The 57,671-nt window shown below is 46.1% G+C and carries 51 protein-coding genes, 1 riboswitch and 2 other annotated features (1 of these 54 running past the window's edge); of the genes, 33 read left to right on the plus strand and 18 right to left on the minus strand.

The window, feature by feature from the left end; translation table 11 throughout:
• Positions 1-641 precede the first annotated feature (641 nt).
• From V8G47_RS11820 to V8G47_RS11850, 7 genes are all read left to right on the plus strand, one after another.
• Complete coding sequence (locus V8G47_RS11820; RefSeq protein WP_336200294.1) at positions 642-1,490, plus strand: YitT family protein; 849 nt, start codon at positions 642-644, stop codon at positions 1,488-1,490.
• 108 nt (positions 1,491-1,598) lie between these two features.
• Positions 1,599-3,239, plus strand: coding sequence for a DUF2339 domain-containing protein (locus tag V8G47_RS11825; RefSeq protein ID WP_336200295.1), 1,641 nt, complete (start codon positions 1,599-1,601; stop codon positions 3,237-3,239).
• Between the two features lie 79 nt (positions 3,240-3,318).
• Complete coding sequence (locus V8G47_RS11830; RefSeq protein ID WP_098351140.1) at positions 3,319-3,432, plus strand: RAxF-45 family protein; 114 nt, start codon at positions 3,319-3,321, stop codon at positions 3,430-3,432.
• 229 nt (positions 3,433-3,661) lie between these two features.
• Positions 3,662-5,536, plus strand: a complete 1,875-nt coding sequence (abc-f, locus tag V8G47_RS11835; protein ID WP_336200296.1) for a ribosomal protection-like ABC-F family protein — start codon at positions 3,662-3,664, stop codon at positions 5,534-5,536.
• Positions 5,537-5,622: 86 nt separating this feature from the next.
• The gene (locus V8G47_RS11840) at positions 5,623-6,609 is read left to right on the plus strand and encodes an NAD(P)/FAD-dependent oxidoreductase (RefSeq protein WP_336200297.1); all 987 of its coding nucleotides are present in this window, start codon (positions 5,623-5,625) and stop codon (positions 6,607-6,609) included.
• A complete protein-coding gene (locus V8G47_RS11845; RefSeq protein WP_336200298.1) occupies positions 6,587-7,189 on the plus strand; it encodes a GNAT family N-acetyltransferase in 603 nt (200 codons plus the stop codon). The genes V8G47_RS11840 and V8G47_RS11845 overlap by 23 nt, the downstream gene beginning before the upstream one ends.
• Before the next feature lie 99 nt (positions 7,190-7,288).
• Positions 7,289-8,371, plus strand: a complete 1,083-nt coding sequence (locus V8G47_RS11850; protein WP_336200407.1) for a nitric oxide synthase oxygenase — start codon at positions 7,289-7,291, stop codon at positions 8,369-8,371.
• Between the two features lie 45 nt (positions 8,372-8,416).
• Here V8G47_RS11850 and V8G47_RS11855 read toward each other — a convergent pair whose 3' ends face one another.
• The 10 genes from V8G47_RS11855 to V8G47_RS11900 all read right to left on the minus strand — a co-directional run bounded on the left by V8G47_RS11855 (position 8,417) and on the right by V8G47_RS11900 (position 18,883).
• The gene (locus tag V8G47_RS11855) at positions 8,417-8,644 is read right to left on the minus strand and encodes a hypothetical protein (RefSeq protein WP_060671434.1); all 228 of its coding nucleotides are present in this window, start codon (positions 8,642-8,644) and stop codon (positions 8,417-8,419) included.
• Between the two features lie 88 nt (positions 8,645-8,732).
• Positions 8,733-9,362 carry a class F sortase gene (locus V8G47_RS11860; protein WP_336200300.1) on the minus strand — a complete coding sequence of 210 codons (630 nt, stop codon included), beginning with the start codon at positions 9,360-9,362 and terminating at the stop codon, positions 8,733-8,735.
• A gap of 84 nt (positions 9,363-9,446) precedes the next feature.
• On the minus strand, positions 9,447-10,799 hold the full coding sequence (locus V8G47_RS11865; protein WP_336200301.1) for a copper amine oxidase: 1,353 nt from the start codon (positions 10,797-10,799) through the stop codon (positions 9,447-9,449).
• Positions 10,800-11,159: 360 nt separating this feature from the next.
• Entirely contained in the window at positions 11,160-11,876 is a 717-nt protein-coding gene (locus tag V8G47_RS11870) for an anti-sigma factor (RefSeq protein WP_336200302.1), read from the minus strand.
• A complete protein-coding gene (locus tag V8G47_RS11875) occupies positions 11,873-12,436 on the minus strand; it encodes an RNA polymerase sigma factor (protein WP_336200303.1) in 564 nt (187 codons plus the stop codon). Before V8G47_RS11875 ends, V8G47_RS11870 begins: the two co-directional genes overlap by 4 nt.
• Positions 12,437-12,628: 192 nt before the next feature.
• Positions 12,629-13,633, minus strand: coding sequence for a rod-share determining protein MreBH (gene mreBH, locus V8G47_RS11880; RefSeq protein WP_034761217.1), 1,005 nt, complete (start codon positions 13,631-13,633; stop codon positions 12,629-12,631).
• Positions 13,634-14,140: 507 nt separating this feature from the next.
• Positions 14,141-15,799, minus strand: coding sequence for a methyl-accepting chemotaxis protein (locus tag V8G47_RS11885; protein ID WP_336200304.1), 1,659 nt, complete (start codon positions 15,797-15,799; stop codon positions 14,141-14,143).
• 21 nt (positions 15,800-15,820) lie between these two features.
• Positions 15,821-16,798, minus strand: coding sequence for a BMP family lipoprotein (locus tag V8G47_RS11890; RefSeq protein WP_336200305.1), 978 nt, complete (start codon positions 16,796-16,798; stop codon positions 15,821-15,823).
• 295 nt (positions 16,799-17,093) lie between these two features.
• Entirely contained in the window at positions 17,094-17,597 is a 504-nt protein-coding gene (locus V8G47_RS11895; RefSeq protein ID WP_336200408.1) for an acyl-CoA thioesterase, read from the minus strand.
• A 92-nt stretch (positions 17,598-17,689) separates the two neighbouring features.
• Positions 17,690-18,883: a NupC/NupG family nucleoside CNT transporter gene (locus V8G47_RS11900; RefSeq protein WP_336200306.1), complete on the minus strand. Its 1,194-nt coding sequence runs from the start codon at positions 18,881-18,883 to the stop codon at positions 17,690-17,692.
• A gap of 139 nt (positions 18,884-19,022) precedes the next feature.
• Positions 19,023-19,124: riboswitch (purine riboswitch) on the minus strand.
• A gap of 191 nt (positions 19,125-19,315) precedes the next feature.
• On the opposite strand from V8G47_RS11900, the gene V8G47_RS11905 reads away from it, so the two are divergent.
• Positions 19,316-21,142 carry a solute:sodium symporter family transporter gene (locus tag V8G47_RS11905; protein WP_261748828.1) on the plus strand — a complete coding sequence of 609 codons (1,827 nt, stop codon included), beginning with the start codon at positions 19,316-19,318 and terminating at the stop codon, positions 21,140-21,142.
• Positions 21,143-21,206: 64 nt separating this feature from the next.
• Here V8G47_RS11905 and V8G47_RS11910 read toward each other — a convergent pair whose 3' ends face one another.
• Positions 21,207-21,335, minus strand: a complete 129-nt coding sequence (locus tag V8G47_RS11910) for a YflJ family protein (RefSeq protein WP_079530789.1) — start codon at positions 21,333-21,335, stop codon at positions 21,207-21,209.
• Between the two features lie 382 nt (positions 21,336-21,717).
• Here V8G47_RS11910 and V8G47_RS11915 point away from each other — a divergent pair, with 382 nt between their 5' ends.
• Together V8G47_RS11915 and V8G47_RS11920 are read left to right on the plus strand one after the other, a co-directional pair.
• The gene (locus tag V8G47_RS11915; protein ID WP_336200307.1) at positions 21,718-22,911 is read left to right on the plus strand and encodes a hypothetical protein; all 1,194 of its coding nucleotides are present in this window, start codon (positions 21,718-21,720) and stop codon (positions 22,909-22,911) included.
• 62 nt (positions 22,912-22,973) lie between these two features.
• The gene (locus V8G47_RS11920; protein ID WP_336200308.1) at positions 22,974-24,404 is read left to right on the plus strand and encodes a hypothetical protein; all 1,431 of its coding nucleotides are present in this window, start codon (positions 22,974-22,976) and stop codon (positions 24,402-24,404) included.
• A 40-nt stretch (positions 24,405-24,444) separates the two neighbouring features.
• On the opposite strand, the gene V8G47_RS11925 is transcribed toward V8G47_RS11920, so the two are convergent.
• Positions 24,445-25,734, minus strand: coding sequence for an MDR family MFS transporter (locus tag V8G47_RS11925; RefSeq protein WP_336200309.1), 1,290 nt, complete (start codon positions 25,732-25,734; stop codon positions 24,445-24,447).
• Positions 25,735-25,917: 183 nt separating this feature from the next.
• Here V8G47_RS11925 and V8G47_RS11930 point away from each other — a divergent pair, with 183 nt between their 5' ends.
• Positions 25,918-26,499, plus strand: a complete 582-nt coding sequence (locus V8G47_RS11930) for a DUF6944 family repetitive protein (protein WP_336200310.1) — start codon at positions 25,918-25,920, stop codon at positions 26,497-26,499.
• A 323-nt stretch (positions 26,500-26,822) separates the two neighbouring features.
• Here the strand turns inward: V8G47_RS11930 and V8G47_RS11935 are convergent, their stop codons facing one another.
• Positions 26,823-28,055: an aminopeptidase gene (locus tag V8G47_RS11935; RefSeq protein WP_336200311.1), complete on the minus strand. Its 1,233-nt coding sequence runs from the start codon at positions 28,053-28,055 to the stop codon at positions 26,823-26,825.
• Positions 28,056-28,281: 226 nt separating this feature from the next.
• On the opposite strand from V8G47_RS11935, the gene V8G47_RS11940 reads away from it, so the two are divergent.
• Positions 28,282-28,674, plus strand: coding sequence for a hypothetical protein (locus V8G47_RS11940; RefSeq protein ID WP_336200312.1), 393 nt, complete (start codon positions 28,282-28,284; stop codon positions 28,672-28,674).
• A gap of 121 nt (positions 28,675-28,795) precedes the next feature.
• On the opposite strand, the gene V8G47_RS11945 is transcribed toward V8G47_RS11940, so the two are convergent.
• Positions 28,796-29,254 (minus strand): RrF2 family transcriptional regulator, encoded by a 459-nt coding sequence (locus tag V8G47_RS11945; RefSeq protein ID WP_336200313.1) that lies wholly within the window; start codon positions 29,252-29,254, stop codon positions 28,796-28,798.
• Positions 29,255-29,415: 161 nt separating this feature from the next.
• Here V8G47_RS11945 and hmpA point away from each other — a divergent pair, with 161 nt between their 5' ends.
• On the plus strand, positions 29,416-30,624 hold the full coding sequence (gene hmpA / locus V8G47_RS11950) for an NO-inducible flavohemoprotein (RefSeq protein ID WP_336200314.1): 1,209 nt from the start codon (positions 29,416-29,418) through the stop codon (positions 30,622-30,624).
• Between the two features lie 185 nt (positions 30,625-30,809).
• Here hmpA and V8G47_RS11955 read toward each other — a convergent pair whose 3' ends face one another.
• Positions 30,810-30,977, minus strand: coding sequence for a hypothetical protein (locus tag V8G47_RS11955; protein ID WP_167562132.1), 168 nt, complete (start codon positions 30,975-30,977; stop codon positions 30,810-30,812).
• Positions 30,978-31,162: 185 nt separating this feature from the next.
• Here V8G47_RS11955 and V8G47_RS11960 point away from each other — a divergent pair, with 185 nt between their 5' ends.
• Positions 31,163-31,495, plus strand: a complete 333-nt coding sequence (locus tag V8G47_RS11960; protein WP_336200315.1) for a J-domain-containing protein — start codon at positions 31,163-31,165, stop codon at positions 31,493-31,495.
• 90 nt (positions 31,496-31,585) lie between these two features.
• On the opposite strand, the gene V8G47_RS11965 is transcribed toward V8G47_RS11960, so the two are convergent.
• Entirely contained in the window at positions 31,586-31,771 is a 186-nt protein-coding gene (locus V8G47_RS11965; protein WP_442970833.1) for a histidine kinase, read from the minus strand.
• Between the two features lie 44 nt (positions 31,772-31,815).
• Positions 31,816-33,297: a methyl-accepting chemotaxis protein gene (locus V8G47_RS11970; RefSeq protein WP_336200317.1), complete on the minus strand. Its 1,482-nt coding sequence runs from the start codon at positions 33,295-33,297 to the stop codon at positions 31,816-31,818.
• A gap of 177 nt (positions 33,298-33,474) precedes the next feature.
• Between V8G47_RS11970 and motA the strand changes: the two genes are divergently transcribed.
• The 10 genes from motA (at position 33,475) to V8G47_RS12020 (ending at position 46,604) form a co-directional block, all read left to right on the plus strand.
• Positions 33,475-34,266, plus strand: coding sequence for a flagellar motor stator protein MotA (gene motA, locus V8G47_RS11975; RefSeq protein ID WP_336200318.1), 792 nt, complete (start codon positions 33,475-33,477; stop codon positions 34,264-34,266).
• Entirely contained in the window at positions 34,253-35,044 is a 792-nt protein-coding gene (gene motB / locus V8G47_RS11980) for a flagellar motor protein MotB (protein WP_336200319.1), read from the plus strand. The genes motA and motB overlap by 14 nt, the downstream gene beginning before the upstream one ends.
• 360 nt (positions 35,045-35,404) lie before the next feature.
• On the plus strand, positions 35,405-36,796 hold the full coding sequence (locus V8G47_RS11985) for an alanine/glycine:cation symporter family protein (protein ID WP_336200320.1): 1,392 nt from the start codon (positions 35,405-35,407) through the stop codon (positions 36,794-36,796).
• A gap of 486 nt (positions 36,797-37,282) precedes the next feature.
• A complete protein-coding gene (locus V8G47_RS11990) occupies positions 37,283-38,377 on the plus strand; it encodes a carbohydrate kinase (RefSeq protein WP_336200321.1) in 1,095 nt (364 codons plus the stop codon).
• Between the two features lie 19 nt (positions 38,378-38,396).
• Positions 38,397-39,326: a pseudouridine-5'-phosphate glycosidase gene (locus V8G47_RS11995; protein WP_336200409.1), complete on the plus strand. Its 930-nt coding sequence runs from the start codon at positions 38,397-38,399 to the stop codon at positions 39,324-39,326.
• Positions 39,327-39,485: 159 nt separating this feature from the next.
• On the plus strand, positions 39,486-41,891 hold the full coding sequence (locus V8G47_RS12000; RefSeq protein ID WP_336200322.1) for a PAS domain S-box protein: 2,406 nt from the start codon (positions 39,486-39,488) through the stop codon (positions 41,889-41,891).
• A 274-nt stretch (positions 41,892-42,165) separates the two neighbouring features.
• Entirely contained in the window at positions 42,166-43,482 is a 1,317-nt protein-coding gene (locus tag V8G47_RS12005; RefSeq protein WP_336200323.1) for an FAD-dependent oxidoreductase, read from the plus strand.
• Positions 43,479-44,477: a class I SAM-dependent methyltransferase gene (locus tag V8G47_RS12010; protein WP_336200324.1), complete on the plus strand. Its 999-nt coding sequence runs from the start codon at positions 43,479-43,481 to the stop codon at positions 44,475-44,477. Before V8G47_RS12005 ends, V8G47_RS12010 begins: the two co-directional genes overlap by 4 nt.
• A 228-nt stretch (positions 44,478-44,705) precedes the next feature.
• A complete protein-coding gene (locus V8G47_RS12015) occupies positions 44,706-46,022 on the plus strand; it encodes a lysine N(6)-hydroxylase/L-ornithine N(5)-oxygenase family protein (RefSeq protein ID WP_336200325.1) in 1,317 nt (438 codons plus the stop codon).
• A gap of 66 nt (positions 46,023-46,088) precedes the next feature.
• Positions 46,089-46,604, plus strand: a complete 516-nt coding sequence (locus V8G47_RS12020) for a type 1 glutamine amidotransferase domain-containing protein (protein ID WP_336200326.1) — start codon at positions 46,089-46,091, stop codon at positions 46,602-46,604.
• 75 nt (positions 46,605-46,679) lie between these two features.
• Here V8G47_RS12020 and V8G47_RS12025 read toward each other — a convergent pair whose 3' ends face one another.
• A complete protein-coding gene (locus V8G47_RS12025) occupies positions 46,680-46,907 on the minus strand; it encodes a DUF1128 domain-containing protein (protein WP_336200410.1) in 228 nt (75 codons plus the stop codon).
• A gap of 246 nt (positions 46,908-47,153) precedes the next feature.
• Here V8G47_RS12025 and V8G47_RS12030 point away from each other — a divergent pair, with 246 nt between their 5' ends.
• The 9 genes from V8G47_RS12030 to proS all read left to right on the plus strand — a co-directional run.
• Positions 47,154-47,573 carry a hypothetical protein gene (locus V8G47_RS12030; RefSeq protein WP_261752235.1) on the plus strand — a complete coding sequence of 140 codons (420 nt, stop codon included), beginning with the start codon at positions 47,154-47,156 and terminating at the stop codon, positions 47,571-47,573.
• A gap of 17 nt (positions 47,574-47,590) precedes the next feature.
• On the plus strand, positions 47,591-48,433 hold the full coding sequence (locus tag V8G47_RS12035) for a YihY/virulence factor BrkB family protein (protein ID WP_336200327.1): 843 nt from the start codon (positions 47,591-47,593) through the stop codon (positions 48,431-48,433).
• A 118-nt stretch (positions 48,434-48,551) separates the two neighbouring features.
• The gene (locus V8G47_RS12040; RefSeq protein ID WP_336200328.1) at positions 48,552-50,291 is read left to right on the plus strand and encodes a sensor histidine kinase; all 1,740 of its coding nucleotides are present in this window, start codon (positions 48,552-48,554) and stop codon (positions 50,289-50,291) included.
• Positions 50,288-51,001, plus strand: a complete 714-nt coding sequence (locus V8G47_RS12045) for a LytR/AlgR family response regulator transcription factor (protein ID WP_336200330.1) — start codon at positions 50,288-50,290, stop codon at positions 50,999-51,001. The genes V8G47_RS12040 and V8G47_RS12045 overlap by 4 nt, the downstream gene beginning before the upstream one ends.
• A 303-nt stretch (positions 51,002-51,304) precedes the next feature.
• Positions 51,305-52,753 carry a carbon starvation CstA family protein gene (locus V8G47_RS12050; protein ID WP_336200331.1) on the plus strand — a complete coding sequence of 483 codons (1,449 nt, stop codon included), beginning with the start codon at positions 51,305-51,307 and terminating at the stop codon, positions 52,751-52,753.
• A 328-nt stretch (positions 52,754-53,081) separates the two neighbouring features.
• A complete protein-coding gene (locus V8G47_RS12055) occupies positions 53,082-53,282 on the plus strand; it encodes a hypothetical protein (protein WP_034761269.1) in 201 nt (66 codons plus the stop codon).
• 107 nt (positions 53,283-53,389) lie between these two features.
• Positions 53,390-53,640: a binding site (T-box leader), on the plus strand.
• Between the two features lie 59 nt (positions 53,641-53,699).
• A complete protein-coding gene (locus V8G47_RS12060) occupies positions 53,700-54,923 on the plus strand; it encodes an MFS transporter (protein WP_336200332.1) in 1,224 nt (407 codons plus the stop codon).
• 27 nt (positions 54,924-54,950) lie between these two features.
• A complete protein-coding gene (locus tag V8G47_RS12065) occupies positions 54,951-55,976 on the plus strand; it encodes a hypothetical protein (protein WP_336200333.1) in 1,026 nt (341 codons plus the stop codon).
• A gap of 46 nt (positions 55,977-56,022) precedes the next feature.
• Positions 56,023-56,227, plus strand: a binding site (T-box leader).
• Between the two features lie 156 nt (positions 56,228-56,383).
• Positions 56,384-57,671: the 5' portion of a proline--tRNA ligase gene (gene proS / locus V8G47_RS12070; RefSeq protein ID WP_336200334.1), read on the plus strand. Its footprint extends 143 nt past the window's final position; the window shows 1,288 of its 1,431 coding nt (coding positions 1-1,288); it begins with the start codon at positions 56,384-56,386; its stop codon lies beyond the right edge, outside the window.

The raw sequence follows: 57,671 nt of genomic DNA on the forward strand, positions 1-57,671 counted from the left end.
AACAAATAAGAAAAAAAGGGAATGCATTTGGCTAATATGATACTTAAAAAATTTTTAAAAGAGAATAAACCGGTTGTAAGCCCTGATATAATAACCTTTCCCGAGGGAGTCTACGCCGTTCCCCTCCCCATCTAAATGAGATAGTCTGACAGAGCTTGGAGGGGGCGATTTCAGCTTGAATAGTAAAATACTTAGAAAATGATGTTTTCTAGAGGTGTACAGAAATAGATTAATCCTCCTTACCAATAAAGGTGATTGTAGCGGAAGGTGCTCGACTCCTGCGGGAAACGCTGGACAGGTGAGACCCCACAGGCGCAGCCGAGGAGGCTCACCGCCAGCCCCGCGGAAAGCGAGCACCTGAAGCGGAAATCAACCACTACTCGCTACCTTACATAGCAACAACGTTTACGAAAAGAGATTTTTAATAGAATCCAAATTCCCTCCTTTACCCCGAAAAATAATCTCTAAACCTAAGCCTTGCCCTCATCACATCTGCAAACCCTTCCAATTTTCACAATTATTAAACCTTATTTTTTTGACCGGATTCCCTTTACAAAGGGTCTTGATGGGCTTTATAATCCCGTTGTTCAACTATTTACGGAAAACCAAAATAAATTTTAAAGAAAAAGGAGGTTGCGGTGATGCGACAAAGAATATTTTCCTTCCTAATGATGAATCTCGGGGCATTTCTTGTTTCGGTGAATGTCCATTTTTTCTTATCGCCTAATAATTTAGCGACAGGGGGAGTCAGTGGATTGTCGATCATCATGAACGATCTGTTTCCGGGAATGTCCCTTGGACTGTTCATGATTATCATCAATGTGATTCTGTTTATCGTCGGTGTGATATTTCTTGGTTTTAATTTCGGAGCGAAAACGATTTACGCGAGTTTCGCCCTTTCGTTCTATGTCTGGTTACTCGAGACAATTGCACCGATGAGCGCGCCGCTCAGTGATGATATCTTGATTCAATTGATCATCGGTCAATGCATTGCCGCAACCGGTATGGCGATTGTGTTCAACCAGCAGGCATCAACAGGTGGAACGGATATCGTGGCCCTGATCTTTAATAAATATTTCAATATAGATGTAGGCAGAGGCGTATTATTGGCGGATTTATCCATCGCCCTGTCCTCAGCCGTCCTATTCGGACCTCAAGTCGGAATGTATGCATTCTTCGGGGTCATCTTGAACGGATTGGTCATCGATTATGCACTGCAGCAGTTCAATTCAAATAAAGAAATTGTGATCATCAGCCGTTACAGTGATGAAATCAAGTCGTACATCGTCCACGAGCTTGGAAAAGGGGCGACGATCCATACGGCAACGGGAGCGTTCACGTCCGATGAAAAGGAAGTCATCACGACCATCCTTGGACGCAAGGACTTCTCCAGGCTGAAAGGCTTCATCACCCAAATCGATAACCGTGCATTTATCACGGTTCACACGATGAACGAAATCCTTGGTCAAAACTTTAAACGATTAGCATAGAAGTGAAACTCCACCTGGTCAGAGGGTGGAGTTTTTTTATTGTGACTTCAAAAAATATAGGGAAATATTCCATTAATCATGTATAAATAGAAGTAGGGGGGTGGAAATATGGAAAAGGAAGAACTGAAGAGGTTGGAGCAAAAAATCAATTTTCTGGAAAAAGAGCTTTATCTCGTGAAGCGGCAGCTGATTCAGGCAAAGAATGAAAACGAATCACCCGTTATCCAAAAAGCAGAGGTTTACACAGAACCTGAAAAACCAATTCCTGCTGAATCATCAGCACAGCCCATCATGGAAAAAGAACCCTTTGATTTCTCAGTCGAACGCTGGCTCCCGAAAGTATTCTTGTTCGTTCTATTAATAGGAAGCATTTGGGGATTCATGGCGGCTTCCCAAAACGGCTGGGTCTCACCGGGGCTCCGGGTGTTGACGGGTGGCGTCATCAGTATCGTGATGTACACACTTGGTGAAAGGTTCAGCCGGGATCAGCGTAAATTGTCCATCACGCTTCTTTCTGGAAGCATCGTCCTCGCCATCATTACGTTATTTTCAGCTAATATCCTATACGGGTATATCGGAGGACTCATCACGAATCTCTTATTGATCCTCATCATTTCTGTTGGGCTGTGGGCATCCCATAAGCACGGTTCCCAACTGATTCTTTGTTTGATAGGCGCAGGGGCATACCTGTTTCCATTCATTTTCGCAGGGGATGAGCGGAATGAATGGCTGTTTTACGGCTATGAGCTTGTGCTGTTCTTTGTATTGATGACGTTCAGTACGTTGAAAAGGTACCGGATAGCATGGAATATTCATTATTATCTACTGTATTTTTCACTGTTTTTCTTTGCGGCATTTGGTGTCGGGGAAATGACATTGACCGTCCTCATCCCATTTGCCATTCAGCATGCGTATATCCTGCTTCTGATCATCCTTAACCGGGATGAACGGGTGAACGCTGAGATGATACCGGCCCTCGTGACGGGCAGTTTCATCATTCTCGGGCTGCTGAATGATGTTTATTCACAGATTCCTCTTGTCTACTATGCCATCTTTGCAGCTGTTTATATCGGGGCTGCCTTTATTGAACCGAAGGAAATGAAGAGAACGAAGGATACTTTGCTCGTCCTCGGATTCCTGCATATGCTTCTTTTCCTCTTTGATCTGTTTGAATATGATTGGCGCTTCGTGCTGATTGCCATACAAGCGAATGCCCTTCTGTGGCTCGCGGGGAGAAGAGAAAGCTATGTCAGCCTTGCAGGTTCACTCTTGTTGATGCTGCTCTCATTCCTTGGAATGATGACGGGATCACAAGGCGATTTCATTGCGATTGAACTGCCGATTTTTATCCTGGCATTTGCCTATGTCTATTTGTTTGCCCATTTCAATCAGCAGGAATCCTCCTTCCTGAACGTCTCAACGACGACAATGAAAGTCGTGCTGACAGGTCTCGTGATGTTCTTCATCCTGAGGTTGACCGAGTTCATCGTGATCGGTTGGGATTACACCCCGCGGACGACTGCCTACACCGTGGCGATTGCCGCCCTGTCCATCGGGTATCTCATCTATGGGGAAAGCAGGAAGGACATGTTCTACCGGTGGGTGGGAATCATCTTCCTTGCACTGGCTCTGTTGAAGTTTTTCCTTGCCGATCTCGTGTTCCTCGATTTCACGATCCGTGCCATGATCCTGATTCCAATCGGTGTGATCGGCCTTGTGCTATCAAGGATTCTTTATAAAAAAGAATAAACACATTGCAAAAGCTTTCAGAATAATTATATAATGGTGGTATCAATATTCGTGTAATGAAAAAGGAGGTGGAATTGAGATGAATCGTTCTGTAGGATTGCGTGGGAAGTATTTAGACTATATTTACATTTGCCGTGCAATTTTTCATGCATTTGCGTTCAAGGGGACACGTATGCCCTTTTTCAGCAAGTGAATATGAATACTGAACGGTAAGAGGTCTCAATTCCAATCACTTTTTTATTAAGAATCGGAAAAAAGGGGGGCGTTTTCGCTCTCTTTTTTTGTCCCTTCTTTTTTGAAAGGGGAAGTGCGGTGCAGTAAAGTCCCGCACTTCCGTAGAGCCATGGGCGAGCCTTCTGCTCCCCCATGGCTTTTTCTATGAACCTCTTACCTCTGAATAGATACCCGAAAGGAAGAGGAAAATGATTATTTGCAGCGCACAGGAAATCAGTAAAATGTTTGGCGGTCACTTGATATTTGAGGATTTGAGCTTCGAAATACCCGAGAGGGCCCGGATTGGCCTTGTTGGGCGGAATGGGACCGGGAAGACGACCATCTTTAAATTATTGTCAGGGGTGGAAGCTCCGGATAAGGGGCTCATTCATCTGAAAAAAGGGGCAAAGGTAGGGTACCTGGCTCAGATTCCACAGTATAAGGAAGGTACGAAGGGAATCGATGTATTGCGTTCCGCGTTTTCAGAACTGATCCAGATTGGTCTCCGATTAAAAGAGCTTGAAACCAAAATGGGGAATGAACGGAACCCGGATACTCTCAACCGATTACTAGAAGAATACGGAAAGCTTCAGGATCAATTCACCCTTTCTGGAGGATATGAGATCGAGTCCGATATTGCGAAGATCGTGAACGGCCTCGCCATTGGGGAACTGGTTGAGAAGGATTTTAACGCGTGCAGCGGCGGGGAGCAGACAAAGCTTTGTCTCGGTCTGATCCTCCTCCAGAAGCCGGATCTGCTGCTTCTCGACGAACCGACGAATCATCTGGATATCGGGGCGGTGGAGTGGCTTGAGGATTTTTTGAAAGAATATGATGGAACCGTGGTTTGCATCTCCCATGACCGCTATTTCCTCGATCACGTCATTACAAAGGTATATGACCTGGAGGACGGGGAGCTGACGATTTACCATACGAACTACTCCGGATTTGTAAAGGAAAAGGAAGAGCGTCTGATGATCGAGTTCCAGGCGTATCAGGAGCAGCAGAAGAAAATCAAGAAGATGAAGGAGGCCATCAAAAGGCTGAGGGAATGGGCGAACCAGGCGAACCCTCCGAATGAAGCCCTGCATAAGCGGGCCCGGAATATGGAAAGGGCACTGGAACGGATGGAGAAGATCAAGCGGCCGATCCTGGACCGGAAGAAGATGGGGCTGGAATTCGACGAAACCGACCGGAGCGGGAAAATCGTCTTTTCCATGGAAGAAGTGACGAAAGCCTATGGGGAAAAGACCTTATTCGAAAAAGCCGGCCTCCATGTCCATTTTAAGGACCGCACAGCGATCGTCGGTCAAAATGGTACAGGGAAATCAACGATCATCAAGATGCTCCTCGGGGAGGAGTCAGCGGATCATGGCGTGGTGAAACTCGGAAGCAATGTGAAGCTCGGCTACCTGTCACAGCACTTTACTGTCGCCGATCCGTCGGTCAGGTTGATTGATGCGTTCAGGGAAGAAGTGGCGGTGACGGAAGGGGATGCCCGGCATATTCTCGCGAAGTTCCTGTTTTATGGACCGAATGTGTTCCGGAAGGTCGGTCAGCTGAGCGGCGGGGAGAAGATGAGGCTCAGACTTGCCCAGCTTATGCATCAGGACATCAACTTCCTTGTCCTCGATGAGCCGACGAATCATCTGGACATTGATTCAAGGGAAGTATTGGAGGATGCTTTGGAGGATTTCAAAGGCACGATTCTCGCCGTCTCCCATGACCGGTACTTTTTGAATAAGCTGTTTAAGAAAACCTATTGGATCCACCGGGGTGAGCTTTATTTCTTTGACGGGCCATACAGCTGGGCGAAGGAAAAGCTCCCCGAACTCGCACCGGAAGAGCCTGTGGTGAAGGTGGAGAAAGAAGCACCGCCTAAAGCAGGACGGGTAAAACCTGCCCGGACGATGGAGGAAATCGAAGCTGGACTTGAAAAGGTAGAAGAAGAGATCTTTGCCATTGAAGAAAAGCTTCTCTCACAAGAAGACCTGGATGTCGTTCAGGCGCTGTACATGGAAAAAGAGCAAAAGGAACAGGAACGGAACAAGATGTATCAGGATTTGGAAGAATTATTGGCCTAGGATAGGGGAGATGACGGATGGAGTCATCTCCCTTCCAATTTTTCAGAGTAAATCCGTATAATAAAATGAAGAGAGGATGAGAAGATATGGAGACATACGAAGTGATCATCATTGGAGGAGGACTGTCAGGGATCATGGCAACGAGGACGTTGATGAAAAAAGGGGTAGAGGATATCCTCATGGTGGAAAAGAGCAGAAGCGTCGGTGGCAGGCTTGCCACAAGGAGGATCGGGGAAGGGAAAGCAGATCACGGAGCCCAGTTCTTCACGGTCCGTTCCCCGGAGCTGCAAGAGGACGTAGAGAGGTGGCAGGAAGCGGGATGGGTGAAACGCTGGTTCGGCACACCTTATCCAAGATACACATCCGCGTCCGGCATGAATGCCCTCGCGAAACAACTGGCACAATCCATCCCAGTCAAACTGAACACCAGGGTCTCTTCCATTCGTGACGGGAGGGAAGGACCTCTGGAAGTGGAACTTGAGAATGGTGAAAGGATCACCGCAAACCATTGCATAGTGACGGCTCCCGCACCACAGGCGTTACAGCTGCTTACAGGAATCGCACCGCCGGAGGTATCCACTATTTCTTTTGCCCCATGCTTCGTAGGCATGTTTACCTTTGAAGGATCAAGCAGCATTCCGTCACCGGGTCATGTGGATGAAGGGCTTCCTGACGGCGTGGAGCGGGTGGTGGATCACGAAAAGAAAGGCATTTCCTCCTCTGTTACGGTCAGCGTGTATATGACCGGGGACTGGTCGAAAAAACATGTAGAAATGGAAGAAAACAGTATTATAGGTGCCATCCAAGAGGTGGCCGAGGGTTTTCTTGAAAAAGGCAGCAGGGTGACGGGTGCTCATTTGAAAAAGTGGAAGTATGCCGAAGCAGAAACTGTGGTACGCACCCCTTTTGTGGAAATGGGTCATAAAGGGCGGATTGTCCTATGTGGGGATGCTTTCCTCCGGGAGAATGATGAAGCCGGACGTACGCGGTTTGAGAGTGCCTATTTATCAGGGATTTCAGCAGGTAACAGGGTGGCGCAGAGAAACGGTAATGAACAGGATCAGTCCGTATAACGGCTGGATCCCTGACAAACACTACAAAGAGTTACATAAACTAAACGATAAGCAGGGGAATAGCATGAACATACAATTAAGACAGGCAACAAAAGAGCAGCTTGACACCATCATGGACGTGTATATCAGGTGTAAACATGATCTTGATGAGAAAGGATTGCTGCAGTGGAATGACCATTACCCAAGCAGAGACTATTTCGAGGAAGAAATGGATAACGGGAACCTTTATGTGTTGATGGTGGACGGTGAGGTCGCAGGGTCCGCAACTCTCAATGAGTGGCAGTCACCTGAATGGTCGGAGATTCCGTGGGAACTCGGAAATGAATGGGTGATCCACGCACTGTTTCTCGACCCCCTTCAGCAAGGAAACGGATTGGGGACAGTATTAATGAAAAAGTGTGAGGAACTTGCCGGGGAAAAAGGCTATGAAAGTATCCGGCTGGATGCCTATTCCCGAAATACAGGGGCAAATGCCCTCTATGAAAAGATCGGCTATGAGTACCGCGGCTCGGTCTATTTCACATCGAAGCCTGAGGGGCATCAGGAGTATCGGTGCTATGAAAAAGCGGTCACTCTCTAAAATTCAAGGGTTGTTCAAATGTACCCGGGAAAAAGGTAAGGGGAAAATGATATACTTCAGGGTACAGTATGCGCTGAATAAGATAGCAGGGAAGCGATTATATTGACACCGATTTTGGATGAGGCGAGGTCCTTTATAGAACAAATGTTTAAGGAACTGAATAAAAGCGAAGCGGACATGGCGATCCGACTTCAACATATAGAAAATGAAATTGCTGAAGAAGGAACGTATACTCATACTCATGAAGAACTGGTCCATGGTGCCAAGATGGCATGGAGAAACAGCAATCGCTGCATCGGCCGCTTGTTCTGGAACTCACTGAACGTGTTTGACGAACGGGAAGCGGCCACAGAGGAGGAAGTATTCCAGGCCCTCGAGCGTCATTTGGATTATGCTTCGAACGGGGGGAGGATCCGTCCGACGATTACGGTGTTCAGGCCGTCACATCCGGACAAGCCTGACATCCGATTGTGGAACCATCAGCTGATCCGATATGCGGGCTATGAGGAAGACGATCGATATACCGGAGACCCCCATTCCATCGAATTCACTCAAAAATGCAGGGAACTTGGATGGGAGGGGGAGGGGACAGACTTTGATGTCCTCCCCTTGGTCGTGCAGATCGGGGCTCAGCCTCCAGAGATGAGAGAAGTTGAGCCTCGTCTTGCCCTTCAGGTACCTCTTCGTCACCCTGAATTTGACTGGTTCGGGGACCTTGGATTGAAATGGTACGGCGTCCCGATCATCTCAGATATGGAATTGAAGATCGGTGGGATCTCATACAAGGCGGCACCTTTCAACGGCTGGTATATGGAAACGGAGATCGGTGCACGTAATCTTGCTGATGAGAACCGTTATAACCTGATTCCGAAAGTGGCAAGCTGTATGGGACTCGATACGTCGAGAGCGGCCACGTTGTGGAAGGATAAGGCACTGATCGAATTGAACATCGCTGTGCTTCATTCGTTTAAAGAAATGGGTGTAAGCATCGTGGACCATCATACGGCTGCACAGCAGTTCCGTCTTTTTGAAGAAAATGAGAAGAGTGCCGATCGTGATGTAACCGGGGACTGGACCTGGTTGATCCCGCCCGTATCTCCTGCCACGACCCACATATTCCATAAAGAGTTCGATAACACATGGCATTCGACCAATTACTATTATCAAAATAAACCATACTAAGAAAAGCTGTTTTCTGTCCTGTGCAGAAGACAGCTTTTTGTTCTGTTAAAAAGTGAACGGCGGCCGCTTGGACACTTCATAATATTGAAACCAGAATCTGAACTCGTCGAATAATACGGGACCATCGAATGTGAAGTTCTCAAAGAAATCTTCAATTAATCCGGCATCGGCATCATCCATGATCCCGGTGACATAAAGGGGAGTCTTAAATCGCTTGTACAAATCTTCATATCCATAAAAATGAAACAAATCTTCCAATTGCTCCTCATTCATGCTATCACCTTCCTTACTAGTAGGGTTTCTATTTCTTCTAAAAATATCCATGAAAAAACAGCATCGGAAGGGATTCCGTGCTGTCTCATCAGGATTTCAATTCAGTATAGACGACCAGTCGTTTGCTGTAATTTCGTGCAGAGTGGTCAAAGTCCCCGGTACAGGTGATGAGGTTAAGAGAGCTTGCAGGGGAGTAGCCAAAGATGGATTTCAAGGGGGCATCATCCCATGGGTATTCTTTCTTTTCTATGACTACAAAGGTCCTCTTTTCACCTTCTTTATTTTTGACGATGATTTCATCTCCCTTTGAAAGCTTATTCAGCTTATAAAAAACGGCAGGACCATTCCGGCTGTCCACATGACCGCCGATCACGGCATTTCCGGGTTCACCGGGCTTGTAACCACCCTCGTACCAAGCAGTCGTCTCAAAGCTTTCAGTTACGGCCATCTCACCATTTTCCTTCAACCCGACAGCTTCTATGCTTGTGGAAACATCGATGGCAGGGATTTCAAGCGCAGCCGGTACGATACCGCTTCTTTCATCCTTGATGATCGTATCTGCAAATTGAGAAGGGGTAGTGGTGGTGCTGGCCATCTGAGTTTGGGGCTCTCCCTGATCATGGGAGGTTTTCGCCTTTTCTTCTGTGGGATTTGAACTAATTCCTGCAGAACACGCAGAAATGGGCAATAGTACAAGCACAAGCAGTACAACCCTCATAGTATACATTATGTGAAGCCACTCCTTTCATCTTCACACTGGGGGACGGACCTATTATAGGTCCGTCCCTCTCATGTTTAGAAATTATTGTTTATAGGAAGCGTATTTTTTCATTCCAAGGGTTGTACCACCCGCGATGATCAATAGGGCTGCCAGAAGGTATTCGAATGGGAATTCGTTGTTGTCAGCCGTTCCCCCCATACCGGTATTAGGCATTTCAGAAGGCATGTTGGCTTTGAACTTGTCCGGGAATTGATCCGCGAAAGCTCCTGATAACCCTTTTGCGGGGTTCAGCATATGCTCATACGCCATACGGATTCCATCCCAAGCTTTTTCATAGTCGCCGGCCGCGTAGCTGTCGAAAGCCCCGATCAGTTGTTCAACGTGCATTTGAAGACCGTCTGCAAGAGCATCTGATTCTAAACGGCCGTCTGTGGCTGTTTCAATGAATTTAGAGAATTCAGCGCGGTAGCCATCGAGATTCTTGATCGCTTCTTCTTTTGCAGCTTCATCTTCAGCACCGGTCGCCTTTACATAATCCACGAAGAATCCGATATGTTTTGACCACATGTCTTTGAATTGGTTTCCGGCCTCTTCACCATATACAGAAGCAATCGCTGCAGAAAGATCTTCCGTGTTGGCATTCAAGGCATTCACGGAAGCGTCAAAATCTTTAGAACCGTCGATCCCGTTTTGCATCGCCATTGTCGCAAGGGCAGCATGCTCTGTTAAAAGATGGTTAAGCGTGGATCGTAAGTCCGTTGCCGGTGTTACCGCCATCGTATTTTCAAATTTGTCCGGGTATTGGTCCGTAATCGCACTGGATAGTCCTTTTGCTACCATTCCCATATGACCGATTGCTTCACGTTCGTATTCGTAAGCCTTTTCATAATCTCCTGCTACATAACTGTCAAAGGCACCGATGAGCTGATTGATATGCATCTGAAGTCCTTCTGCCAAACTATCGGATTTCAAACGTTCACCAGTGGCAGTCTCAAGGAAATTAGAGAACTCTTCCTTATATCCCGATAGATTCTTAAGGGCTTCATCTTTGGCAGCCTGATCATTGGCACCCGTTGCTTTGACATAATCCACGAAATATCCGATATGATTGGTCCAGATCGTGTTGAACTGATTTCCTGCTTCTTCACCATAAACGGAGGCGATCGCACCTTTTAAATCGGCTGCGTTATCATTTAAAGCACCGGCTGCTGCGTCGAAATCTTCAGCACCTTCTGCTCCGCGTCTCATCGCTTCAACAGCTAAGTATGCATGTTCTGTAAGTAAGCGGTCCAAAGAAGTTCTTAATTCCCCTGCCGGCGTATCCACTTTCGTCATGGAATGGTCTTCACCGTTGTGTGCTGATACTGCACCTGCAGTTGGAATCAGTAACGTCATACTTAAAGGGACGGCTAAATAACTTTTTTTCATTTTCATAATGTAATCTCTCCTTTTGGTTTTTTATATTTTCATAAAGCTAACGACAGAAGTTGAAACATGGATCACTTTTTTTGAAACTTTTTTCTATTCTTTTTAATTAGGTTAAAAAGTAGGGTGATAGATATAGAATGAGTCTAGCCTCTTTTACTATGTAATCCTTTTAAAAAAAGTAGAATGAAGATAAGTAAAACATTTGTTTAGTAATTGTATAACTCCTGTTACATAGGACTTAATTCCCTAGTTCGAATCTCTCAAACATTTCGATATACGAAAAAGATGAAATCATGATTGTTAAGCCATAAAAAAAAGCCCGGCAGTGAAGGGCTGCCGGACGAAATACGATTTATGAAACTTTTTTTATATTTCGGAAGCTAACACGATGTTTCCTTGAGGAAGCTGGCTATTGGCATCCGGTTCAAGGGTGATGGCGACCGTATCCCAATCCTTCTTCGTGAACTCTTCATTGAATTTGAAGACGACCGAACCTTTTCCATCCTTGCTCGTGACGAATGTGCCGGCGCGCTCAGGTTGATCATCTTTAATAAGCCATACCTGATACACCTCTTCATTTGAAAGTTCCTGCAATTCAGAAGCCTGGACGACCATGCTCGTTTGAGTACCTTGTTTAATGATACTGGCAGTTCCTTTAGCGCTTCCGTTAACAGCAGCGAGATCGACGTATTGAACAACCTGATCGATCGTTGCCTGTTCCACGACTTCATCCTGATCTTCAAGCTGTGAGAATAAGTAGGCATTCCCAATGAGGGAAAGGAATAAAGCGGCAGCGACAGAAGGGAGGAACCATGTTTTCTTTTTCTTTTTAGATGGAGGCTCGACAATTGAGGTTCGTTTCTCTTCTCCGAGAATGCCGGCCATCACACGGTCTTCCAGGTCCTTGGGAGGTTCGACAACATCAGATGCGAAAGGCATATAGTCCATTAACTGCTCCAGTTCATGAAGTTCCTCCTGACACTGCGGGCAGCTCTTCAGATGCTTCTCAAATTGAGCTTTCTCGAGTTCTGATAAATGTCCGTTGTAGTAATCCAGTAAATGATCGCATTGTGGTGTGGTCATTCGAATGTACCTCCTTTCCCTTTTAGACACGTGTGTAAATGTTTAAGAGCCAAACGGATCCTTCCTTTAACCGTCCCGAGTGGAGTGTCTGTTGATTCAGCGATGGATGCTTGAGTCAAGCCTTTATAGTAGAATAGTTGAACGATTTTTTGCTGATCCTCTTTCAGGGTTTGTATGCAGTCCCTGATCGCGGTCCCTTTTTCTTTCCACTCCAGTTGATCGGCGGGCGTTTCATAGGTGACCTGAAGGGAGTCTTTCTCTATATATTCGACAGACTCGTGTTTCTTTCGTCTGCGAATCGCATCCAGACAGGTGTTCCGCGTCATCGTCAACAACCATGATGAAAATTTCCCTTTGCTATGGTCATATGGAGAATGCTTCTTCCAGAGCTTCATGAAAACCTCCTGGATCACTTCCTCCGCGATCTCACGGTCTCCTGTCATTTTATATGAGAAGGAATAGATCAATTTTTCATATTGCTGATAAAGCTGTCGTAATGCAGTCGAATCTTTTGCCAAAACTTGTTGATATAGTTCTATATCCTGACGGTCATTGGGCATAGTACGCTCCTTATCTTTGACATATAAAATAAGGATACTAAACAACGGGGCGGAACTCAATTTTAATAAGCTAACGAGGGAAATAAGAATTTGGATCACAAATGTTTAAAAAAATGTTAGTGGGGTATATAGATGAGTTTGGTGTTTTGGGTACAAAAAAATCCCCCAATCGAATGGGGGATGTCTTCTTACTTATTTTACTTTTTGCAGTTTGTGGATCACGGATAGGGAACGTCCTGTTCCGATGGCCACTGATTCAAGCGGGTTGGGAGCTAAGTGAACCGGTACAACGATTTCCTGGCTCAACCAATCTTGAAGTCCGTTCAATAGGGCTCCGCCACCTGTCAGGATCACACCGCGGTCAACGATATCCCCACTCAGTTCAGGAGGGCAATTTTCCAATGTCGCGCGGATCGTCTCGAGGATGTGAAGGAGGGATTCCTTCAATGCATCCTGGATTTCGTTCGATGATAATTCAATCGTTTTCGGAAGACCAGTGACGAGATCACGTCCACGGATATCCATTGTTCTTTCTTCATGATCAATCAATGCCTGTCCGACTTCGATTTTCACTAATTCAGCCGTTCTTTCACCGATCAGGAGATTATAACGTTTACGAACGTATTGGACGATATCTTCATCCATTTGGTCTCCACCGATACGGATCGTGTTACAGGAAACGACACCACCGTAAGAGATGATCGCCACTTCCGTCGTTCCACCACCGATGTCCACGATGACGTTGGCAACAGGCTCTCCAACCGGTAAGTCTGCTCCGATCGCGGCAGCTACAGGTTCCTCGATAAGGGTAACGGATTTCGCACCGCTTCCTCTCACAGCATCCTGAATCGCCCTTCTTTCAACACTTGTTGCACCTGAAGGCGTACATACGACCACGGTCGGCTTACGGATAGAGAATCCAAGTTTTTTACTCGCTTTTTTCATCACTTGCTTCAGCATCTCAGTCGTCACATCAAAGTCGGCAATCACACCATCTTTAAGAGGGCGTACAGCCACGATCTTTCCCGGTGTTTTCCCAATCATGCTTTTCGCTTCTGTACCAACGGCCAATACCGTTTTGTTTTCGGTGTCAATCGCCACAACTGATGGCTCATTAAGTATAATTCCTTTATTTTTACTATAAACAAGTATATTTGCAGTTCCTAAATCGATCCCAATTTCAGAGTTTGATAACATCAGTATTCCTCCAACTATAAGAATTCTACACACACTATAACCTTCTATACAGTATAGGAGATTTTCGGGGGTTATGAAGGTGGAGATATTTACCACCGACAAATTGTTACAAAGTATGACAGATATGAAAGCGCTCCTCAAAAAATTAAACGTTTCTACAGAGCCTTTTTGAATACCCATATATGTATGCAGGGACGGACCTTCCCTTTTTGTTCGTTAAAAAAATTTAAACGTTCTGTAATAAACATAGGGGTGATTTTGACTAGTATTTTAGGATCCGGGAGGGTGGACGTAGGGGAATGGTGTGAGGTTATTGTCGGAATGTGGAAGATGGGGGATGTGTGAGAGGGATCCGGGACTCATGGAAGGGGATATCAGGGGGGATTTATCGGCGGAATTTCGGATATATCAGGGAAAATCCTATTTTATCAGCGAAACGTCCTATCGCCGTAGCTTTTCTAATCAACAAAAAGAGAATGCCCAATCTCTAGGCATCCTCTCAATCTTCTAAAGTGTAAAACGCTCCAACTCTTTCTTCATGTCTATCGTCATCTTGTTCAATTCCACAACTTGCTCATTCATGCGTTCAAAGTATCGAAGCTGTTCTTCCGTGGATGAAGAAATTTCTTCTGTACCCGCAGCGGTTTCTTCCGTAATGGCTGAAATGTTTTCAACGGCGGCAATGACCTGACTGGTTCGCTCGGAAGAAGCAATCATCCCCCTCTCGAGCTTGGAGAGATTATCGAATATAGTAGAAACATTTCCTGAAATCTCTTCAAAAGCCTGCTCCGTCACAGTCATGGAATCAACTTGCTGGGTGGAAAGGGTTTTCCCTTTATGGGAAGCATCCATGATGGACTGAATGCCCTGTTTAATGTTCCCTACCATGCTGCCGATCCGCTCTGTTGCAACGGAAGAGTCTTCCGCAAGCTTCCGCACTTCCTGGGCCACAACGGCGAAACCTTTCCCGGCGTCTCCTGCACGGGCCGCTTCGATCGCTGCATTCAATGCAAGGAGGTTCGTTTGATCGGCAATTTCCCTGACCGCCTGGGCGGCATTTTCAATTTCCCCCGTATATTGGGCGAAGGATTCAACCGAGTTCATGATCGATGACGAAGATTCGGCGATCATCCCGGCAAATTCCTGCTGCTTATTTAAGGAAGTTCGACCGTTTCCGACCGAGGTCATGGCGACTTTGCTGCTCTCGGAAGATTCTGCACTCTGTTCGACATTCCGGGCAAAGTCATCCCCCATCACAGCCATAAGGGAAGCGGTGGATTGGATATCCTCAGAAATCGATTGGCTTCCTTTTGCGAGCTCTTCTGTGGAAAGTGCCACCTGGTTGCTGCTTTCCGTCAGACTCGACATTTGCGAGCGGACATCCTGAGTGAATCTCTCTACATTGGATCCGATGTCATGCACAGATTGGACCGTACTCCGCAAATTTATGACCATATGGTGAAATACCGTTTGCAGCTTATCGACTTCGAATCTGCTGTTCTTCTCTTTAACTGCGTCGATGGTGATCGTTAAATCCCCATCGGCCAATTTTTCAGCGTTTTCTACCATCCGGTTCAATGGTTTGACAATTCTCCTGGTAAGCAGGTTCGATGCTAAAAGAGAGAGGAAGATCGTCACGATGAAACCGATGACGGAAGCCCAGACGATGAATTGGATTTCATTTTTGTTTTCTTTTAATAAACCCTTGTACCAATCATTTGTTTGTTTATTCAGTAGATGCATATCGTTTAGAACGCCGGAAATACGTATTGACTGCCGTTTGATCTCTGCTTTATTCATTTCACTGAGAGCGGAATCCGAAGCCGACTTCAGTTCAGTGAATTTGGACTCTATGGAAGACAGGGTCTCCTTTTGATCTTTAACGGAAATGAGTTTCTTCAACTCAGTGATTTGAGCCGTTGTTTCATTCAATAAACTTTCGACCATTTGCTTATTTTCTTCCGTCGAATTGACCGAGTAGTTCGATAGGGCTTGTTTCGTAACGATGAGATCCCCTCGTAATGTTTCCGTTTCGAGCAGTACCTGCACATCTTCCTTTGCAGAATTCTGGAGGGAAATCAATTGAGAAACGATGTAGCCGATAATGATGGTTGAAAGGACAAGGGGAATCAGCCCCAAGATCAATAAACGTTTTTTTAGTGGCATGACTTTTCTCCTTAGATGAATTTATGGCAATTTGACCGAGATATCTCCCGAGATGATTTTGTTTTTAGCGTCTTCCAGTTTTTTTGTTTCCTCCGGAGACAGACTGGTGACACGAATCGGGGCAAGGCCGACACCGTCTTCTTTAAGACCAAGTTCATAAGCGTGCTGAGAGATTTTTCCGTCGGTGATAAGTTCGTTTGTAATATTAAAAACAGCGTTGTCTACTTTTTTGACCATGGAAGTGACAACCGATTTTTCGGCAATGAAATATTGATCCGAGTCGACTCCTCCAGAAAGATGGCCAGCTTTTTGAGCAGCCTGGATGGCCCCGACCCCTGTAAATCCGGCAGCAGGGTAAATAAAGTCCGCGCCCTGTTTCATTTGTTTCTCTGCAATCTGCCTGCCCAGTTCTGCGTCACCGAAGTTATTGGCATTGTCCTTTAACACTTTAATAGAAGGATTGATATACTTCGCTCCTTGTATATAGCCTTGTTCAAAGCGCGCGATGACCGGTACATCGGCTCCGCTGATGAATCCGATCGTTCCTGTCTTGGTTTTCATGGCGGCAACCATACCGAGAAGGAAACTTCCTTCATGCTCCTTAAACGTAATCGACGTTATATTATCCATTTCTGAAAAACCGTCAATCAATAGGAATTGTTGATCGGGATTTTCTGCTGCAACCTTTTCAAGGGCATCCTGAATCGAAAAACCAAGACCAATCACAAGTTCATGATCCTGTTTAACCAGTTCCTGGAGGGCCCCTTCAAAATTCCCGTCCGGAGCTTCTCTATAATCGAATAAAATACCTAATTCGTCACGGGCACGTTCAAGACCCCTGAAGGCAGAATCATTAAATGATCCATCTCCAAGACCTGTGTCCGAGAGCAGGATTCCGATGCTATGCTGTTTCTCTGTGCTGGTTTCTTCCGTCATAGCCGTAGAACACCCTGCCACTATAAGCAAGACAAGAAGAAACATACTGACTATATTCTTCAAACCGTAACCTCCAAATATGGTAATAATAAGACATCCTACATGTCCGTACCTCTGTATTATCGGAGGGACGGACCTATTTTGAAGGGGAGTTGGGGAAAAAAGTAGGGGAAGGGAGCGGGAAAGGTCATTGTCTGGTTGCGGCCGGGTAAAAATAGTAGGGTTTGCAGTTGGTTTCGTACAAGAATAGGTGGGGGGGCCTGCGGGAAGGGATGACGGCGAAGATCGGATTTTATAGGAGAACGCTGCCTTTGCCAAATAAAAAAAGAGATGCTCTATAACAAGCATCTCCATCTATCTAATACGCTTTACGGAAAAATTCCGCCAGCTCTTCACTATGTTTTTTGCGTGCTTTACGGTGTTCGGCACGATTTTGGGCTGTTTCGTTCAGCCATTTCTCTTCTTCCGTTTCCGGCACGACTTCGGGGATGATCGCCGGCTTATTTCCTTCCAGGGCTACAAACGTCAAGAAGGAAATGGCAGCCACATTGGTTTCTCCTGTGAGAAGGACTTCAGAGGTCACTTTCACACAAACTTCCATGGAGCTGCGCCCGGTGTAGGTGACGATCGCTTCCAATGTAACAGCGTCGCCTACTTTTATGGGCTGAAGAAAGTCGACGGAATCCGTGGAGGCCGTTACGACGGGCTTACGGGCGTGACGGGTGGCGGCAATGGAAGCCACGTCGTCTATATAGGCCATCAGTTTTCCACCAAACAGCGTACCGTGATGGTTCGTGTCAGGTGGAAGAACATGGGTCGTTTTACTTGTTTTCGTTTCTTTCATGGTCTTTTTTTCTCTCAATGGTTTCACCTTCCGTTGTCAATGTGAAAAAAGATTACTACCTTATACTATTCACTAAATGGCTCGGGAAGAAACATAAAACACGCAAAAAATTATAGAAATATACTAATGATGATGGCAGTGATGAAGCTTGCCAGGGTCCCTGCAAGGATGGCTTTCAAGCTTAACTTGGATACCATCGGCCGTTGCGTAGGTTCCAATGAACCAAGTCCGACGATCAGCTGTCCGATGGAAGACAGGTTGGCGAAATTACATAGAGCGACTGAAAGGATCGCCACGGTCTTTGGTGAAAGCTCGCTCATCATTCCTGAAAGTTCTTTGTATGCGACAAACTCGTTCACAGAAAGCTTCGTTCCGATGATGGACGCGGCACGAAAAGCTTCATCCATCGGGATGCCTACGAGTAATGCAAGTGGATAGAATACATAACCGAATACTGTTGAAAGGCTCATATCGACAAGTCCCAATAATCCATTTACGGCGGCAAGGATCCCGATGAAAGCAATCAGTAATCCACCAATGTTAATCGCTAATTGAGTTCCGCTCAGTGCGCCTTCGGAGATTGCTTCAAATACATTCGTATGAGTGGTCTTCCCTAATGAAATGTCTCCATTTGTTTGTGATTCTTCCGTTTCCGGCTCGATGATCTTCGAGATGACAAGGGATACAATGGGAACACTGAATACAGATAAAAGGAGGAATTTCATATCGATCCCCATCAACGAGTATCCAATCAGGATGGCACCGCTGGCTGAAGCCGTTCCCCCGACCATGACGGCAAAAAGCTCGGAGCGAGTCAACTTTACTAAATAAGGCTTGATCAACAGGGGAGCTTCTGCCAATCCAAGAAACGAATTCCCGATTGCATTAAACGATTCCACCTTTGTCGTACCCAGGATTTTTCCGAGTCCAATTCCGATATATTTTACGAAAAACGGGATGATCCGTAAGTAGTAGAGAGCTGAAATCAGGGCTGAAATAAAGATGATCGCACCTAACACATTGATGGCGAAAACGAAGGAGATGTTCGTCCCTTTTTCAAAGAATCCTCCGAACACAAACATGATTCCTTCATTGCTGTAATCGATGACCTTCTGAACACCGAGGGCGGCTTTCTTCAAAACCGTTTGTCCAAATGGGACCTTTAAAACAAAAAGAACAAGCAAAAATTCAAGGCAGATGCCGATGATGATCGTCCGCCATTGGATGGCTGAGCGGTTGCTGCTCAGGAGCCACGCCAGAAATAAAACGCCAAGTAACGATAAGATGCCATATACTAAACTCACAATATCAATCCTCCAAATAGTTTCTTCATCGAATGCTGATGTCGTATGATGTCAGACTTCTTAAAAAGAACAAATAAAAAAGTGCATGAAGACTTTCTCTACTAAAATAGGGAAAGCCTCCACACACTTATAGACAGCATATAGAATAGACTTTCCTTATAGTCCGGCACTTTACGGCTGCCAGGTAGAGACTTATGGTCCATATCACCATAGATATATAAGGAATTCGTATGAAGTTATGTTTAAAATATGTTCTTTACTTTATCACAGGATGAAAGCCCTCCACAACCGTTTTTTCAAAAAGAATCCGATGGAAAAACGTGGTGGTTCCATATGACTATTTTTAACAAAATTCCAAACATAATAGTTTACTAGTATAATTTTCGGGGAACTTCTCAAACACATGTAATAAATTTGAAGGGAAGAGGATCGATGTTTGAGAATGGTTTGCTTTTTACAGTCTTATCCTGTGTCTTTTTTATGGGATTGGTTGCGTGGGTTTCATACATAAAAACAAAGGGATCTTTGAATGATTCCACTGGTTATTTTCTGGCAGGGAGGGGGCTTACGGGAACGTTCATTGCCGGTTCGCTTCTACTCACCAATTTATCTGCTGAGCAATTGGTGGGTTTGAACGGGCAGGCGTTCCGTGCGAACCTGTCGAACATGGCATGGGAAGTGACGGCGGCATTTGCCATCATCATCATGGCCCTGTATTTGCTCCCGAAATATTTGGGGAGGAGCTTCACCACATTACCTGAGTTCCTGAACCAACGATATGATAAGGGCGTTCGTCAGTACACGACCATTCTCTTTATGCTTGGCTATGTGTTTGTGACAATACCTTCGATGCTCTATTCAGGGGCACTTGCTGTCTTGAAATTATTCGATGTCCCCGAACTGCTTGGGATTTCCTATACTCAATCGATTTGGCTGATTGTTTGGACGATCGGGATCATCGGCAGTATCTATGCCATTTTCGGCGGACTGAAGGCTGTGGCCATCTCTGATACGTTGAATGGTGTAGGGTTGCTGATCATCGGGATTCTCGTACCGATACTAGGTTTCTATGCCCTGGGAGAAGGAAACATCCTTTCAGGAGTGAAGGAAATTGCGACGAAGAATCCTGAGAAGCTGAATTCTATCGGATCCGCATCGGATTCCGTCCCGTTTTCTACCATCTTTACCGGTCTGCTTTTTGCAAATCTATTCTATTGGGCTTCCAATCAGTATGTCATTCAGCGTACCCTTGGAGCGAAGAACTTAGCGGAAGGACAGAAGGGTGTCATCATTTCAGGTTTCTATAAACTACTCGTTCCCTTTATGATGATGCTTCCCGGAGTCATTGCATTCCATCTGTATGGTGACTCTTTGAAAAGTGTCGACTTGGCATACCCAGCATTGATCAATGCCGTACTGCCATCGTATTTAACAGGGTTCTTCCTGGCTGTGTTGCTTGGAGCCGTGTTAAGCTCCTTTAATTCATTGCTGAACAGTGCAGCGACGCTTTTTGCACTTGATATATACAAGCCTCAGTTCAATCCGGATGTGAGCGATCAGAAATTGATTACGATCAGTAAATGGTTCGGAGCGCTGCTGGCCGTAGTATCCATGTGTGTGTCCCCGTTACTGATCAATGCGACGGACGGATTATGGGACTTGATCAGAAGATTCACGGGATTCTTTAATATCCCGATCATCGTGGTTTTACTTGTCGGGGTGTTTTCAAAACGGATACCGGCAGTGGCTGCGAAAACGGTCATCATCCTTCATGTCATCACGTATTATATGCTCGTGTGGGGGACGGGACATCTATTCGGCTTCACAATCGATATCAACTTCATTCACATCTATGGGATTCTCTTTGTAGCAGAAGTGGCCCTGATGCTTGTGATCGGCTGGTGGAAACCGATGAAGAAGCCGTACGAATATCGTTATAATCCAAAAGTGGACATGATGCCATGGAAATACAGTATTCCATTATCCATCGTCCTGATGGCCTCGGTCGTACTGACGTATTTCATCTTCTCACCGATCGGTCTTGCATATGAATCAGCGGTCATTTCACCTTATTTCTGGCCTGCCACCGGAGGACTGTTCCTCCTGACAGCAGGACTCATCGTCTGGTCGCTGAAAAGCTGGAACCAAAAATACAGAAACTATCTACTCAAAAACAAAACATACAAACTGAACCGGACAAAAAAATACACCATCCAACCAAACCTGAACCCAATCTACTCAACCAAATTGCTGAAATAAAAATAGGGACGGACCTTCATTCCTATGACCTGGTCATAGGAATCGAGGTCCGTCCCTCTTATTTTTATTTTGTACGTTCTAATAGGTTAGCCAGGACGTGTTTTTTGTAGGATTCTACTTTGCGTTCTTCATAGCGGCGTACCCCCGCTTTTTTTAGTTCTTCTACGTACCAGCCTTTGCTTCCGATATGCATTGAAATCAACATCCTTTCTTTGCGTAGTATTGATTGGAATCTCCGACTAACTCTCGAAAGAGCTACGTTAAGATTGCTTACGGTTGTACATTGTAACATCTCATTTTTTATGAAAAAAGGGGGTAAACGGAATTTTTCGGATTCATCCTTTTCTGATAATTTTTCAGGAGAAAATTAATTTTTTTTATAAAAAAGTGATCCAAATATGAACCGGCTTCGTTAGCTTAGTGAAAATCGGATACAGCAGGGTTTTTTATTGTGATGATCGCAAATTGTACCTGGTACAATGAATGCTTTTTGTACCATGTACAACAGATACAGCACCATCCTAAAAAACAATTCAGCATCCGTTATTTGAATCGGAAGGAGGTGACAAGACGCAGTGCAAAAACGCCTCATTCAGGCTTTGCTTTTTCTTGGAGTCATCAGTATTCCAACCTTTGCTTCAGCAGAGGGCGGACTTCTCTCCAACGTGACGAATGAAGTCAATGCTGTCACGGACAGCGCGACAACGACCGTGAATGAAGCCGTGTCCGCTCCTGACGAGGAGAAGGACAAACCTTCTACGGATGATCAGCAGTCGAAAGGAAATATTCTTTCCAATACGGTTGATTCGGTGACAGACACGGTCGATGAGACGACAGAATCGGTAACAGGTACAGTAAACGCTGTAACGAAGACCGTCGGGAACACAGCGGACAAAACCGTTGAACAAGCGACAAAACCAGTTACAGATATCGCAGGGGACTCAGCGGCTCCTGTAACGGAAACGGTGAACAACACCACCAAGGCCGTTACCAAAACCATTGAAAAAACAACGAAATCTGTAAACGGAACGGTGGATTCGACGACGAAGACGGTCACGAGCACCGTGGAAGAAACAACGAAATCTGTGACGGAATCATTGTCAGACGATGAACCTCTGCTGGAAGTGGATCTGTCGGATGAACCCGAAGTGAAAGTGAATACAGGGGTCGCCGATGTGGAAGTTTCCAAAGATCCACAGGTGAAAGTGGATACCGGAGTAGTCGACGCCGATGTTTCAAAGGAACCAGCTGTCAAAGTGGACGTTGAAACAGAAGTGCCCGACGAGCCTGTGGTCAACACAGAGGATAAAGATCGTGACGTCGAAGTGGAGAAAGAAAATGTTCGAAAGGAACCGGTCAAACAAGACGTTCCCGTCGAACCAGAGATGAGCTCCACTAAAATAAGCAAAGCCAAAAGACTAAGTGAAACCATACTTACAAAACCGGTTGAAGTAGAGGAAAAGGGTTCAGTTACGATGGAAGAACCTAAAAGTCAGAATGAACAACAACCTTTTCCGCCACGTAAAAAGATGGAACCGGTCCTGACGACGACTACGATGAATTCAACAAGTCAGTCATCCAGTACAAGTGGAATGAGCGCTCAGGTAACAGGATCATCTTCTTTATGGGGTGTGTCGGAGCAATATGCAACGGCGGTCAACTTCCAAAAAGCCAATTTGTACGAGAAAAAGAATCTCTACTATGATCAGTGGTTAAACGCACCACCGTCCCAACCACCTCAAGATTCTCTTCTTTTCAAAAGTATATAAACTAAAAACTTTTAAAAGGAGAGAAAAATAAAATGAGAAAAAGCATATTTAGAACATTGGTTATGACAGGTGGATTAGCAGCAAGTCTTGCAATCGGAGGTCACACAAGCTTAGCGGCAGGGAATGATTCACTGCTGAACAGCGATGATGGATTATTGGAAAACGTCAACATCCTTGATTCGGAAGACGGTTTATTGAATGGATTGAACATCGGTGGATCAGACAACGAAGAATCAAATGCGGATACAAATGCTGATGCGGATGCAAACATCGTAAACGAGACGGCTGTAGACGAAGAAAATGATTCTGTCATGACCAAGAACGGTGCAGAAGCAACTTCAGATGTAAACGCAGTGGTTGAAGGAGAAGACGAATCAGCAGAAGTGAATGCAGACACGGACGCAGCTGTCATGAATGAAACGACAGTGGAAGAAGATTCAGCGACTTCCAAAACAGAAGCGGGAGCATCCCAGGATGTAAACGCAGCGGTTGAAGGAGAAGACGAATCGGCGGAAGTGAATGCTGATACAGACGCAGCTGTCATGAACGAAACAATGGTAGAAGAAGATTCAGCGACTTCCAAAACAGAAGCAGGAGTATCCCAGGATGTAAACGCAGCGGTTGAAGGAGAAGACGAATCAGCCGAAGTGAATGCTGATACAGACGCAGCTGTCATGAACGAAACAATGGTAGAAGAAGATTCAGCGACTTCCAAAACAGAAGCAGGAGCATCCCAGGATGTAAACGCGGCAGTTGAAGGAGAAGACGGTTCAGCATCAATAGACGCTATGACCGATGCGGGAATCATGAACGAAACCATGTACAATGAAGAAGATGATTCTTATGCTTCTACTACTTCCGGGAACCTTACGTCTGGTCTGAATGCTTCGGCATCTGATGAAGAGAATGAAGTGAGTGCTGATGCGATGACTGATTCCGATGTATGGGTGATGACAGAAGGCAGTGAAGAAAATGATTCTTCTAAAACGTCCATCGGTACTGAATCTGCAAATGGTGTAGTACTTGGAACAATGGACAAAGAAGATGGAGATTCTTCTCAAGTAAAAGCGATGAACGATACTTCTGTTATGACGACTGTTGAAAACAGTGACGACTATTCCAAGTTCGAAGCAAATGCAGCGAACAACCTTATGCTTGGTGCTATGTCAAACGATGAAGACAATGAATCTGCAGCGACTGTCATGAACGCAGTAAATGCGGGACTATGGGCTGAATCAATGGATTCTGAAGAAGAAGAGTATAAGAGTGCAGGATTAAATGCAGGTACGGATACTGCTCTTGGATTCTTATCTTCTGACGAGGACAACGAATCTTCTCTTCTATCAAACCTTGGTGTAAATGCAGATGCAAGCTACACACAATGGGAAAATGAAGAGTCTTCAGATTCAGAGTTCAACCTTGGTCTTTCAACAGATCTTGGTCTAAATACAATGCTACAGTCTGATGATGAAGGAATTGATCTAGGACTGTAATAGAAAAGAAAGGAATGATCCATCGCGGATCATTCCTTTTTTAATGTACAGCTTTCTTCAGTTCCATCTCTTCTTTTTCAAAGCGCTCGAACATGATGAAGAAGAGTCCGGCACTCAAAAGAGCCAGGACGGAAAGGAGGATGAATGTCCAATCATACCCTACATATAAGGAAAGGGTAATGGATAGTGGCGCAATCGTCCTTGCAATCGTGAAGCGCAGGCTGGCTGCGGCAAAATACTGCCCTCGCATATGATCCGGTGCAAGCTTCGATACGAAGCTTTGCTGGATACCGGCCGTCATCAGTTCTGCGAACGTGAACACCGCCATGCTGATCACAAACATCCATACGGAACTCGTTTGACCAAACATGAAGATCGAAACCGCATAAATGAGAGAAGATAGAATGAACACATTTCGTTCACGGAATTTCGTGATCCATCGTGTAATGACCACTGTAAGAAGGGCCACCAGAAATCCATTTTCCGACAGGATCAAACCGAATACCTGCTCACTTACGAGTGTCAAGGACCAGTCCCCAAAGCTGAACAGTGTGGCTTTATCCATGACATCTTTTATATACACGGGAATCAAGAGGTCCAATTGCATGAACGTTTGACCTACCAGGACCCCGGCTAAAATAAACAATAAAAACGTTTTGTCTTTAAAAATAACGCTGTAATCCTTGAACTGATCTGTCAACACACTATGCCAGGCTTTCTTTTTCCCTTCTGTGACAAGAAGTTTATTCTTATCTGCCGGAGCCGTTTCCCTCGTCATTTTATATAAAAGAAGAGCTAAAAGCATGCAAATAAGAGCGGCTGCGATTAATAATTGAAAGCGATAGTGGACATAGAAAATGCCTCCTAATATTGGCCCGACGACGACGGCGATGTTAATGGACGTGTAAAAGACGGCAAATACGTGGCTCCGATCCTTCTCATCCACCACATCGGCAACCATGGCCTGACTTGCTGGCCAGTAAAAGGAACCGAAGACCCCGACCAAACTGAAACAGATAAACCCAATCATGGCAGAATCAAGCCAAGGTGAACTGGCAAGTCCAAAGATCAGAAAAGCAAAGCCTTGTCCAAAAGCCGAAATGACCATCATTCGTTTACGTCCGAATCGATCCGCGCAGTAGCCTCCCATCAGATTCGCGAGTACGGCAAATACCTGTGAAAGAACCAATAATAATCCTGCCGTCTGTTTTCCGAATGACTCTGTAAAATAGATCGTCAAAAACGGAAAGAACATCCAGAAAGTAATGTTAATCGCTGCTTCCCCAAACAGCCGGACCTTCAAGTTACGGTCCCAATCCCGAATTCTCACCTAAATCCCTCCCCTATGTAACTCTAGATGAACTAGATTATCATAGCCCGACAGGACAAATTAAACAAGACTGATTTACTGGAATTTTACAAAATATTTACTCATGCCAACGGTGTGGCTCGGGATACCCTTTTCCCCATTTGGAATACATTAGAAGTACTGAGGAAGAAAGGGTGGATGGTGGTGAGCGATAGACTAATTCTCATTACTGGGGTGTGGACCCAGGTCGTCGGAACAGTGATTGCTGCCATCGGTGAAACCATGATCATTCAGGAAGAGCGGTTGAATCTCCCGCCACTAGGATTTCGCTTGGTCTCCATCGGAAATGGTTTCGAGGCCACTGGGAATTCCCTGCAGGCGGTTGGGGCGGAAAAACTGTCCGATGGTTCCATAGGGGAAACGTACCGGATAGCCGGTGACTGGATCCAGGCCTCGGGGAACGTCACAAATGTATTTGGTGCAGAGCTTCAATTTTACGGTAAAGAGGTGGAGGGGTTGAAACTGGATATATTTGGGGACACCGTCCAGTCTGTCGGGGCAGGACTCGAAGCCTACGGGGCAACATTGAGTACGCGTGCCTACTCCGATCTCCTTGCTGCTGGAAATACGATTCAATCCCTGGGGGCCGCCCTTGAAGCAGTGGGGGAGACATTCATTTTAAAAGGAATGAGGGAACTAGGACTGCAGATCACCACTTTCGGAAGCTATGCCCAGGCAGCCGGTGCGACGATCGCTGCGATTGCGGTGACGAAACAGTATGGGTAGGGGGGATTTTTGATTCTGAGAGGAAGGTTTACCTTACAAACTGGTTATTTGGTAGTTTGACAAGGAGATAGAATGATCCATACTAGTCTGATAGAAGGAATTGCGTCATTATTGATGGTGATTGCGTTAAAATAAAATTTATTGCGTCGTTTTTTAAATATTTGCGTCAGAATATGGTTGGATTGCGTGTTTTTACAATTATATCCATTCGAGTGAGCGCTCAGTCAAACCAGCCCCATATCAAACCCCACCATCCCATCCAAAACAAAAACCCCCAAAAGACAGCCAAGCCGCCTCCCAGGGATTCATCCTACATACTGAACTTAAAACGCCCAACCGCCATCACGGAATACTGCTTCAGTCGAGCCGTCTTCTTTTACTCCATCGATGTTCATTTTGTCAGAACCGATCATGAAGTCAACGTGAGTGATGCTGTTGTTCAAGCCGTTTTTCTCAAGCTCTTCTTCGCTCATTTTCTTTCCGCCTTCGATACAGAATGCATAGGCATTCCCGATCGCAAGGTGATTTGATGCGTTCTCATCAAATAACGTGTTGTAGAATAACACGTTCGATTGAGAGATCGGCGATTGATGTGGAACAAGGGCGATTTCCCCAAGATAATGAGATCCTTCATCGGTATCGACGAGGCGCTTCAGGATCTCTTCGCCTTCTTCCGCCTTTACGTCCACGATGCGACCGTTTTCAAATGTAATCGTGAAGTTGTCGATCACGTTACCACCGTAGCTAAGGGGCTTCGTGCTTGATACCGTACCGTTTACACCGGTTTTAAGGGGAACCGTGAATACTTCTTCGGTCGGCATGTTCGCCATGAAAGTCGTACCTTCTTCGTTCACGCTTCCGGCCCCTACCCAAAGGTGACCTTTCGGGAGTTCGATGGTAAGGTCCGTCCCCGGTGCTGTGTAATGAAGCTTCTGGTAGTTCTTTTCGTTCAGGTATTCGACTTTTTCGTGAAGGTTTGCGTCGTGATCCTTCCATGCTTGTACAGGGTCAGCCTGGTCGGCACGGACCGCTTTGAAGATCGCGCCCCATAATAGGTCCACTTGTTCTTCTTCAGAAGCATCCGGGAATACTTTTGCAGCCCAGTCTTTCGATGGAGCGGCCAGGACACACCAGCTGACTTTGTCGGATTGGATGAACTGACGGTATTTGGACATGGCTTTACCGGCAACCTTCTGGAAGTTCGAAATGCGGTCCGGATTGACGCCTTTTAACAAATCAGGACTTGAAGAGACGATGCTCATGAAGGCAGCTCCGCCTTCAGCAAGCGTTTCGACTTCACGTGCTTTCCACTCAGGGAACTCCTGGAATGCTTCATCAGGGGCAAGGTCGTATTTCGTACGGTTGACGGTGTCATCGCTCCAGTTTACATATACATGCTTAGCTCCTACTTCATAGGCTTTCTTTACTACTAAGCGGACGAATTCTGCAGAGTCGATGGACGTGTTGATGACGAGGGTCTGACCCTTTTGAACATTCACTCCGACTTCGACTGCAAGATTTGCGTATTTCTCTAAATTTTGTTGGAAATTAGTCATATGTATTCTCCTTTTTTCAGAATGTTCTATTACATTCTTATTGTATCAGGGCCCACACCGTTTGCAAGTGTTTACACCTATCTTTGTATCCTATGTTAAAGAAGGGAAAAGTATTAATTCACGCCAAATTTGAACGTTGTATGGCATCGACTCAAGATTCATACCTGGATTCGGACAACTATACTATAATGATGGAAGCGTGTTTATAAAAAAGGGGGAAGACGACATGCCTTGGAATGTCCTATTATTACGAATGTCAGCGATTTATGGGTTTATCGGAGCGTTTCTCGGGTCTCATATGGCCGGGGCCGGATCGTATGCATTCAAGCCGATCCATGCCCATATCCTGGTGGTCGGTTGGTTGAGCTTATTTGCCTACTCTTCCTATTATCGATCCTATCAGGTACCGAAATCTTCTAAACTGGCATTTGCCCATGTGTGGACGGCGATCATCGGTTCGATCGGATTGACAGCCGGGATGTGGATGTACAATTTAAATCCATTCAATCTGCCGTCAGACTTTACGACCGTCTTTTATATTGTCGGGGGAAGTACGCTGTTACTCAGCTTTTTCCTGTTTCTATTGATGACATTCAAGTATAGCGAGAGTAAGAAGTAAGGCCGGTTCCGATTAAACCGTTCAGCTGCTGATTATGAAGGAATATTCAGCAGCTGAATAATGGCTTATTTTCAGCAGCTGAACAAAAAACTTCCCACCGCAAATCGGTGAGAAGCATTCTTCAAGTGGACGTTTCATCCGGTTTCTGCTCTTGAAAGAGAAACCGGTAGTCCATTGGGTTCTGGATGAGGTCGGACAGGGTGTAATCATCGAGGACAGAGAGATATGCGTTCAGTGCTTTACCAAGGACATGCTTCAAACCGCATACCGGTGTGATGATGCATGAGTTGTTTTCGGCATCGAAGCATTCAACAAGATGGAAATCCTCTTCCGTCGCACGGACAAGTTTGCCTATATTGATGTCTTCAGGTGACTGTGCAAGCCTGATTCCGCCGTTCCTGCCGCGGATCGTTTCGATCATCCCCATCTTTCCGAGTTCATACGTCACTTTCATCAGGTGATTCTTTGAGATGCTGTAGGCATCAGCGATTTCTTTTATATTAGAGAGTTCGTCCTTTGGTTTGGAAGCCAGGAAAATCAGGACCCTCAGTGAGTAGTCAGTGTATAAAGTTAGTCTCATGTATCTCACCTTTCCGTTCCACTATCCCCATTATACAAAAGGAAGCAAGTTTGTGTCTAAATGTGACTGTTTTGTTAAAGATGTATTTTATATATTGCTTTAATCAACGAGCAGGAGTAGGCTAAAGATGTATTCAAAATATATCTTTAGAGGTGACCAATATGCTATCTCAAAAAACCATTGAAATCGTGAAATCCACTGCACCTGTATTAGAAGTCAAAGGAACGGAAATTACATCTGTTTTTTATAAAAATTTATTTACCAATCATCCGGAATTACTAAATATTTTCAATCATGCCAATCAGAAAAAGGGCAGACAACAAACCGCCCTGGCCAATACCGTGTATGCTGCCGCCCAAAATATTGATAAGCTGGAAATGATCCTTCCTGTTGTAAAGCAAATCGCTCACAAGCATAGAAGTTTAGGAGTTAAGCCTGAGCATTATCCGATCGTTGGCGAGCATCTGCTTCAAGCCATCAAGCAGGTTCTTGGAGATGCTGCGACAGATGAGATCATCGAGGCATGGGGAGATGCATACGGTGTCATCGCCGGAGTATTCATCGATGTAGAAGAAGAAATGTATAAAGAAACTGAAAACAAGGATGCCGGCTACAGAGACTTTAAACCGTTCATCATTGCTGAAAAAGTAGTGGAAAGCGACGTCATCACTTCTTTTTATCTTCAACCGAAAGAAGGCGGCAGTGTCCCAACCTACATGCCGGGGCAATATTTATCAGTCAGAGTGACGATCCCTGGGGAAGAATTCACACATATTCGTCAGTACAGCTTATCAAGCGCGCCGATGGACCATCAATTCAGAATCTCTGTTAAAAGAGAAGCAGAGTGCGATCCACAAGGGAAGGTGTCCAACTTCTTACATGATCAAGCAGTCGTAGGAAGCGAGATTGAAGTCAGCGCGCCTGCCGGGGATTTCTATTTAGAGGACGGGGACTCACCTGTTGCGTTTATAAGCGGAGGCGTTGGGATCACACCTATGATGAGCATGCTCGAACAAGTGGCCAAATCCAGACCGGAACGAAAGACAGCATTTATCCATGCGAGCAGACATGAAGGCGTGCATGCCTTTAAAGGGGACGTCGAAAAGCTCATGACGGAACTTAAGAACGGGGAAGCGTGCTTTGTTTATGAAAATCCACGGGAAGAATCTACAGCCCACTTCACAGGCTATGTGAATAAAGAAATCCTGAAGCAGTACGTGGATGCTGGAACGGAATGCTATGTGTGTGGCCCCGCACCATTTATGAAAGCCGTCATCGGTACATTGAAGGAAATGGGCGTATCAAAGGTACGTTTCGAATTCTTCGGTCCGGCAATGGATTTAAGTAAGCAGGAAAGTGTGACGGTTTAACACTTTAAAAATAAAATCGCAGTTTTGAAAATAAAAGCTGCCGATTTGAAAATAAAATTAAAAAAATGAAAATAAATCCTCCTGATTTGAAAATAAATGGGTGTTCAGACGGATCAGCATCCAGATTCAGTTCATTTCGGTGAAGGAAAACAGAAAAACGCTAGGATTCCTAGCGTTTTTCGACTTTAGTAGCGATGTTCATCGTTATCTTCACGATTTTTAAACGCTTCCTGTGTCACGATCAATTCTTCATCGCCGACGGCATCCTCGGAATGTTTACTGGATGTACTATTTTGAGGGAAGTTCCCCGGGTGTCCCTTTTTCTTTGATTCGAATGATTTACCTCGTGCCATATGAGCCACTCCTTTTCGTTCGAGATACAGGTAGTTTTTCCAGGAGGACTGAAAATATGTGAAAGTGAATTGTCAGAAAACGGACGCATCTCCCATGTGCACCAACCCGTCCGTTTGGATATACTGATAGTAACAGGTGAGGAAATGCTTCTTTAGAATCAATCAATTCCTAAGGGGTGATGGCGTTGGATTTTTCATCAATTGTTTCGGAACAACGAATTAAGAAGGCGTATGAGGACGGGGAGTTCGAGAACCTTCCCGGCTATGGGAAACCGCTGAATCTCGACGATGACAGAGGGATCCCCCAAGAATTAAAGATGGCCCATCGGATCATGAAAAATGCAGGATTCACAACGGATGAAATGAATGTGAAAAAGGAAATGATGAGGATCGAAGACTTGATGAGAGCCTGTGAGAACGAAGAGGAAGAGCGGGAATTAAAGCAGAGTCTGAATGAGAAAATGCTGAAATACAACAGCATGCTTTCGAAGAAGAGAATCAAAACAAAAAACAAATAGTTCCTTGTTCAAAAATTATGAGCATAAGCTGGAAGGCAAACTGCTGAAATAAAGAAAACACCACTTTCATCACGGAAAGTGGTGTTTTCTTTATTTCGGTTCCCCGTCTTCTTTAAATAGGAAAAAGGAAATCACGCCGGATAGGAGGGTTCCTCCGAGGATCAACATGAATTTAGAACCAGATTCGATCTCGGAATAATATTTGCCGAGCATCCAATAACATGCAACGGCTACGAGTATCATGATGGGAATGATCATGGTGAATCGTTTTTTCAACAGTGCCACATCCTTTAAAGCTTCTCTTCTCAGTTTACCATAGATTATGCTTTGACACTGTTCTGAATACGGGCTGCACTTGTGGCAGTATCTTGAACATATTGCGCAATCGTCCGGTTGTCACCGTGAAGGGTTTCGATGGTGGCGCTGATTTCCTCGAGGCCCGCAGAAGTCTGCTGAATGACAGCCGCGAGTTCCTTCGTTGACAGCTCGGCTTCCTCTGTCTGTCCCCTTACGTCAGAAGCGGTGGTGGTGAGGCGCTGGAATTCATTTGACAAAGCGTCAAGCTTCTCACGCAATGATGTGAAATACGCTGTGACCTCACCGGTAGCCCCCACATTCTCATTAAGCTTCTCAGAGCTTAGATTCATGATTTCAACAGCAGAGGAGTTCACCGCATTGACGGAAGCGAGATTGTCATTGATGCGTGTCGCCGTATTCCGCGTGATTTCGGCCAATTTTCGTATTTCATCGGCTACGATGCTGAAGCCGCGTCCAGCTTCTCCTGCCCGTGCCGCCTCGATGGATGCATTCAAAGCGAGCAGATTGGTTTGGTCCGTGATATCCTGGATGCTGCCGATAAAGCTGTTGGTTTCTTCAATTTTGCTTGTGAGCTCTTTAAAGGTCTGGTGAAGACCTTCGATGATGTTTTTCAATTCGATCATGTTTTCCTGAAGATCCATGACCCGTTCGCTTCCAGACACGGCAATCGCATTCGCATCGGTTGAATGTGCGGTAAGGTCATCTGACAGCTTTGCGACTTCTTCCATCTTACCCATTGTCGTTTCTGTTACCAGGGCGATGTTATTGATCTGATCACTTTGAGTGACACTTCCCGCTGAAATTTCATTCACTGCCGTTTTCATTTCATCATGGGAGACGAGATGGGTCTGGACCTGTTCGTTGATTTGTTGGATGCTTCCTGAGATGGTCGCCAGTTCTTTTTGTAAGAAGTTTCGCTGATCTTCTTTTTTCCTGCTTTCATTTTCTGTTGTGTGGATAAATTCCTGGAGCTGCCTGAATTGCGTTCGGTTCAGTTGGATGACGACTGCAAGGACGATGCCTAACAACACATAACTCAGCAGAGAAGGGATAAATAATTCACTGAAAATGGGATCACCCTTTGGAGCAAGCCATCCATTCAGTAAGAGCATGGCAAGACCGGATGTGAAACCAATTCCGAAGATGACAGGATTAAAGTGAATGGCGCTGATCACAGCTAAAAATAATAGAATGACTAAATCGGGAGGATTCGATCCTTCAAGAAAAAGCCAGAATCCCATTATGATATAGGACGTAGGGATGGCGAAATAGACATAAAGATTCGGTTTTTTCAGGATGAATTGAAGCACAACAAAGTATCCGGCTAGAAACAGAATCTGTAATGCGAATACCGTTACGGTGATGGTGCCCGATTCATTAAGTATTGAATACGTGAGGGCGGCTGCAAGGCTGATTCCATAGGTTATCAGCAGCAGAAGATTCTTTCTTTTACTATCGACTTCTTTCAATTGCCTGGGGGTCATGACGTTTCTCTCCTTTTAATTAAATCCCGTATATTCCATATATCGACAAATGTAGATTGCTTCTTCATAACGTTTTACAGTAATTTTTACAAAATTTTGAATAAAACTATCGCTCAATAATCAGCAGCTTTATCCGATATTAGTAGTAGACTACGATGAGTAAGGTGGAGCGATCAGATGGATAAGACGTCTTTAATAGGAGTCATTTTAGGATTGATAGCGGTTGGGGTAGGGATGGTATTCAAAGGAGTGAGCCCGGTTGCCTTATTGAACCCTGCAGCCATTTTGATTATTTTACTGGGGACGGTGGCGGCAGTGACCATTGCATTCCCGACACACGAAATCAAAAAAGTACCGAAGCTCTTCGGCATATTGTTTAAAGAACAAAAATTGCAAGACCCGAAAGAAACGATTCAATTCTTCTCGCAAGTGGCAGATCTTGCACGGAAAGAAGGGCTGCTTGCACTGGAGGCCAAAACCCAAGAAGTGGACGATCCATTCCTCAGGGACGGACTTTCATTGGCGGTGGATGGACAGAGTGCCGATTACATAAGGGACGTGCTCCATGAAGAAATCGATGCCATGGAAGAGCGTCACAGTGCAGGGGCCCTCATCTTCACACAGGCAGGGACGTATGCGCCGACACTTGGGGTTCTCGGGGCCGTCATTGGGTTGATCGCAGCCCTCAGCCACATGGATAATACCGATGAGCTCGGCTATGCGATTTCTGCGGCCTTCGTTGCGACATTGCTTGGTATCTTCACGGGTTACGTGTTGTGGCATCCTTTTGCCAACAAGCTGAAACGGAAATCCAAGCGTGAAGTTCAAATGAAAATGATGATGGTGGAAGGCATTCTTTCCATCATTGAGGGAGAATCTCCCCGGGTGATTGAACAGAAGCTTGCATCTTATTTACCGGCAAGTGAGCGGATTTTGTTACTAAAGGGGGAAGAGGATGAGGCGGCGTAAGAAGAAACATGATGACGAACATATGGATGAATCATGGCTGATTCCATATGCTGACTTACTCACCCTGTTACTGGCCCTGTTTATCGTCTTGTACGCATCAAGCTCGGTGGACGCCCAGAAGTTCAAGGAACTGTCTCAGGTATTCAGTGAAATCTTCACCGGAGGCACGGGGATGATGGAATATCCAAGCCCTGTCGCCCCCCAGCAGTCCAGCGATCAAGAACAGAAGCAGGCTGCATCAGCCGGTATCGATAAGGAAAAAGAAAAGGAATTAAGTAAAGATGAGCTGGAGAAGCAGGCCTTTATGAAGGATCAGGAAGAGCTGAAGGAAATCCAGAATAAAATAAATGAATACATCAAAACGAATAATCTGGAGCTGCAATTCGTCACTAAGCTGACGGATGAAGGGCTCCTCCTCACGATACGCGACAATGTATTATTCGACTCGGGGTCTGCCACGGTCCAGGGCAGTGACCAGAATGTTGCCGAGGAATTATCCGGACTTCTCGAAATGAATCCGCCGCGAAACATCATCATCAGCGGTCATACAGATAATGTGCCCATCCGTAACGCGGAATTCGACTCCAACTGGGAACTCAGCGTCATGCGGGCCGTCAATTTCATGAAAATCATTTTGGCCAACCCGGCTCTTGATCCCCAATGGTTCAGTGCGAAAGGATTCGGTGAATTCGAACCGATCGCAGACAACGGAACAGCAGAGGGACGGGGACAGAACCGACGGGTGGAAGTGTTGATATTACCAAGGGTGACAGAATAAAAGAAGGGACCTGCAGCTGATGGATCGGCTGCAGGTTTTTTTTGACGTATTTCCGGGGAAATGGAGGGATCTTGTCGAAGGACGGAGAACTGCCGTCAATTATAAAAGGGTTGTTCAATCATGGTGATGGCCCCCCACAGTAAGCTTCTGCACCCATTTAGTAAGAATTCTCCTCAAAATGTTTTACAGCAACCAATTTAGGGAAAAGTCTGGAAAAGCATGTAGAAGTAGTGGCTGATTTTTCAGGATTCGGGGTCTGCGTCATTAAAACGATAGGCTTTATACATATGTAGGAAACAGCAATTCCCCCGCGTTTTATTCCAAACGTCAGCCACTGCCTCTATCAAAGGAGGATCACGATTGGATACGTTTTTTGACATCATAGGTAAAGTTTCGGCGTGGTTATGGGGTCCCCCATTGATCATTGTCCTGGGTGCAACTGGTTTGTACTTAACAATATTATTGAAATTTATACAATTTCGGTATCCTCTTTACATTTTTAAGCAAACGGTTGGAAGTGTGTTTAAGAAGCCGAAGGGAGAAGGGACGGTCACTCCCCTCCAGGCGCTGACGTCTGCCCTGTCGTCCACGATCGGGGCGGCGAATATCGTCGGTGTCCCGGCTGCGATCATGTTCGGTGGTCCCGGGGCCGTTTTCTGGATGTGGGTGATTGCCCTTATCGGAATGGCGCTTAAGTTTTCGGAGAGCGTGCTTGCGGTCCGCTATCGCGAGAAGAATGAAAAGGGAGAATTTGTCGGCGGTCCCATGTACTATATGACGAAAGGATTGAACATGAGGTGGCTTGGTGTCTGGTTCGCCTTTGCCCTTATGATCGAGCTGATCCCGAGCGTCATGGTACAAGGGAATGCCGTAGCTTCCACCGTAGAAGAAACGTTTAATGTAGATGGATTGATTACCGGTATCATCATTGCGCTTATCGTTGTGCTGATTGTATTCGGCGGCATTAAACGGATCGGTAAGGTGACGGAGATTTTCGTTCCGTTCATGGCCCTGATTTATGTCGGGAGCGCCTTGGTGATTTTGTTTATGAATATTGACGCAGTACCTGAATTCTTCAGTTTGGTTTTGTCACATGCCTTTCAACCTATGTCTGCAATGGGAGGTTTTGCCGGGGTAGCCATCGCGGAGACGATTCGCTGGGGATTTGCCCGGGGGTTATACTCCAATGAGGCAGGGCTCGGAACAGCACCGATTGCCCATGCAGCGGCGCAGACGGATCATCCTGTGCGACAGGGCCTTTGGGCGATCATTGGGATCGTGATCGATACGATCATTGTCTGTACAGCCACGGCTTTTGTCGTCTTATCATCAGGGGTGTGGACTGCAGAAAATGCCCTGGATGACCCTTCAGCCCTGACAACAGAGGCATTTACGAGCTATTTCGGAGAGTTTGGCGGGATCCTCGTCACGATTTCATTGATATTCTTCGTCTTGTCCACAATCATCGTCATTGTCTTTTATGGTGCAAAGCAGGCTGAATTCCTGTTCGGATGGAAGGCGGCTCAGGGGATCAAAGTGGTTTATACCGTTGCCATCGTCCTTGGATCTGTCGGAGCGGCCAAGGTCATCTGGCAATTCCTTGATTTAGCATTGGCAGCCATCTTGATTCCGAATATCATCGCGGTCCTTCTCCTAAGTAAAGAGGTTAAAAGACTCACCAATGAGTTCTTTACTTCCGAAGAGTACTATTTGAAGGACACAGGTAAAGTGAAAGAAAAGAAAATATCTTAAACTGTCAGACTTGTTTTTCCGAAGGGAAGAGCAAGTCTATTTTTTTATATAAGCTCTTTTCGCAAAGATTGTTGTTAACTAACTCTATACCTATAAAGTTGATTGTAGCGGAAGGTGCTCGACTCCGACGGGAATAGCGGGAAAGCCTGAAAAGCGGAGGTGGCTTGCTCAGCCCCGACAAGCATAAGCTAAATGGGCTAAGAAGGTGTTCTTTTTTCCTTCTTGGACCATTTAGCTTATGACCTCGAGGGGCTAGCCACCGTAGCTGGATCTTGAGACCCCACAGGGCAAAGCCCGAGGAGGCTCAACTCACGCCCCGCGGAAAGCGAGCACCTGCAGCGGAAATCAACCACCACTCGCTACCATAAATAGCAACAAAGGTTACGCAAAAAGTTTTTCTAATTTACGAACTTCCAACTTGTGTAAAATAAAACAAAAGTTTAGAATATTAACAAAAGTTACTTTTCTTTATAGGGGTGGGAGAAAGTGAACGAGAAAGAAAAGCTTTTATTGTCTTTCATAGAAGAAAATCCGTTTATGACACAGCAGGAATTATCTGAGCGAAGTGGGATTTCGCGATCGGCCGTAGCCGGTTATATTTCCAATCTGGTCAGACAAGGGAAGATTTTAGGACGTGCGTATGTGATACCAAAAAGGAACGGGGTCACCTGTATAGGAGGCGCCAATATCGACCGAAAGATGCAGCTGCTGGGTGAGATGATCCCGGAGACATCCAATCCAGCGAGATCGGAACAGACGAGTGGCGGTGTGGCGAGAAATGTTGCCGAGAATCTTGGGAGACTCGGAAAGACTACTAATCTCATCACCGTCGTGGGGGAGGATACAGAAGGCAGCTGGCTCATGGATCAGACGAAAACCTTCGCTGACGTGTCCGGGTCCCAGAGGCTTGTAAATGAAAGCACGGGAGCTTATTCTGCCGTATTGGACGAAAAGGGTGAACTGTTATTTGCCTTGGCTGATATGAACATTTATGAAAGCGTTGACATTGATTTTATAGAAAGGCGGTGGGGCTTGATTGCATCTTCAGAAATGGTGCTGCTCGATACCAATTTTCCGGAAAATGTGTTGGAGTACATCATCCGAAGGTGTCAATCTGAAGGGGTTCCCTTGGCGGTTATACCGGTGTCGGCTACTAAGGTGAAGAAACTCCCTCCATCATTGGAAGGGGTGTCATGGTTCATTTGCAATAAAGGCGAAGCAGAGATGTACCTGGATATGACGATTGAAACGGAGGGTGATTATTTTAAAGCGGCGAAGGACCTGACGATGAGAGGCGCAGAGCGTGCTGTCATTACCCGGGGGGATCAGGGCCTGATTTATTACACTACATACAAAGAAGCAACGGCCATCCTGCCCCCAAAGGTTGAAGTACAGGATGTGACGGGGGCGGGTGATGCCCTCGTAGCCGGCATATTATTTGGCTATTTAAAGGGATCAGATACGGACGGGGCGTGCAGGATCGGTGTGATTTGTTCGTCGATCACCCTTCAGTCGAGGCATACGGTGGCACCGACTCTTAACGAAAGTAAGCTGCAACAGGAGTTCAGTCTCTATTATTAAGGGGGAAATGGTTGTGAACATGCATTCATATGTGGAATACTCAGAGGAAGTCAAAGAAGCGAAAAGGAAGGGCATGGCGATCGTCGCATTGGAGTCAACGATCATCTCTCACGGCATGCCATATCCGCAAAATGTGAAGACGGCAAGGGAAGTTGAAGACATCATTCGATCAAAAGGCGCGGTACCGGCAACGATCGCGATTTTGAATGGAAAGATTAAAATCGGATTATCCCAGGAAGAGCTTGAATATTTAGGGCAGGCAAGGGACGTGATCAAGGCGAGCCGTCGTGATATCCCTTATATCCTCGCCGCTGGTAAAGACGGGGCGACGACGGTAGCAGCAACGATGATTTGTGCAGAGCTTGCCCATATCCCGGTATTTGTGACGGGGGGGATCGGAGGGGTGCACAGGAACGCGGAAGTGACGATGGATATTTCTGCGGATCTTGAGGAACTCGCCGTATCGAATGTGGCTGTCGTATGTGCCGGGGCCAAGTCCATATTGGATATCGGCCTGACCCTCGAATATCTGGAAACAAAGGGAGTACCCGTTTTAGGATATCGAACCGACTCATTGCCGGCATTTTATACAAGAAGCAGCCCTTATTCCGTGAATTATAAGGTGGAAACAGCAGAGGAGACTGCCGGTATATTGAAAGCGAAATGGGAACTTGGACTGCAGGGCGGAGTGGTGGTAGCCAATCCCATTCCGGAAGAGGATGCCATGGACGAGCAGGAGATGGATCGTATCATTGAAACGGCGTTAAAAGAAGCGGATTCAGAAGGGATCAAAGGCAAGGAAGCCACTCCCTTTTTGCTCGGGAAAGTGAAGGAGCTGACGAATGGCAGGAGCCTTACGGCGAATATCGCCCTCGTGAAGCATAATGCTCATATCGGGGCAGAAATTGCCGTTCGATACGCCGAACTTGTCCGGATCGAAGCAATGTAAATTTAGATGACAGGAAGGAACCCGGGCAGAAAGGTGGGCCCGGGTTTTTCGTGTGAATTGACATTCGTCGTTTATATGTTGGAAAAGGTAGGGTAAAATGGGAGTAATAACGTTACGATAAAGGAAGGTACTATGGCTCAAATGCACCCTAATCATGCATTGAATGTAGATTCAATTCCAGCCCCGGCAGCAATAATCGATGTGATACAACCATCTTTTATAGAACAAAATGAAGAATGGAAGGGAATCACCCTCAAGGAAGACAATCTTCTCCTGAAAATTCTTGAGGATGACGATTATTCCATTCGCTTGCATCATCAATACTACGGATTCAAACGAAAACGGATTGATGAGTCCAAAGAATTGGTCATGATGATCCCTGTGGGGTCCGGCGTTCCACGGGATGGTTCCAATCATTCCCATTCGGCGATTTATGAAGCCCTTATCCACAACACGCCTACGTGTGTATGTATCATTGATAAAAACGGAAACGTGATGGAAATGAATCAGTCTTTCCAGGAGCTGTTTCAGATTTCTGATGCCATTCTCGGGGAGCCCCTCTGTCAGCAGCCCCCACTGCAGAATCAACCCTTTCAATCCATTGTGAAGAATGGGTTGAAAGGCTTGAATATGACAGGGGAAGAAGTAACTTTCGATATGGGGTCGCATTGGAAAATCACCTGCAACATCACCATTTCCCCAGCCAATTATAAGAGTGACGGAACGGTGTATAGTGTGGGGATCATCCTTCACGACATCACAGAAAAGAAAAAGTATGAAAATGAATTGATGTCCTTAAAGTTGGAACTTGAAAATACCCTCCGCCTTCAAAAGACGATCACGTACAAGATAAAGAAAAGCGATCAGGATTTTGTCATTGAAATGGCAGCGGGGGAACTATTGAATAAGCTGAACCTGACTCCTTCTAAAGTGATCGGTAAAACGATACAGGAAGTGTTTGATTCCCACCATTTGGGGAAGATCCAGCCGAAATTAAAGCGGATATGGGAAACCGGAGAAGAGCTGACCTATGAAGACGAATACAAGAAATTGGAGTATTTGGCTTCCATCGTCCCGGTCGTTCAAAAAGGCGCCGTGGTGGAAATCATCGTGTCCATATCGGACATTTCCCTGATCAAGGATATTCAGAGAAAGCTGATCGAAAGCGAACAGAAGTATAAATCAATCGTTAAATACAGTCCAGACAATATCTATATGGTCGATACAAACGGAATCATTCAAGAAGTGAATCCCGCGGTGAAAACCCAGTGGGACCACATATCGCCGCATATGATCGGAAGCCACTTCAGTGAGTTCATAGCGGAGGGCAGTAAGGAAACGGCCATCAAGAAATTTGAAGTCGCTCTTAAAGGAGAAGCGTCAAGATTTGTGACCACCTTCGAAAATGGAGAAGGTGGTAAAAGCCATGTAGCCGTCACCAACATCCCGATCCGTGTCAAGAATAAGGTGATCGGGATATACGGATTCGGACAGGACATCACGGAAAAACTGCAGATGGAAGAAGAACTTAAAGAAGCGAAAGAGCTGCTTGAAGCCTATTTTGAGCATGCAGGAGACGGGATCGCCCTTCTGGATCCGGAAGGAAAGGTCTTAAAAGTAAACCAACAGTTTGAATCGATGTTCGGGTGGACGAAGGATGAAATCACAGGAAGGGAAATCACCTTTCTCCATCAGGAAGATCAGGTCGGTCAGTTCAAACAGAACCTGGCAACGGTGATGGCCGGGAAACGGATCAAAGACTATGAAACCGTCCGGTACCGGAAAGACGGTTCACCGGTCGAGATTGCGTTTAATATGAATCCGATTTTGAATGATGGTGGGCGTTTGATCGGTATTTCTGCCATTATACGTGATTTATCCGAGAAGAAGCTCAACGAAGACCTGCTGAAGAAGTCAGAGCAGCTGGCGATGATCGGGCAGCTTGCAGCGGGCGTTGCTCACGAAATCAGGAATCCACTGACGACACTGAAAGGATTCCTCCAGCTCATGAAGGAAAATGCCGAGGATGACTTTTATTTTGGGGTCATCCAGGGTGAACTTGACCGGATCGAAATCATCACCAATGAGTTTCTGGCACTGGCTAAACCAAGGGCCGTCAAGTTTTCCCTTACATCCCTGACGACCCTTCTCACAAGCTCGGTTGAATTCATCAAGATGGAATGCCTGAAGCAGGGGGTCGATGTGAGGTTCTCTGTGGAAGAGGTCGAAATCTACTGTGATTCCCATCAAATGAAACAAGTCATCTTGAATGTGATGAAAAATGCCCTGGAAGCCATGCCTGCAGGCGGACTCCTCAATGTTCAGCTGGAAAAGGTGGATGGTCATGGGAAAATCTCGATTCAAGACAACGGGAGCGGGATCCCTCCTGAGCGCATGAAGCATCTTGGTGAACCATTTTACAGCACGAAAGAAAAAGGGACGGGGCTCGGACTGATGATCTGTCAGAAAATCATCAAGGAGCACCACGGCTCACTATCGATTCAAAGCAACGTCAGCGAAGGGACCACCGTCACGGTCCTTCTGCCGATTGCCAACGATCATTAGAAAGTACTCCACGACGAGAGATGAATCTTGTCGTGGTTTTTTTTGTTTACACGGGTATTGTCGATTTTTCAAGGGGAAATAATCCGACAAATAGTGAAAAAGACCTTGGAAGGGAGTGAGTGGGAATGCTGATATTTTCCCGGGAAATAGCGTCTTCTGCAAATTTCTTCGTGAAAGTTCTCCTGTAAGGAACTTGTCAACTCTTGGCGAGAGCACACCGGCAAGTTTCAACATCCTGGAAATAGGATAAATGAATGGAAAGAGGTGAAGAGAGATGAAGACGAACGTCTTTATAAGCGGTGGAGGCATTGGCGGCCTGACACTCGGGCTGAAACTTGCCCAGTGTAACATCGATGTAACCGTCGTAGAGCGGTTGCCGGGGCCGGGTTCCGTCTACAAGGGGGAGCTTCTCCAGCCGAAAAGCCTGGAAATATTTGATTCCCTGGGAGTCATAGACGATGTCTTCCAAAACGGACACAGCATTTCCGATCTGGAACTGATTGAATTGAAACGGGCCAAATCGAAGGCTGAACATTCAACCATGAGCTACTCCATCCTTCCCACCCCGTATCCATTTTCCCTCATGATCCATCATGAAACGCTAAAGGACATCCTGCGACAAAAAGGGGAAGCATATCCATCCTTTCATTATCGGGCGAATACCGTCTGTAAAAAAATAAATGGTCATACCGTGATCGTCGAGGATCGGGAAACGAAGGACGAAACTGAGATTCATAGTGACTTCATCATAGGCGCAGAGGGAAGGAGCTCAGTCACCCGTGACTATATGGAAGTGGATGTGAAGGAGAAAAAGTATAATCATCATTTCCTTACGGTCACATTCCCCCGGCCAAAGGAAATGGTGAAGGGGCGCATCATTTCTACATATCAATCATTTTTAGGCTTATTTCCGCTCCCTGACAATGAAGTGAGGTCGGTTTATCTTATCCCGGCAGGTGAATACAAAACCCTCCGAAAAAAACCGATTTCAGAGTTTCATAAACTCTATATCGAGATGTGCCCGGATCTTGACGGGTATGTGGACCAGATAGACGATTGGAAGAAAATCCAGCTCATGGTCCCGTTGAAATATCATGCTGAGACCTATGTGAAGGATCATTTCGCCCTTATCGGAGATGCGGTCCATACGGTTCATCCCATGGCGGGGGAAGGGATGAATATGGCGATTCAGGATGGCAGCATCCTCGGTGAGCTATTATGTGACATGTATAAAGAGGGAAAATTAGATCCAGCCAACTTGGAATGGTATCCAAAGGTGAGAAAGAAGAGGGTCGCCCACCAAATGCACCTCAGTCACTTATCGGCCCTCGTCTATTCCTATCCTTACCGACCCGTCGGCTGGCTCCGGAATAAAAGCCTGCAGAGGATGGAAAGGGACTCGATTTCCCATTACAAACAGATGTTGAACATCTCAGGCCTCGGCATGTGGAGGGAAACCCTTTATGACCGGATGATCCAGGGGGGCATGCTCCCGATCAGACATGATTCATTAACAGAAGAAGAAAAATCAGCGACTACATTTACAGAAAATCAGGACTATCCCTGGAAAGGAAAGGAGGCACTACAATGATTGGAGAAATGGTAAAGGTATGGCGGGCACGTACCTGGATGAAAAAGAATGTTCCTTTCCTATACAGCTGGCACGCCTATGTCGGATATGAAATGGACCTGTTCGATCAATTTACAAAGCCTGCTTCCATTCAGGAAGTGGCGCTCTCTCAAAATATCGAAATGGATCTCCTTGAACAATGGGTGGAAGTGGGAATCACCATCAAACATCTGAAACGGGTGGAGGACGAGAAAGTCACGACAAGAAACAGATGGAAGCTCCCGACATCCAAAAAAGACCCCCACTCATCAGGGATCCTGCTGAAAGAAATGATGGAACTGCATATCCCGGCACTGTTATCGTACCCTCAGCTCCTTCGGAATCAGACGAAACAGCACTTCAATTCGGATGTCCACGGCTCCACCGTAGCGAAAACGTCGGTTCTACTGGAACGGTTTGCATTTCCAAAGGTGCAGAAGGCCATTAAAAAATACAATGCGGACTCCATATTGGACTTGGGATGCGGCGAAGGAGGATATGTGAAGAGGATAGGGGAGCGTTATCCCGATAAGAAAATGGTGGGGATCGAGATCCATGAAGCCGTCGCCAAAGCAGCGGAACAATCCCTGCTAGACTTTGAAAATATCGAAATCCACTGTGGGGACCTGCATGAATATGAGCCTGAACAACCCTTTGATATGATCATGGCCAATAATCTCTTTCACTATATCGATCCATCCGAGCGTCTGCAATTCTTTGAAAAAGCATCAACGTGGCTCGGTTCTGAAGGCTTGTTCTTCGTCCTGACACCGATGCAGAAATCCAAGCATGGAAAGCAATTCTCCAGTGCCTTCAACAGCTTCTTCATGACATTCCAGAATCTGTACCCGATTCCTTCTCAGAAGGAAATGGAGACACTGGCCGGTAAAACCCATTTCAAAGTCGAGTCCGTCGAACCGATCGTGAAAGAAGGCGGATGGTACGTAATGATTTTCAGGAAAAACGGATCCTTGTGAGAAGGGATCTTTTTTTGTTTTGAGTATGCTTTCGTTCAGCTGTTGAATAGTGGAGGGAAATCAGCAGCTGAATAACGATTGAGATTCACCTGTCAAAATTCTAAAGAGATTCAGCAGTTGAACCCAATGGTCACACATTCACCATAATTATTTTCAAGAAATAGGATAATCACTCATTATTTTAGGGTAAAAATAGAAAAGTAGATCATGAATGTGGAGGAGAGCCGATTGAGTAAACATGAAATATTCGACTGTATCGGAATCGGGATCGGGCCGTACAATTTGAGTTTGGCTGCCCTGATGGAGGAAAGGACCGATCTGAAGGTGAAGTTCTTCGATCAGACCCCTGAGTTTCAGTGGCATCCGGGGATGCTGATCAACCTGACAGATCTGCAGGTGCCGTTCATCGCGGATCTTGTGACGTTTGCGAATCCACAGAGCCGGTACAGTTATTTGAATTATTTACATACCCAAAATCGTTTATATAAATTTTTCTTTTTTCAAAAGTTTGAAATGCCGCGTCAGGAATACAATGAGTATGCCCGCTGGGTCTCGGGTCAGCTGAGCTCATGTCAATTTCATAGCGAAGTGATCGGGGTAACGGATGTTGGCGACGGTTATAAAGTGGTGGTCGATAATCGGCTGAAAGATGAGCGTGAGGTTTATTATGCGAAGCATATTGTGATGGGAACGGGAAGCAAGCCTCTTATTCCAGAAGGAATGGAAGGGCTGCCGGATGAGGACGTCCATCATACGAGCAAGTATCTGTTCCATAAAAAAACGACGATGGAAGGGGCCGCCATCACGATTGTGGGATCCGGTCAAAGTGCAGCCGAGGTGTTCTTTGATTTACTGAAGGAACAGGAAAATCATTCGTATCAGCTGACATGGCTGACACGTTCCGAAGGGATCCTGCAGCTTGAATCATCAAAGCTCGGGCAGGAATTCTTCGCACCTGACTATGTGGACTATTTCCATGGACTCTCGTATGAAAAGCGGATGGAAGCCCTGAAAACCCTTGATCAGCTCAGGAATGGGATCGATCCGGATACCCTCAACAATATTTATAACATCCTGTATAACCACTCAGTCAGCGACCAGTCACCCCGCGCGACCATCCAGCCCCTGACGGAAGTGAACAAAATCCGGGATGAAGGGGATGGTTACATCTTGAGTTGCCGCCAATGGCAGGAAGATCGGGAATTCACGTATCAAAGCGATAAAGTGATTTTAGCGACAGGTTACAAGCCGAATATTCCTCAATGGTTTTTTGAAGAGTTCCAAGACAAAATCGTGTGGGAAGATGATAAGAAATTTAAAGTCTCCCGGAACTATAAGCTTCAGTTTAAGGAAAAGCCGGATCGCGATCATCATTTTTACACCGTGACGAATCTGGAGCACTCCCACGGGGCCGGGGCGACGAATCTTGGATTGGCTGTCGACCGGAATATCCATATCATCAACGACATCGTGGGGAAAGAAGTATATGAAGTACAAAGGGAGACGATCTTCTCCCAATTCACAATGGGTAATGATGGGTTTTAATCTTTGTGTGCCGGGTAAAGTATAAGTGTGATAAGAAATCAAACAATAATAGGAGTGTTATATTTTATGGCTAAGATCGCAACATTAATTACAGACATGTTTGAAGACGTAGAATTTACAGATCCTGAAAAAGCGTTCAAAGAAGCAGGCCACGAGGTCGTAACGATTGAGAAGGAAAAAGGAAAATCAGTCCAAGGTAAACAGGGTGATGCAACGGTGAAGATCGATGAAAGCATCGATGACGTCAATCCTGCAGACTTTGATGCCTTATTATTACCAGGCGGATTTTCTCCTGATCAGCTCCGTGCAGATGATCGTTTCGTGAAATTCACCAAGCATTTCATGGATGAGAAAAAGCCGGTATTCGCGATTTGTCACGGACCACAATTACTTATTACGGCAAAAGCCCTGGAAGGACGAAAAGCAACGGGCTTCAAGTCCATCAAAGTCGATATGGAATATGCAGGTGTGACATACGAAGATAAAGAAGTCGTCGTGTGCGGCAATCAGCTTGTAACAAGCAGGACACCTGATGATATCCCGGCATTCAACCGTGAATCATTGGCGCTTCTTTCTAAATAAGACAAGTAAATGAAAGGGGACATTCCCCAAGGTATTTTGTACCTTTGTGGGAATGTCCCCTTTTTAAGTTATTGTTCACGCTTTTCTTCTAAGGCTGCCCATTTCTTCAATGATGGCGTTCATCTCGCTCGGGCTGAAATGATCCTTGCGGTTCACCATGACATAAAGGTCGTGGAGATCCTCGTACATTTCTTCATTGAAATCTTCAGGCTTGACGGCACCTGCATTGACCATCCTTAATTTTTCTTTAATCGCTGTGACCATGAATTCGATGTTCTCTGCTGTGTTCTGTGATAAATCCATCTCCGAATCGTCCTTTCTGACGTGCAGTGTAGTACATTTATCTTTCCATGATTCCTTCATCCTGTCAATAAGGCATGGATAGAAGAGGATTTTTTTCAGAGAATGTTTTACACTATAAAGGAATGGGAAATGAGTAGATAAGCTAATACGCGAGAATGCTGCCAGAAAGTATATGATCTAGTGGAATCCGGCTGCAGCCGATTGCTGAATATAAAAAAGACAATCATTTGAAGGAGGGTAATACATATGGGAAGAAATAAGTTTTACAAAGGGGTCATGCTTGGTGCTGTTGCAGGGGGGCTTTTGTCTCTGCTGGACAGGTCGACACGTCAGGAAGTGGGCTCCACTTTAAAGAACAGTGGACAGTATATCTCCACCTATTCAAAAAATCCTCAGAGGTTGCTTGAGACATCGAAGGAAGTGTATGAGAAACTGCGCATGACCGCCGATCAGGTCTCGAGGGACATTCACTTTATCAGTGAAAAGGTGGATGAAATCAAAGGGATGACTCCTCAGGTGAAAGAGATCATCGAGGAGACGAAAGAAACGTTCGAAGACTCATCAGAAGCATATAAAGATACATTTTCAGGTCAAGAGCCATCGAATGAACTAACTGCTCAGGATGAAGAGAGCCAGCCGATTGCTTCTTCATTTAAGGGGTATTAACGAAATGAGGTGAAAGCATGTCGGATGAGACGGTCAAAGGAGAATGGAAAGGATTTTCGAAAAGTCTTTTCGCCAATATCAGTGCGAATGACGTAACGGGCCTTGCTGCGCAAATTGCCTATTACTTTCTTTTATCGCTCTTCCCACTGCTGATATTCATTGTAACCCTTCTTCCGTATCTGCCCTTTGAACAGGGTGATATTCTTGGATTGGTAAGGGACTTTGCTCCGGGTGAAACGATGTCGATGATCGAGGAAACGCTGCAGGACGTCATGTCCAACCGTAATTCCGGTCTACTGTCCGTCAGTATCATCGCCACGATCTGGTCGGCATCCAATGGGATGAATGCCATTGTGAAGAGCTTGAACCGGGCATATGATGTCGAGGAAACAAGGTCGTTCATTGCGACTCGCTTGATGTCCATTCTGTTGACTTTTGCCATGATCCTGGTATTTGTCATCGCCCTCCTGCTTCCGGTATTCGGAAAGCAGATTGGTCTTTTCTTATTTTCTCAATTCGGATTTTCAGATCAATTTTTAACGATATGGAACGGGATTCGCTGGGCCATCACTCCCATCATCCTCTTTATCATTTTCGTCGGATTGTATTATTTCGCTCCAAGTAAACGGATCAAATGTTTAAGTGCGTTTCCAGGGGCGATCTTTGCGACGCTTGGTTGGGTACTCGCGTCCTTGGCCTTTTCGTATTACGTAGGGAGCTTTGGGAACTACTCGGCCACATACGGCAGCATCGGAGGGATCATCGTCCTCATGATCTGGTTCTACCTAACGGGAATCATCATCATGATCGGTGGAGAAATCAATGCACTTGTTACAATAAAAGAAAAAGATTCGTGTTAAAATAGGGGAAATCATTCCCCGAACATAGTAAAGGTTGGAGTAGGGGAAGATTCTATTAAACATTCGTGTTTAAGGGGTCTTCTTTTTTTATTTGATATAGAAAGTGAGGTGGCGGGATATGTTAATTGCTGCAATGGTTGAACGGCTCGGTATCATCGTGACAATTGCCTTTGTGATGACGAGGATCAGCTTCTTTCGGCATCTGATTGAAAAACGGACCCATGTAAAGAAATCCCAGACGCTCCTCCTGATCCTGCTGTTTGGCTTCTTCGGAATCGTTGGTACATATACAGGATTGATCGTGAATCCGTTACAGGAAGAATATACGAAATGGCAGTGGCATCTCCAACAGAATGAAGCGATTGCGAACTCGCGGGTAATCGGTGTTGTGGTGGCAGGACTTCTCGGTGGTCCCTGGATCGGTCTCGGGGCTGGACTGGTGGCGGGTGTCCACAGGTTTTTCCTCGGTGGATTCACGGCGTTCTCATGCGGGATCTCGACGGTGCTTGCAGGTCTGTTGGCAGGCTGGATTGGCAAGCGGGAAAAGAAAAACAGGCTCGTCTCTCCGCAAAAGGCGTTTCTTGTCGGCTTTATTGCAGAGGGGATGCAGATGCTTCTCATTCTGTTATTGTCGAAACCATTTGACGATGCTTACCTGCTCGTGTCTGATATCGGCTGGCCGATGATTCTCGCCAATGGCGTCGGAACCGGGATTTTCCTTCTTATCATCAAAAGTGTATTTCAAGAAGAGGAACGGATGGGGGCTGCTCAGTCGCAGAAAGCACTGCGCCTGGCAGACAGCACGGTGCAATACATGCGAAAAGGATTGAATGCATCGTCAGCCCGGGCAACATGTGAAATCCTTATGAGGGATGTCAATGCCCTGGCCGTTTCGATCACGAATACCTCCCACATCCTCGCTCATGTCGGACTTGCATCTGATCATCACCATGAAGGGCGGCCAATCCAAACAGAAGCTACGAAGCGGGTCATCGAAACCGGAGAGCTCATGAAGGTGGGGCGGGAAGATATCCAGTGTGACAGGAGCGGATGTCCATTAGGAGCGGCCATCATGGCCCCGCTTTTAAAAGGGGATGACATCGTCGGAACGCTGAAATTCTATTTTCATTCTGAAAAGGAAATTTCACCGATATTGATGGAGTTAACCAAGGGGATTGCGACACTTCTAAGCCATCAGCTGGAGCTTGCTGAAATCGATACCCATAAGGAGTTAGCGAAAGAGTCCGAAGTAAAGGCGCTTCAGGCTCAGATCAACCCTCATTTTCTGTTCAATACGATCAATGTCATTGTGTCATTGACCCGGATCAATCCCGATAAGGCCAGGACACTGCTCATTTCCCTTTCCCAATTCGTCCGCCAGAATCTGACGGGGAGCACGAAATCAACGTCCACTCTCAAAGAAGAAGGGCAGCATGTGAAAGCATACCTGGCCATTGAAGAAGCACGATTCTTTGACCGGCTGGAAGTCGAGTATCACATCGATGAAGATGCCTTGCAGGCGAAAGTCCCCTCCATCACCCTTCAGCCTCTGGTGGAAAATGCAATCAAACATGGGATGAAAAATGTAGAAGAAGGGTTTGTGTTAACGATCTCCATAAGGAAAGAAGGAGAGAAAGTGACCGTCAGCGTGACGGATAATGGATGCGGCATCGCTGAAGGCAGACTGAGTAAGCTATTGACGGAGCCCGTGGAATCCCAGGCAGGCACAGGGATCGGTCTATACAATGTGAACAAACGCCTGGAAATGATGATGGGAAACGAAGCAGGGCTAAAGATCTCATCTTCAAAGGAAAGCGGAACCACTGTTGCCTTTACGTTAAGGAGTGAAAAGGAATGAAAATCGCGATCATCGATGATGAACCATACAGCCGGGAGGAAATGAAGCATCTCCTCGGCAGGTATCCCTGGGCGGAAGTGGTAGGGGAAGCAAGCTCAGCCGAGAAGGGCCTCGAAATCATTTTGACGAAAGAGCCTGACGTCCTGTTCCTGGACATCGAGATGCCCGGCATGAGCGGAGTGGATCTCGCCGAGGCACTTCAAAATATGAAACATAAGCCGGAAATCGTCTTCGCCACGGCGTACCCTGACTATGCCCTTAAAGCATTCCGGGTCGAGGCTGTCGATTACCTGCTGAAGCCTTTTGAAGAGGATCAGCTTGCCCAGACGATGGAGAGGCTGAAGTCTCTGGTAAAGGCCGAACCCCGAGAAAATCCATCCCTCGGGAAACTGGCCGTGCATGATGAGGATAAGATTGTATTCGTCAGACCGGAGGATATTCTCTATATTTTCAGGGAAGAGCGGGAAACATTCATCTGTACGGAAAAAAAGAAATACACGTGCAGGATGCCAATCAAGGAATTGGAAGCAAAACTCAGCACCTATCCGTTCTTCCGCGTCCACAAAAGCTATCTCGTTCAGCTGCCCTTTGTGGAAGAACTGATTCCATGGGGGAGCGGCGTTTACCAGCTGAAGGTTCATGGGGCGGATGAGGCGATTCCAGTGAGCCGGAATTATGTGAAGGAATTGCGGGAGCGGTTGGAGTTGTAGTTGGAGTTGGAGTGTAGTGTGCGTGTACCAGGTACAATCGGAGGGATTTGTACCTGGTACATTTTTTGATTTTTGTACCAGGTACAAAATGGTTGATGGGTGCCTGGTACAAGTAAGCTTGTTGGTGCCTGGCACCAATTACGCAACCAGTGCCAGGCACCGGCCTTTTTCCCAAGCACGTCAACCCTTTCTTTCTGCATTTCAGCACTGATTTTTAACATCTTGGACAGAATGTGACGAAAATGTGAATATGCTTGCTATAATGAAAGCGTATTCATAACTGAACGAAAGGGGATCATATACATGGTCACATTCCTGGTCTCGATTGTTGTCTTAATTATTGGTTACTTCACATATGGAAAATTGATTGAAAAGATTTTTGGAGTGAATGAAAGTCGTTCCACCCCTGCTTATGCAAAGGCGGATGGAGTGGACTATGTTCCGATGAAAACAGGGAAGAACTCCATGATCCAGCTGTTGAATATCGCTGGTGTCGGCCCGATCTTCGGTCCGATCATGGGAGCGTTATACGGACCGGTCGCTTTCCTTTGGATCGTACTCGGGGCGATTTTTGCCGGAGCGGTACATGATTACTTGACGGGGATGATTTCAATCCGTAATGGAGGGGCTCATTTACCGGAGCTTGCAGGACGTTTCCTTGGTAAAACGATGAAGCATGTAGTGAACGCATTCTCGATTCTTTTACTTGTATTGGTAGGGACGGTGTTCGTTACGGCACCTGCAGCACTGATTGCGAATCTGACGCCGGAATGGATTTCACTTGGTGTCATCATTACAGCGATCTTCATTTACTATATTGTCGCAACGCTACTGCCGATCGATAAAATCATCGGTAAAGTATATCCGCTGTTCGGGGTACTGCTTTTGATCAGTGCAGTAGGAATCGGAGCGGGATTGGTGATTACGGGAGCGGATATCCCGGAAGTATCCCTGACGAATATGCATCCTGATTCTATCGCTATTTTTCCTTTACTATTCTTGACGATTTCTTGTGGGGCCCTTTCAGGCTTCCACGCAACACAGTCACCTATCATCTCAAGAACGACTCAAAACGAGAAGAATGGGCGCAAGATTTTCTACGGTATGATGATTTTAGAAGCAATCATCGCGATGATCTGGGCAGCAGCAGCCATGAGCCTGTTCGAGCCTGGTGAACTGAATGCGATCTTGAAAGACGGAGGACCTGCTGCAGTCGTGAGCGAAGTGTCTGTTCTGATGCTTGGTTCCATCGGCGGAACGCTTGCCATCCTTGGAGTCATCGTTCTTCCGATCACTTCCGGTGATACATCATTCCGAAGTGCACGTATGATCATTGCCGATTACATCAAAGTCGGACAAGTGAAAATGTCCAGCCGCCTTTGGATTGCCGTTCCACTGTTCGTGATTTCAGTCATACTGACACGTATGGACTTCAATCTCTTATGGAGATACTTCTCTTGGGCAAACCAATCGACGGCGATGATTGCTCTTTGGGTAGGTGCCATGTACCTGGCCCTTCAAAAGAAACCACACTGGGTCGCAACGATCCCGGCCGTCTTTATGACGATGGTGACGTTCACGTACATCTTGAACGCTCCGATCGGATTCGGGCTTTCCATGGGCACAGCCTATATGGGAGCTGCAGTCATAACGATTGTGTCAATCCTTGCCTTTATCTACACATTAAGAAAGCGCTTAAACAATGGAAGCGTCATACAGGTCGACGAAGACGTGCCGCAGCCAGCAGCCTAAATAGAGAGTTTTCCGGTAATTACCGGGAAACTCTTTTCTTTTTTCGTACAAAATAATAAGGATTCACAAACTATGTGTTAGGAGTGATTCAGCATGACAAAGAAAACGAAAAAAGACGGCGGTACAAAGCAAAACGGGAAACACACACCGAAACAAAAAACATCCGGTTCTGCAAACGGACAGAATGGATATCACTAGAAATATTTTTTCGCCAATCCTTTACGGGGTTGGCTTATTTTCTTTTTTAGGCAGATGTCTTTATTCGGTAGGATGTATTATAATGGAGGTAGTTTCAAAAATTTAGTAGTCTCAAAAAGGAGATCCCATTATGTCGAATACTAATGATCAACAAATACAGCCAGAAAAGAAAAAAATCAGCCTTCAGGAAGCGATGAAGCAACAGCTTGCGAAGAAGAAAGAAGCACAGGCAGGCGGCAAGCAGGCAACAGGCGGTCTTGCGTCCAACCAACGCATGCAAAGTCAGCAAACAAAGAAGCCAAGCAATACCCGCCGGAAGATGGGTAGCTAATTGGGGAGAGGAGCGCTCGTTAGGAGAGTGCTCTTTTTTTTTGAAGCTGATTATGTAATTTTCATTTACTTTCCACCCCAACCATGCTACCATAATAAAAATTTCAAAAAAATGCCATGAAGAGAAGAGTAGATATCAAGACTTCTTTAAAGAGAGCTCCGGCAGCTGAAAAGGGGCAGGAAGGACGGTATTGAACCAAGACTCTGAGCATCGCATCGGAACCGGCATCGGGGATGGTGTGACGGGAGCTCCCGTTACGGAGCTAGGGTATACGCCGATGGGCCGTACCCGAAAAGGCCGGTATGGTGACATACTGGTGAACTGGGGTGGCACCGCGATCAATAATCTCGCCCCCAAGACCAACGTCTTGGGGGTGGGATTTTTTTGTTTTACAAAAATCGCGGGGAGGAATAGTGAATGAAAAAGTGGAAGGATCCTTTGTTGCTTTTATCGGGAATCGGAATTTCGAGTATCGGCGGATGGATTTATCTGATTGCCCTTAATTTGATTGTATTGGATGAGTGGGGATCGCCTGTGGCTGTGGTGATGTTGTATGTATTGAAGCCAATTGCGGCGCTTATCACGAATGGGTGGGCCGGGAGTTTGATTGACCGGGTCAATAAGCGGAATCTGATGGCGGCACTGGACTTTTTCAGGGCGGTGTTGATTGCAGCGTTGCCATTCCTTGCCGCGGATTGGTGGATGTATGTTGTCGTGCTTTTCATCAATATGGGGAGTGCCGTCTTTTATCCGGCATCGATGGCTTACATCACGACCTTGATTCCGAAGGGGAACAGGCAGCGGTTCAATGCTCTTCGGGGACTCGTGGGGTCGGGGGCGTTTCTGATCGGGCCCGGGGTGGCCGGGGTTTTATTCCTGATGGGAACACCGGATTTCGCCCTTTATATGAATGCTCTTGCCCTTTTGTTATCAGGGGTGATCACCCTGTTTTTGCCGAAACTTGAGGGGAATTCATTGAATGAAACAAGTACCGTTGACTGGGAAATCATTAAGGAGGATTGGCGGGTGGTATGGGGTTTCAGTAAGAGAGCGGCTTACGTGATGATCCTGTACGTATTGTTCACGTGCATGCTTGTGATGACGGCCGCCATCGATTCCCTTGAAGCCGCATTTTCTAAAGATGTGCTGCATCTTTCCAATAGCACCTACGGATATCTTGTGAGCATTGCAGGGGGAGGATTTGTGCTGGGATCTCTCCTGAATGCGGCGTTGTCTCATAAACTTCATCATATGCACCTCATGGGTGTCGGCTCTGTCATCGTTTCCCTGGGGTATATCATATATGCATGTTCACATGACTTCTTGACGGCTGCGATTGGATTTGCTCTTTTATCCTTTGCCCTGGCCTTTGCGACAACAGGGTTCGAGACGTTTTATCAAGAACATATCCCCGTTGAAATCATGGGTCGGGTAGGGAGTCTGTATGGATTGCTTGAAGGCTTCCTTGTTATCTTGCTGACGGTTCTGATCGGACTGGGGGCAGAGGTGGTGTCGGTTCGGGCAGCGGTCGTTGCAGGCTCGATTGTCATGCTAGGGATTACCCTGGTTTTATGGGGAGCGCTGAGGAAGAATTCTTGGAAAAAACAGTTAAATTATAATTCAGGATGTTATAATAAATAAAAACGCACTCATGAAGGAGGTTCGCGGATGAAGATGACGGTGGATCAATATTGGGATAAATGGGAAGAGCTGATGAGTCGGGAAGAAGCGAGCTTTGAGAAGTGGGATGGGTTGGAGGATCTGTTGTTCATCGCCCAAAAAGAAGGGGATCTCTATAAGGAATTCTGTTGTCGGTTCGGAATCATGAGGACCGTCAATTATCTTGGGGAGTATGAGGAATTATTCGATCATTTCGAATGGTGCAACGGGTTCTTTTTAGATAATGAAGAGAATTTGGAGGATTGGGTTGAAAGCTTCCTCTGGATCTATAAATGGATGGCGGAGCATCTGGTGAAGATGCCGGGCATTGAAATGGAGCTCCTGGATGCTTTTTTCAATGACTTCCAGGAAGCCTATGACCGCTACGGATACAGTCTGCGCCCTTATTATCAGCATCAGCATAAGCGGGCTTTGAAGACAGGCGAAGTGGAGGACGCTCACGCCTATTATCATGAATGGCTCGCCGCAGAACGGGATTCCCTGGCGGATTGTGAAGCATGTGAATATCAGACACAGCTTGAGTATTTCTATTTTACCGGGGAAAAGGAAAAAGCGGCTCCAATCGAGAAGCTGTTATTATCCAAAGAAGTGTGCTGCGGGGAAATTCCGCATCTTACGTACAGCAAGCTGCTCCTTCCTTATTATGAGGACGGCCGGGTGGAGGAAGCCGTACGTTACCAATCCGAGGGATACTTTTTCATTTACGATAAACCTCACTTTCTTATTGAGGCCTCTGAGCATATCCGGTTTCTTGCTTTAACGGAACCTCTTAGGGGCATCAAAGTATTGGAGCGCCACATCGAGTATGCAGACAGCGGGAAAGACCCGTATGGGATGTTCTATTTTTATATGAGTGCCATCGTCCTCCACCGGAAGCTCCTGGAAGCAGGGCATCGCCCGGGCTTTGCCGTGGATGTGATGAGTGAAGTGGCCGAGGAAATTGCGGAGGATTTCGATGAGAGGAACGGGAATGATTTCTTTGAACGGGAAATGGAGAGGTTTTATTCCCTCTAACAGATATTGACACCCCCATCAAATCTCTATATAATCATCTAAAATAACTGAAACATTGAAGAGGATCAGTAAAGGGATCTTGTCTTTTCAGAGAGGGAGCGGTTTGGTGAGAAGCTTCCATTGATGAACCTTTGAACCTGCCTCCAAGTTCTGAATCGAATGAAGATATCAGCGGTCCGAAACCGTTATCATGGAATGAGTGTAAAGCTTTGCTTTGAATCAGGGTGGTACCGCCAGAAATGGTCCCTGATAAGAAGCAGGGCTTTTTTTGTTTCAGTCGGGCGCTTCGCTGATATATGTGGGATTCCGCTGATAAAATGAAAATTTCGCTGATATATCCGGGATTTCGCCGATAAACGAAATTCCGCTGATAAAACCAATCCAACCAAAAAATGAGGTGCTCTCAAATGGCTAAAGAGTTTGTAAAAGATGTAACGGGCATGGATGAAGACTTTGCCCAGTGGTACACCGATGTTGTGACGAAGGCGGAGCTGATCGACTACTCCAGCGTCCGGGGCTCGATGATCATCAGACCGTACGGATACGCAATCTGGGAAAACATCAAGGATGCCCTTGATGCGAAAATCAAGGAAACCGGGCATGAAAATGTATATATGCCCCTTTTCATACCTGAAAGCCTGCTGCAAAAAGAGAAGGATCATATCGAAGGGTTCGCTCCGGAAGTGGCATGGGTGACCCATGGCGGCGATGAGGAGTTAGCGGAACGGCTATGTGTGCGTCCGACGTCCGAGGTGTTATTCGGTGAGCATTATAAAAATATCATCCACTCCTACCGGGATCTGCCTAAGCTCTACAACCAGTGGGCGAATGTGGTGCGCTGGGAAAAGACCACCCGCCCGTTCCTACGAACGCTTGAGTTCCTGTGGCAGGAAGGCCATACGTGTCACGAGACAGATCAGGATGCTCATGAGGAAACGGTTAAGATGCTTGAAGTGTATGCTGAGCTTTGTGAAGAGATGCTGGCGATTCCTGTCATCAAAGGTCAGAAAACAGAGAAAGAGAAATTTGCCGGTGCGAAATATACGTACACGATCGAGAGTTTGATGCATGATGGGAAAGCATTGCAATCGGGGACTTCCCACCATCTGGGAGATGGATTTGCGAAATCATTCGGCATCCAGTTCACGGACCGTGACGGCAAGCTCCAATATGTACAGCAAACATCATGGGGACTCACCACCCGCATCATCGGGGCCATGATCATGGTGCACGGGGATGACAGGGGACTTGTGGTACCGCCACGGATTGCTCCGACCCAGCTGATGATCGTGCCGATTGCCCAGCATAAAGAAGGCGTCCTTGATTTTGCCTATAACCTGAAGACACAGCTTGCGAGTGTTGCCCGCGTCGGAATTGACGCCAGTGACAAAAAGCCGGGCTGGAAGTTCAATGAATATGAAATGAAGGGGATCCCACTCCGCCTGGAAGTCGGTCCACGGGATATCGAGAACGGGCAGGTGATTTTGGCGAGACGTGATACCGGGGAAAAGATCACGGTCATGATGGAAGAGCTTGAAGGGAAAGTCGCTGCGCTCCTCGAAGACATCCAACGCAATCTATTGGAAAAAGCGAGAGAACACCGGGAAGAAAAAACGACGATCGCCAAAACGTTTGATGAATTCAAAACGACGGTGAATGAAAAAGGCGGATTCATCAAAGCGATGTGGTGCGGAG

Source organism: Rossellomorea sp. LJF3 (genome assembly GCF_037046045.1).
GTDB lineage: Bacteria > Bacillota > Bacilli > Bacillales > Bacillaceae_B > Rossellomorea.

Coding starts and splice junctions, on each gene's coding strand:
- V8G47_RS11955 (WP_167562132.1), bottom strand. CDS start 30,977: ATGGCACGAGGTAAATCATTCGAATCAAAGAAAAAGGGACACCCGGGG.
- V8G47_RS12045 (WP_336200330.1), top strand. CDS start 50,288: ATGAAAATCGCGATCATCGATGATGAACCATACAGCCGGGAGGAAATG.
- V8G47_RS11935 (WP_336200311.1), bottom strand. CDS start 28,055: ATGACTAATTTCCAACAAAATTTAGAGAAATACGCAAATCTTGCAGTC.
- V8G47_RS11825 (WP_336200295.1), top strand. CDS start 1,599: ATGGAAAAGGAAGAACTGAAGAGGTTGGAGCAAAAAATCAATTTTCTG.
- V8G47_RS12030 (WP_261752235.1), top strand. CDS start 47,154: ATGGGAAGAAATAAGTTTTACAAAGGGGTCATGCTTGGTGCTGTTGCA.
- hmpA (WP_336200314.1), top strand. CDS start 29,416: ATGCTATCTCAAAAAACCATTGAAATCGTGAAATCCACTGCACCTGTA.
- V8G47_RS11820 (WP_336200294.1), top strand. CDS start 642: ATGCGACAAAGAATATTTTCCTTCCTAATGATGAATCTCGGGGCATTT.
- V8G47_RS12025 (WP_336200410.1), bottom strand. CDS start 46,907: ATGGATTTATCACAGAACACAGCAGAGAACATCGAATTCATGGTCACA.
- abc-f (WP_336200296.1), top strand. CDS start 3,662: ATGATTATTTGCAGCGCACAGGAAATCAGTAAAATGTTTGGCGGTCAC.
- V8G47_RS12010 (WP_336200324.1), top strand. CDS start 43,479: ATGATTGGAGAAATGGTAAAGGTATGGCGGGCACGTACCTGGATGAAA.
- V8G47_RS11905 (WP_261748828.1), top strand. CDS start 19,316: ATGTTTGAGAATGGTTTGCTTTTTACAGTCTTATCCTGTGTCTTTTTT.
- V8G47_RS11970 (WP_336200317.1), bottom strand. CDS start 33,297: ATGACCCCCAGGCAATTGAAAGAAGTCGATAGTAAAAGAAAGAATCTT.
- V8G47_RS11995 (WP_336200409.1), top strand. CDS start 38,397: ATGCATTCATATGTGGAATACTCAGAGGAAGTCAAAGAAGCGAAAAGG.
- V8G47_RS12065 (WP_336200333.1), top strand. CDS start 54,951: ATGAAGATGACGGTGGATCAATATTGGGATAAATGGGAAGAGCTGATG.
- V8G47_RS12005 (WP_336200323.1), top strand. CDS start 42,166: ATGAAGACGAACGTCTTTATAAGCGGTGGAGGCATTGGCGGCCTGACA.
- mreBH (WP_034761217.1), bottom strand. CDS start 13,633: ATGTTATCAAACTCTGAAATTGGGATCGATTTAGGAACTGCAAATATA.
- motA (WP_336200318.1), top strand. CDS start 33,475: ATGGATAAGACGTCTTTAATAGGAGTCATTTTAGGATTGATAGCGGTT.
- V8G47_RS12040 (WP_336200328.1), top strand. CDS start 48,552: ATGTTAATTGCTGCAATGGTTGAACGGCTCGGTATCATCGTGACAATT.
- V8G47_RS11865 (WP_336200301.1), bottom strand. CDS start 10,799: ATGAAAATGAAAAAAAGTTATTTAGCCGTCCCTTTAAGTATGACGTTA.
- motB (WP_336200319.1), top strand. CDS start 34,253: ATGAGGCGGCGTAAGAAGAAACATGATGACGAACATATGGATGAATCA.
- V8G47_RS11875 (WP_336200303.1), bottom strand. CDS start 12,436: ATGCCCAATGACCGTCAGGATATAGAACTATATCAACAAGTTTTGGCA.
- V8G47_RS11830 (WP_098351140.1), top strand. CDS start 3,319: ATGAATCGTTCTGTAGGATTGCGTGGGAAGTATTTAGACTATATTTAC.
- V8G47_RS11870 (WP_336200302.1), bottom strand. CDS start 11,876: ATGACCACACCACAATGCGATCATTTACTGGATTACTACAACGGACAT.
- V8G47_RS11910 (WP_079530789.1), bottom strand. CDS start 21,335: ATGCATATCGGAAGCAAAGGCTGGTACGTAGAAGAACTAAAAAAAGCG.
- V8G47_RS11860 (WP_336200300.1), bottom strand. CDS start 9,362: ATGAGGGTTGTACTGCTTGTGCTTGTACTATTGCCCATTTCTGCGTGT.
- V8G47_RS11840 (WP_336200297.1), top strand. CDS start 5,623: ATGGAGACATACGAAGTGATCATCATTGGAGGAGGACTGTCAGGGATC.
- V8G47_RS11855 (WP_060671434.1), bottom strand. CDS start 8,644: ATGAATGAGGAGCAATTGGAAGATTTGTTTCATTTTTATGGATATGAA.
- V8G47_RS11845 (WP_336200298.1), top strand. CDS start 6,587: ATGAACAGGATCAGTCCGTATAACGGCTGGATCCCTGACAAACACTAC.
- V8G47_RS11885 (WP_336200304.1), bottom strand. CDS start 15,799: ATGCCACTAAAAAAACGTTTATTGATCTTGGGGCTGATTCCCCTTGTC.
- V8G47_RS12060 (WP_336200332.1), top strand. CDS start 53,700: ATGAAAAAGTGGAAGGATCCTTTGTTGCTTTTATCGGGAATCGGAATT.
- V8G47_RS12035 (WP_336200327.1), top strand. CDS start 47,591: ATGTCGGATGAGACGGTCAAAGGAGAATGGAAAGGATTTTCGAAAAGT.
- V8G47_RS12055 (WP_034761269.1), top strand. CDS start 53,082: ATGTCGAATACTAATGATCAACAAATACAGCCAGAAAAGAAAAAAATC.
- V8G47_RS11920 (WP_336200308.1), top strand. CDS start 22,974: ATGACAGGTGGATTAGCAGCAAGTCTTGCAATCGGAGGTCACACAAGC.
- V8G47_RS12050 (WP_336200331.1), top strand. CDS start 51,305: ATGGTCACATTCCTGGTCTCGATTGTTGTCTTAATTATTGGTTACTTC.
- V8G47_RS12020 (WP_336200326.1), top strand. CDS start 46,089: ATGGCTAAGATCGCAACATTAATTACAGACATGTTTGAAGACGTAGAA.
- V8G47_RS11945 (WP_336200313.1), bottom strand. CDS start 29,254: ATGAGACTAACTTTATACACTGACTACTCACTGAGGGTCCTGATTTTC.
- V8G47_RS11940 (WP_336200312.1), top strand. CDS start 28,282: ATGCCTTGGAATGTCCTATTATTACGAATGTCAGCGATTTATGGGTTT.